Raw genomic sequence first — 57671 nt, 5'->3', positions numbered from 1 at the left:
GATCTGTGTTGGTAATGTGCATGTATTCTGCACCAATTGAACCACAGTAGGTTTTCTTTAATGAGCCAACTAGGTCCTTAAGCACCATGGTATCGTTGCCCACGGCGTAGGAGCCTACATTAAAGCTTGCATCATAGTCAGAGCCTTCTAAATCATGGAAAAAAGGATCCAGTTCTTTAACTGGGTCTCTTTGCCATAGACGGAGAGGATCAAGCTGCGCTTGCTGATGGCCACGAAAACGAAACGCATTGATAAGTTGCAGTACTTTAACCTGCTTCTCATCGTTGTGCACTTCACCCGACGGTGAGGTGAAACGTTTAGGTGATTTTGCCAAGCGACGAAACTCTTCAATAACTGCTGAATGCGCCTGCTCTTGGCTTGTTAGCTCAAGGCCAGGGAGTTCATCGAAGATAGTACGCCACGTAGGGTCAATTTGTGTAGGGTCTTGCAGATAGGTTTCATACAGCTCTTCAACATAAGCTGCATTAGCACCAGCCAGATGAGAAGAATCTAGCCAAGCTTTCATCGCACTGTTTTGCATCAATTATCCCTTATTATACTTCTTGAGCAAACCGATCCGCTTATTGCGGTTGTAGGGTAGTTTTACCAAAAAAATAGCCACCTCTCCAGAGATGGCTATTCAGTTTTTGCTACAAAACATAAAGTTAGGCAACAAATTATACTAAACAGCCTTGTTTAGCAGCATTGACTTGATATGGCCAATGGCTTTAGTAGGATTTAATCCTTTTGGACATACATTGACACAGTTCATGATGCCGTGACAGCGAAACACGCTAAATGCATCATCTAAACCAGCCAAACGTTCATCCGTTGCCGTATCTCGGCTATCAATTAAGAATCGATAAGCCGCAAGCAAACCAGCAGGACCGATAAACTTGTCCGGGTTCCACCAAAATGATGGACACGATGTTGAACAACAGGCACACAAAATACACTCGTATAAACCATCTAACTTAGCACGGTCTTCAGGTGATTGTAGGTTTTCACCCGCAGGTGGCAACTTGTTATCACTGATTAAGTAAGGCTTAATCTTTTCATACTGAGTGTAGAACTGGCTCATGTCGATAACGAGGTCGCGCACCACAGGCAAGCCTGGTAATGGGCGGATCACTATCTTATCTTTACCCGATAAATCTGATAACGGAGTAATACAAGCTAAGCCATTTTTACCGTTCATGTTGATGCCGTCAGAGCCACACACACCTTCACGACATGAGCGACGGAATGACAAGGTTGGATCTTGCTCTTTGAGCAAAAGTAACGCATCCAACACCATGATATCCGAACCATCTTCAAGGTTTAGTGTGTAGTCCTTCATATAAGGAACGTTATCAACATCAGGGTTGTATCTGTAAACCGAAAATTCCACTTTCATTATAATAACCCCTTAATAAGTTCTAACTTTAGGCTCAAACGCTTCGCGGTGAACTGGCGTCATGTTAACGTCACGCTTGCTCATCTGCTCGGTTTCAGGGTTATAAATAGAGTGATATAGCCAATTTGCATCATCACGATCTGGGTAATCAAAGCGACTGTGAGCACCACGGCTTTCGGTTCTAAAGTTCGCTGCCAGCGCTGTTGCGTAAGCGGTTTCCATTAGGTTGTCTAGCTCTAAACATTCGATACGCTGAGTATTGAATTCTGAGCTGGTATCGGAAAGCTTAGCATTTTGTAAACGCTCACGAATTTCTTTAAGCTCCGCCAAGCCTTGTGCCATTGCATCGCCTTCTCTAAATACTGAGAAGTTCTTTTGCATACACATTTGCATGTCTTTTTTGATTTGCACTGGACACTCAGTACCTTGACCACTTTCCCAACGATTAAAGCGTGCTAATGATGCTTCAATATTGGCATCGCTAGCGGGCTTAACATCGTTAAGTTGATCAAGGGCTTTACCTAAGTGTTGACCTGCTGCACGACCAAATACCACTAAGTCAAGTAGTGAGTTACCGCCTAAACGGTTAGCGCCGTGTACTGATACGCTAGCAATTTCACCAACAGCGAACAAACCAACCACATCGATGTCTTTACCATCTGCGTCTTGTTTTAGCACCTGCCCTGTCACGCGTGTTGGCAGACCGCCCATCATGTAGTGACAAGTTGGAATAACAGGAATAGGCTCTTTAACGGGATCAACATGCGCAAAGGTACGAGATAATTCACAGATACCTGGTAGCTTAGACTCCAGCATCTCTTTACCTAGATGATCGAGTTTCAATTTAACATGTGGGCCCCACGGACCTTCACAACCACGACCTTCACGAATCTCAATCATGATTGAGCGTGCAACAACGTCACGGCCTGCTAAGTCTTTCGCGTTTGGTGCATAACGCTCCATGAAGCGCTCACCATCTTTATTCAGTAGGTAACCACCTTCACCGCGACAACCTTCGGTAACAAGTACACCCGCACCCGCGATACCCGTTGGGTGGAACTGCCACATTTCCATGTCTTGTACTGGTACACCAGCACGCAGTGCCATACCTACGCCGTCACCAGTGTTGATGTGAGCATTAGTGGTAGATGCGTAGATACGCCCTGCACCACCGGTAGCTAATACGGTTGCTTTGGATTTGAAATAAACCACTTCGCCAGACTCGATGTCGATAGCGGTACAACCCACAACAGCACCTTCGTCATTCTTAACTAGGTCTAATGCATACCACTCCGAGAAGACCATGGTTTTGTTCTTCACGTTTTGCTGATAAAGGGTATGCAATAAAGCATGACCGGTACGGTCAGCAGCGGCTGCCGTACGTGCGGCTTGCTCACCGCCAAATTCTTTCGATTGGCCACCAAAAGGACGCTGATAAACACGACCATTCTCAAAGCGTGAGAAAGGTAATCCCATGTTCTCAAGTTCGGTAATGGCTTCAGGGCCCGTTTTACACATATATTCGATGGCGTCTTGGTCACCGATGTAATCAGAGCCTTTAACGGTATCGTACATGTGCCACTGCCAGTTGTCTGGGTGAGCGTTACCTAGGGCAACCGTGATACCACCTTGCGCAGAAACAGTATGTGAACGAGTTGGGAAAACTTTAGATAAAAGCGCACAGCTCTTACCTTCTTTTGATATTTGTAGTGCAGCACGCATGCCTGCACCACCTGCGCCAATTACAATGGCGTCAAATTCGCGAACTGGAATACTCACTACACACCCCACAATACAGAGAAACCAACAAACATATAAATGAAGGCAATAGAAGTTAAGACAAACTGTAGACTACCGCGCAATAGTGCACATTTAATGTAGTCGGTCAGCACTTGCCATAATCCTATCCAAGCGTGAACCAGCATGGCCACTAGCGCTAGCATGGTAAATGCTTTGGTAAAAGTGCCAGAGAAAAATGCTTGCCACGTTTCATAGGTAATGTCTGTGGTCGCGATGAACCCAACAAGGTATAAGGTGTATAAAGTTAGAATAACGGCTGAAGCACGGATCAATACAAAATCATGTACTCCACTACGGCCTAGGCCTGAGGCGATTTTTACCATACTAATACCCCTGCTAGTAGTGAAAGGATGATTGCGATAACGAAACTTACTTTGGCGCTTTGGTTGCCAGATTCAAGCTCTTCCCAATAACCCAGATCCATGATCATGTGGCGGATACCAACAACAATGTGGTATGCCAATGCAGTTAGAATTCCCCAAAGGATTAATTTGATAAAGAAGTTGTCGGCAAGGCTGGCGACATTGTCAAATCCTTCCTTTGAGCCTAGGGATTGTGCCAGTAGCGATAGCAGAATAGCCAAAGCCACAAATACAATAACCCCAGAAACCCTATGCAGAATCGATGCGATAGCAGTTACAGGAAAGCTTATTGTCTGTAGGTCGAGGTTTACAGGTCTTTGCTTTTTCACGGTGTTGCCCACTCAGCTCCATTGAGAGCATTTTTGTTATTGTTATCTTCCCCAGATGGCACAACGCATAGCAAGCACTAAGTTGTTAACTGGTTGTTGCAGTATTTCGTTTCATTCAATCAAGATAGCGTTATCACCACTACCCTGAAAATGGCGTAAACGCTGGCCAACCAACCCATCAGGAGACCACGCCGCCATTATATGAAGGGCTATTCTCTTTTACAATGAAGTTTCAACATTTTGCATCACATTCTGTTAAGAAATAGTAACTAGCACTCATTTTTTCATTAACATAGCACCCATATAACCACAACAAAATTGACAAACGTAGGCAAGATCTGTAGAAATGAGCGGCGTTTGTTATTCCAACTCGCATATAAAGAGCAAAGGAGACGTGCTATGGCTGATCAAAAAGCCACTCTACATCTACCAGGTCAAGAGCCTGTAGAGCTGCCAATATTAGAAGCAGCAGCGGGCAATAATGTACTAGACGTACGCGGCTTGGGTAAAACAGGTTACTTCACTTTCGATCCCGGTTTTTTAGCAACCGCTTCATGTGAATCTGAAATTACCTTTATTGATGGTGCAAAAGGTGTACTTCTACACCGTGGTTACCCGATTGACCAATTAGCAAAAAAATCTGATTTTCTAGAGGTTTGTTACATACTTCTGAACGGCGAGGTGCCCAACCGTAAAGAGTTTGATGACTTTCATCGCGTTGTCATGCACCACACCATGGTTCATGAGCAACTAACAGACTTTTTCTCAGGTTTCCGCCGTGATTCGCACCCGATGGCGATCATGTGTGGTGTGGTAGGCGCACTTTCTGCGTTTTACCATGATTCACTCGATATTTCTGATGCAAGGCACCGCGAAGTTGCGGCTTACCGTCTGCTATCTAAAATGCCAACCCTAGCTGCAATGAGTTACAAGTATTCAGTAGGTCAACCTTTTGTTTACCCTCGTAACGATCTCAGCTACGCAGGTAACTTTCTACATATGATGTTCGCAGTGCCATGTGAAGAATATGTTGTTAACCCTGTACTTGAGCGCGCGATGGATCGCATCATGATCCTACACGCCGACCACGAGCAAAATGCTTCAACTTCTACAGTTCGTCTAGCGGGCTCATCAGGTGCAAACCCGTTTGCATGTATCGCTGCAGGTATTGCATCTCTTTGGGGTCCTGCGCACGGTGGTGCTAACGAAGCTTGTCTAAACATGTTAGAAGAGATTGGCAGTGTTGATCGAATCGAAGAATTCGTCGCTCGCGCGAAAGATAAAGACGATCCATTCCGTCTAATGGGCTTTGGTCATCGCGTTTACAAAAACTTCGACCCACGCGCTACCGTAATGCGTGAAACCTGTCATGAAGTACTGAAAGAGCTAAACATTGAAGATCCACTATTAGATGTTGCTATGAAACTTGAACAAATTGCGTTAGAAGACCCTTACTTCATTGAGAAGAAGCTATACCCTAACGTTGACTTCTACTCAGGCATCATTCTTAAAGCCATGGGTATTCCAACCTCAATGTTCACCGTTATCTTCGCGATTTCAAGAACCGTTGGCTGGATTGCACACTGGAACGAAATGTTAAGCCAGCCGGGCCAAAAAATTGGTCGTCCGCGTCAGCTTTACACTGGCCACACGGCTCGTGATTTTCAATCCATTGACGAGCGTTAATCCTAACTATCTGAAAAATATTAGACTAACGCATCAAAATGCATAAGAATAAAGAGGTCATTAACGACCTCTTTTTTTTGCGGAGCTAAACATGAAAAAATTAGCCTTTGTTGCTGGCGCTTTTCTTTTATCGGCGTGTAGTAGCATCAGCATGAAATACGAAACTTTAACTCAAGATTCACTGCTTTACGTTAACGCTAAAACCCAAGAATGCAGCGGCGTTGGCCCAATGACCTGTTTACAAGTTAGAACCACGGAAGATCAAGATTGGCAGCTGTTTTATCAAAAAATCGAAGGCTTTGATTATGAGCCCGGTTATCAATATCAGCTGCAGGTTAAAAAAGAAACGGTGGAGAACCCACCAGCCGATAGCTCCAGTATCAAATATACTTTAGTAAAAGTTATCAGTAAGTTAGAAGTGAAAGATATTCAGTAACCGGATATGTTGCACGTTTAAATGAATTAGGCTTTTAGCCTAATTCATTTAGTCTTTGGCGCTGTTGCTTTGTATTAATTAAAGTACTGCTTTACCCTTAAATAATCTTCTTGGGTATCAATACCGGTAACCGGCGTTTGTTGGGCGATAGCTAGGTGAATTTTCTCCCCATGCCACAACACTCGTAACTGCTCTAATTTCTCTATCCCTTCCAATGGGGATTCACTTAACTCTATGTATTTCTGTATAAAGCCTGCACGATAAGCGTAAATACCTATGTGTCTTAGCAAAGGGTGTTGGCTGTCTAACTGCTCAGGAAAGCTATCCCTTTGCCAAGGAATACTGGCGCGGCTGAAATACAAGGCATAACCATTTTTATCCGTCACCACTTTAACCGCATTGGGGTTGAGCGCTTCTTCAAGGGACGTTATTTTGGTCGCCAGCGTTGCCATCGGTGCTAATGTTTGCTGAGCAAGATTAACCGCAACCTGCTTAATGATACTGGCTGGGATCATTGGCTCATCACCCTGCACGTTGACGATTACGTCAGAGTCAGCAAAGCCACATTTTTCAACTACTTCAGCTAAGCGCTCGGTACCCGATTGATGATCACTTCGGGTCATACACACTTCACAATCAACCGCATCGGCTATGCGAGCATCATCCGTTGCGACAATAACTCGCGCAGCACCACTTTCCTTTGCCCGCTCAACGACATGCTGGATCATCGGCTTGCCACCCAGATCAAGCAAAGGCTTGCCGGGTAATCGCTCGGATTGATAACGCGCGGGGATCACAACAATGAAGCTCATGAGCTTATCTCGTCTAAACTTAGCTCACGCGCCTTTTCTTCAATCAGCACCGGAATGCCGTCATTGATTTGATAGGCAAGACGATCAAATTTACAAACTAATTCTTGCTTAGGTTTGTCATAATGCAGCTTACCCTTACAAACAGGGCAAGCGATGATTTCTAGCAAATTATGATCTAGCATGATGTTTCTCTTAATTTAGCAATAATTAAGTCTGCTACGGCCGCATCTATCGCTGCGGTTACCGGAACATACCAAGATTGGGTTAGCGCAAAATCGCGGCATTTCACCGCATCTTTTTCAGTCATAAAGAGCGGCAACGTTTGCTCTAAGGCTTTAATTTCTGCTTCATCGAAAGCATGATGATCAGCAAAGGGGACGCCTTTTGCAACGTTAAAGCCCAGCTCATCTAAGGTTTTGAAAAATCGAGGAGGATGGCCAATTCCCGCACACGCGTTAACGTGAGTACCGTATTTAGTTTTATCAAACGCCGCAATCGCATCGGTCACCGGAGTTGGATCAGCAGCAATTAATGACATGGCAACTTCATCGCCTTGTATCTGACCGCCATTGTTTATTATCAGATCTACGCTCTCTAAGCGTTGACGAGTTTCCCGCAATGGCCCACTTGGCATCAGCCAACCGTTACCAAAGCGTCGCTCGCCATCCACCACAACTATCTCAATATCTCGTTGCAGCGCGTAATGCTGTAAACCATCATCCGAGATAATCACATCCACCTGATACGATTGGCGCAATAGCCTTGCCGCGTCAATTCGACTGGGAGACACCACTACCGGACATTGGCAGCGATGATAAATTAGCACCGGCTCATCACCCGCTTGGGCGCCGCTGGTGTGCTGATCAACTATCAGTGGGTAATGCTGCGCTTTACCGCCATAGCCCCGACTGATCACCCCGGGTTTGAAACCTGCCGCCGTTAATATTTCACATAACCAGATCACCACGGGGGTTTTGCCATTGCCACCTACACTTAAATTGCCTACGACTATGGTAGGCACACCAGCATGCTCACTGCGCAGCCAGCCTAAGCGGTAAGCGAGTCGTCTCATTGTCGTCACTAACGCAAATAACCCAGTAAAGGGTAGCAGTAGGTAGCTAACAATAGTCCTGCTATACCAAAAAGACATGATCAACCAGCCGAGGTTTGCATTTTAAGTAGGTTGGCATAAATCCCGTCTTTTTGGCTTAAGGTTTGATGTGTGCCCTGCTCGATAACTTGTCCCTGATCGACCACCAAGATTTGATCTGCATTTTCAATGGTGGATAAACGATGAGCAATCACAATCGAAGTGCGGTTTTTTTGCAGCGCTTCCAATGCCGATTGAATATGGCGTTCAGATTCGGTGTCCAGTGCTGAGGTAGCTTCATCCAAAATCAATATCGGTGCATCACGTAATAAGGCACGAGCAATGGCGATACGTTGGCGTTGGCCGCCCGAGAGCATCACCCCATCTTCTCCCACCATGGTATCGAGGCCGTCTGGGAACTGCTCTATAAACTCCATGGCATTGGCTGTGCGCGCTGCTGCGATAATTTGTTCGCGGCTATATTTATCCCCTGTGGCATAAGCAATATTGTTGGCAATGGTGTCATCGAACAAATGCACCTTTTGCGATACATAAGCCATTTGCGAGCGCAAGTTATCCAGTGGGAAGTCATAAATGCTTTGCCCATCGATAGTCACTTCACCTTCAATGCCATCGTAAAATCGAGTTAAGATAGCTGCGATGGTGGACTTACCCGAGCCGGAGCGGCCCACTAACGCGACTGTTTTACCGGCAGGAACCGTAAAGCTCACATCATTTAGTGCTAATTTTTCTTTGCCATCGTAGCCAAAACGGACATGCTTAAATTCAATATCCCCTTTGACCTTAGCGATTGCTTTGGTGCCGCTATTTTTTTCGAGATCGCTATCTAAAATGGCAAACAAGCTATCACAGGCCGCTAAGCCTTTTTGAATTTCATTATTCACCTGAGTAATGGCTTTGATTGGCTTCATTAGCGCAAACATAGCACTGATAATGAGCGTAAAAGTACCTGGAGTTAAGGTGTCCATGACTTGTGGGAAGGTGGCCAAATACAACACAAAAGCCAACGCCATTGAGGCTAAAAATTGGATCACAGGAACACTGATAGCCTGCGCCGAAATCATCTTCATATTTTGGCGACGCACTTTATTACTGACTTGGGCAAACTTGTCTTGTTCTACCTGCTGACCGCCAAACATCAGCACTTCTTTATGCCCTTTAAGCATTTGCTCAGAAGATGTGGTGACCGACCCCATCGCCGCTTGGATCTGATGGCCTAAACCACGAAAACGCTTACTGACTTTGTTAATCACAAAGCCAACCAGAGGGCCAACAACAAAAAAGATCAAAGATAACTGCCAGCTTTGATAAAACATCATGGTCAGTAATGCCACCACCATGGCCCCTTCGCGGAATATGCTAACCAAAGAATTACTGGCGGCATTGGCGACCTGATTACAATCATAAGTAATTTTAGATAGCAGGTCGCCAGTGCTATTTTTATCGAAAAACGCCACTGGCATTTGCATTAAGTGATTAAACACCGCCCGCTGCAGCTTCATTACCACATGGTTACCGACCCAAGCCATGCAATAACTACTCAAAAAAGCAGCCAAGCCGCGCGCTGAGATAATAATCAACACAAAAATCGGCATAAAAGTCAGTACATCGGGGTTCTTTCCCGTAAGCCCTTCATCTAATAAAGGTTTTAACGAATAGATAAAGGTAGCGTCCACCGCCGCATAGCCTAGCATCCCCAAAATCCCGCCAAAAATACCGAGCTTTTTGTCTTTTACATATGAGATGAGTCGCTTAAAAGTAACAAGAGAAGAATTTGTCGTATGTGTCATAACGGCTACTTTGGGAAAAAAAACCATTTTAACCTTTAAGGAGCAAAAGGTAAAAGCGCTCTGTTAAACCAATAAGGTGCTAAATCATGGCGATACCGTTTTATTTCAATGCCTGCACTGCTCGGTTGGATTAAAATCATGCCATCCGTTGCAGTATTGAATAGCCTCACCTTTAATCTTTGATAGCGTTCAACCACCTTTTCGTCAGGGTGTCCCCACGGATTGTAGCGCCCTGCACTTACGATAGCATAGGCCGGATTTACCTTGGCGATGAAGTCACTGGTTGAAGAGGTTTTACTGCCATGATGGGGAACCAGCAACACATCCGCTTGTAGCTTCAAACCATCTAGCAGCGCTGTTTCCGCTTTTGCTTCAATATCCCCTGGCAGTAATAAACTAAACCCTTTGGTTTCCAGGTGCAGCACACATGAAGTGTTATTTCGTTTACGCCCGACCAGGCTTTCGTCTTGACTCAGAAAGCGCCCAGTAAACGCGCCCAACTGGATCACTTGATTAAATTGGCAATAGCTAAACGGTGCAACGGCTTGATTATGCCAAGCCTGGTTAACGCTAAATTGAGCCAAAATATCACCTGCGCCACCCGCATGATCATTATCTTGATGGCTAACCACAAAATGACTTAGCTGATGCACTTGTTGTTTGAGCAAATAAGGGATGAGCACCGTTTTGGCGATACTAAAGCCTGAATCCGACGCAAAACCGGTGTCATAAACTAACCACTCACCCTGACTCTCGATAAGGACACTTAATCCTTGCCCCACATCAAGTACCACAACTTGCCATGGTAATGATGCGCGCCCGCCTTGCCAAATGAGGGTTGTTATCGCCACCAAAATGAAGGCATATCCCGCCGTTGCATGATAGACCGATTGATAATATTGCCAAATTAACCAAAGGCCCGCCGCCATCACAAACAACCAATAAGCCTGTGGCGCGCTCACTTCTAACCAAGCCGCTGGCCATTTTAGTATGACGCCGACCAGCGTATTTAATAACCACTCCACAGCCATTAAGCCAGGCACAACAACGTCACCCAGCATTAACAGCAGCAAGGCCGTGAATAAGCAAACGGGGATCACTATGATGCTCATGAGCGGCACAAATAACACATTATTAATCGCCGATAGCAAACTAACACCCGCAAATTGACTAATTTGCAACGGCATCATTAACAGCCATAAACCAAATTGGAATAACAATAAATAGCTCAGCCAGCGCAGACCCACGGGCTTTTGCCGAGGTACAAAGCGCGCGATAATAAAAATGCTCATCACCGCCGCAAACGAAAGCCAAAATCCCAGCCCTAATACGGCTAACGGATCCCACAAGGTAACCATCACTAAGGCGACTAAAACCGAGTCTAACGGATTGATTTTACGCTGTATCAATAAGGTAGCGACCACCACACCATACATGATTAAAGCGCGCTGGGTAGGCACGCTAAAACCCGCCAACCAAGCATAAGCCGCCGCCGCGCCCAAGCCCAACAACCCAGCTATCATTAAGGCATTCAGTTTTAGCCCAGTTAGCCGATTCAACAAGGTCAGGCTAGCCCAACCTAATGCCGTTATCGCCGTTCCTACCAGCATGATGTGTAAGCCTGAGATCACCATAATATGAGCTAACCCCATTTGCTGAAGTTGCACTCGCAGTGGCCAAGCCAAGTTTGATTTGTCTGCAAACACCAGTGCTAACAACATGCCTTGATGGGTTAGCCCTTGGGTGTAGTGCTTAATTTTTTCATGCCATGCCACCCGTAATGACGGCTGAGTGGACTCAATGTTCAATAACGTCTTAATATCAACTTGATAGCCTATATGCTGGCTAAATAAATACGCTTGCTGGTTAAAGCCGACACTATTTGCTCTGCCCCACACAGGCTTTATTTTAGCTTTAACCCGTATCAATTGGCCGCTGACTAAGGTTTGCTCACTGCGATACCAAGTTAATTTCACTTTTTTCGTTAAGAGCGGGGAATAATCATCGATGGAGATCAACTCAGCTTGATATATTTGCGTGGTTGGGCGTGAATTTAGTGAATTAATTTGTACAACTATGGTATGTTCTTGCCCCGATGCAAACTCCTCGGGTAACCAGTTTAGTTGCCATTGGGCATAACAACTAAACCAAACAAGCCCAATAAAATAGTAGCTGATACATCGAGTGCGCTGAAAAAAGAATAGAAAGCCCGCGAGGCTAATGCACAGGATAGAGAGAAACAGACTAAGCAACTGGGGCAGCAGCAAGCCAGATGCAATACCTGTAACAAGACAAATGTATCCTCTGCGCATTTGCTCAACACCTAGATTAGATAAGTAAACTATATGCCAAAAAAGCTGATCAAGCGGTATACGCCCAATCCAGAGACATTAAAGAATCATAAGCATTTAAAAATTTTTGGTGATTTGCTTCATGACGCCAACCTTTGGCATCTTAACCGTCGCTCTGCGGCGGGCGCGTTCGCTGTTGGCCTTTTTATGTGTTGGGTACCTTTGCCATCACAAATGATCATGGCCGCGGGTCTAGCTATCTTGTTTCGTGTCAACTTACCTTTATCGGTCGCCCTAGTCTGGATCTCTAATCCCCTTACCATGCCGCCGATGTTTTACTTTGCTTACTTAGTGGGCGCCTATTGCTTACAAGAGCCAGTGCAACAATGGCATTTTGAACTCTCATGGCAATGGTTATTTGACATAGTAAACACCATAGGTCCCGCTTTGCTGACCGGCTGCGCCATCATGGCTGTGATAAGTGCCGGGTTAGGCTATTTGCTTGTCCATTGGATTTGGAAACTCTCCGTCATTCGCAATCATTCAAAACGTAAGTTTCGCAAAAAGCCTAAAAATTAAACATTCCTCCAGTTCAAACTAGGTGGTAGACCGCTAGCCTAGTTTGATAAAAATGATATCTTGGAAATACATTTTTAAGACTTATTACCGATATCAATCTATTTTTGTGATCTATATCCTACTCCAGTTAACAAATGTAATATTAGATTCACAAATCTCGACTAAACTTCAAATCGAAAATTAGGGATAAAAATAATTGATAATCATTGCCGTTATCATTATATTTGTCCCGCAATTATGCGCTGAACAGGTTGGTTCGGCCTAATTAAATTCTTGCACCTACTATAATTAAGGAATTATTGTGAAAAAAACATTATTGACTTCAGCGATTCTTGCTGCTCTTGCATCTGGCTCAGTTTCTGCTGCACAAGTTTACAAAGACGAAACACACAGTGTAGATGTTTACAGCAAAATTCAAGGCATGTACTACAGCTCTGATGACAAAGATGAAGACGGCGATCAAAGCTACTTCCGTCTTGGTGCTAAAGCTAAGTCTTCAATCACAGATACTACTTATGCTTTCGCTCGTTTTGAGCTTGAGTGGGCTGCAACACGTGGTTCAGACAACGATGTACGTCTAGGCTACGCTGGCCTAGGTAATAAAACTTACGGTGAGCTATCATACGGTCGTCAATACGGTGCTTACACCCTAGTAGCTGATTTCACAGACGTACTATACGAATTCGGTGCTGACGCTTCTGGTACAGGCACTGACACCTTCGGTACAGGTAAATCTGATGCGCTGCTAAAATACGCAGTAAGCTTTGGTGGTGCAGAAATCCACGCAAACTTCCAAACTGATAACAACTATGAACAAGATATCTTTAATGAAGGTAAAGATAAAAAAGATCAAACTAATGATACTGTTCAATCATACGGTATTGCAGCAACCTACGGTTTTGACTTTGGTGTGAACATCGGTGCTGCGTACAACCAAGGTGAGCGTTTAGACTCAAGTGCTGGCGATGCAAAAATGACAGCATTCGCAATCAACTACGATGCTAACAACATTTACGCAGCGGTGCTTTACTCTTTCGGTGACGACTGGGGTAAAAAGAAAATAACAAGCAAAGACGTAGACTACACAGCGGTTGAAGCTGCATTAGGTTACGATTTCGGTAACGGTTTCAGCGCACTAGCTGGTTACAACTGGCAAGAAGCGAAAGAGAAAGGTGCTAAGAGCGAAGATACTGTTAAGTACTACACTTTTGGTGCACAGTACAAGTTTAACAAGCAATTTGCTGTTTACACTGAGTACAAAGCTGACCAAATCAAAGGTGCTGAAGACATCCTAGCCCTTGCTGCTGTTTACAAGTTCTAAGCTAACTTGATTAGTCATAATCAATTGACTTAGTAAAATCCTGCTTCGGCAGGATTTTTTTTGCCTAATTATCAGGGTCTGGTTGAGCCTAGAAGTCAGCCCACTCTCACTCTATAGCTAACCTCACCTCTTCCTGCAGCAAGCTCCGGCCTAAAGACTATCCTAGCAAGCAATCTCGGCGAAGTAGTAAGCGTCTCGTCGGTTGTTAAATGCTCTATCGATTAACGTTAAATTGAAGCTAAGAAACCAGCTTCATCGGCTGATTCAGTGGAAACTAGATTACAACTGGCTTGGCTATAAAAGCCAAGCACAGCTTACGCAGAAAGTAGTGGCAAGGTTATCCATGGCCTAGTTGCTGGGCAGGTTTCACTTGAGTTGCACGCCATGCTGGATATAAGGTGGCCAATAGACTCATGATGATCGCAACCACAGCGATAATAACCACATCAAGGGCTTGAACCATGGAAGGCATGAAATCAATAAAATAAATCTCCGCCGACAGCACCTTTTTACCCAGTAACTGTTCAACGAGATTAAAAATCTCGGTTAGATTCAGCGCGACCAACAGCCCAAGAATAACCCCAAGCAGCGCACCGACTATTCCATTTAACAAACCTTGCACAATAAACACATTGCGCAGCAAGGAATTACTAGCGCCCATGGTTTGCAAAATAGCAATGTCTCCCTTTTTCTCGTTAACCGCCATCACCAAGGTCGAAACAATATTAAAGCAAGCCACGGCGACCACTAAAAATAAAATGACATACATTAGTGCTTTAACAAGTTGAATATCTTGATAGACATTGCCTTGAGTAAATACCCAAGGTTTAATATACACCAGCAGCCCGGTATCAAAGGCAACCCGGCGAGTAATGGTTACGGCATCCATAACATCATCGGTTTTAAAGGCGATACCATTCACCCCCGCGGTGAGCGACTCCCCCGTGGCTAAGGACATAAAACCAAGACTGTGATCGAGTTGCCCACCCATTTGCAAAATACCCACTAAGGTAAAGTTAACGCGTTTGGGGGCGGCCAACTTAGTGCTTTGAGCTAAATTAGGCAATAACAAGGTCACGGTATCATTGACCTTAAGGCCTAATTTATCGGCGATGCCTTTACCCAGCACCAGATGTTGACCGGGTTCGGATAAACGCTGCCAGCCCTCAGCGCTAATGTAGCGTGACATATTGGTCACCTTATCTTCTAACTCAGGCTCAATTGCACGCAGTGCAACGCCTTTCATGGTGTTGCCTTTTTGCAATAGCCCGGTCACATTAATATACGGCGCGGCCGCTAGCACTTGACGATCTTGCTCAACCCGCCTAACTAACTCTGGCCAAGCACTAAACGCACCTTTTGCAGCTTCAATCTCACCATGGGGAATAACAGATAAGATCCGCTCACGCAATTCTCGTTCAAACCCGTTCATGGCCGACACGCCGATGATCAACACCGCCACGCCAAGCATGATACCGATAAGTGAAGATAACGAAATAAATGAAATAAAGCGGTTTTTTTGCTTGGCTCGACTGTAACGTAAGCCAATAAAAGCAGATAAAGATATCACCTTAGGCCTCTTGCTTGGTTGAGGTTAAAGCGCCTTCTAACTGCCCATCTCGCATATGTAGCTGGCGATCTAATTGGTTAGCTAACTTAAGATCATGGGTAACCACCACAAAAGCCGTATTCAAACTTTGGTTTAGCTCGCGCATCAACTGATAAATGTTCTCCGCGCTTTGCGCATCCAAGTTTCCAGTTGGCTCATCGGCCAGTAAAATGGCTGGCTGATTGATTAAGGCTCTGGCAATGGCCACACGCTGGCGCTCACCGCCCGATAATTCAGCGGGGCGATGTTCAACCCGATGACCTAACCCCACTTTTTCCAGCATTTTTTGTGCTTGTTGCTTGGCTTGCTTAACCGGTGTTTTTGCAATCAATAGTGGCATCATGACATTTTCAATGGCGCTAAACTCGCCCATTAAGTGATGAAATTGATACACAAAACCCATTTCTTGATTGCGTAAATTAGCCTGTTGCTTAGCGCTCATTTGGTGAATATCTTGGCCGTTAAACAGCACCTCGCCACTGGTCACTGTGTCTAATGCACCTAACAAATGTAACAAGGTACTTTTACCCGAGCCCGAGCTGCCCACAATCGCCAATAACTCGCCGGCTTGAACATCTAAATTAACGCCATGCAATACCGGCGTGACCACATCACCATCACGGTATTGTTTGGTGATATTTCGACAACTGAGTAAGTAATTATTCATATCTGAGTGCCTCGGCGGGGTTTACTTGAGCCGCCCGCCATGCTGGATAAAATGTTGCAATTAGGCTGAGCGCCATCGCCCCGAAAATAATCTGGCAAACTTGCCAAACATCAAATAAAACTGGAAGTTGACCACCCACTGCGGCATATAGATTTAAACCCAACAAGGCCATAATATCATTGATAAAGTAAGCCCCTGCAAGGCCTAAGACAGCGCCAAAAATCGCCCCTAATATGCCGCTCCAAGCGCCTTGTACCATGAAGATGCCAATGATTGAGCGGTTATGCATGCCCAAGGTTTTCAAAATAGCCACTTCGCCTTCTTTATCCGTCACTAACATGACCGAAGAAGACAAAATATTAAAGGCAGCGACAGCAACAATCAGGCATAACAACATGCCAATCATGCTCTTTTCCATCTTAATAGCGGCAAAGAATTGACCGTGACTGCTGCGCCAATCGGTTAACTGGAACCCCGTTGGTAATGGTGTGTTACTGACGCCTTGCAAATTGAATGGATCATCCAAAATAAAACGCAGTCCCGTGACTTCTCCGACCGGTAAGCGCATCAAGCGGGTAGCATCGTCGCCATGGACAAACACCTGATTAAGATCGGCCTCGGAGCCAAGGGTAAAAATGCCCGCAACCACAAAATTACGCTGACTTGGCATGCGCCCTAACGGGGTAAACGAAGAGCCTCGGGTCGAGATCAGCCGTAACTTATCATTTAAGCCAACATTCAACATCTGCGCTAATTCACTGCCAATTAATACCCGATATTGGCCGGCCTGAAGATCATTAAGATCGCCCAGATGAAGTGATGACAGTAAGGTTTGCGGTAACCACAAGTTGGGGTATAAGCCCTGAATTTCAACGGCGCGAAGCTGGGTTGAGGTTTGTACTAAGGCTTCAACATTGGCCATGGGAATAATGGTTTGCACACCTTCAATATCAGGTAAGCTGCTCGCCACTTGTTGCCAATTTGCCACCGACTGAGTTTGATTGGACATAACCGCATGGGGGATCGCATCAAGAATGCGCTTTTTTTGCTTGGCCTCAAAGCCGTTCATCACCGACAGCACAATGATCAAGGACATCACGCCCAGTAAAATACCGCCTGTTGAAAACAGCGAAACAAACGAAACAAACCCGTTGCTGCGTTTAGCCTTGGTGTATCTAAGCCCAATAAAGAGGCTGAGTGGATAAAACATAAGTGTCTATTCAATAGCTTGCGAAAGCACAAAGATAAAGGATAATAAAGGGAATACAGGTATCGATACAAGGGCAAACTGATTAATGGACACAGAATCCTATTTTAGCGTGACACATCCCCTCACCATAAACATTGAACCTTTGCCAACAGGTACCCCAATACCGGATGCCGATGAGCTTGTCGCCCATATGCCGGCCTCATTTCAAATCGCGTCTGAGATAGCACAAGTCGATGCCAATTCGTTGCGTTTCTTAAATCAACTTGGCGAACAGACCCAAGATTTGGTCAACTATTTGACCTTGCAATCTAAAAAAATCAATATGTTACTTTGTCATATGATGGCACAAGACGATGATCCAGCGCTGCGCCATCACACCAGTGCATTTGGCGGCGGTGGCATCCGCTTTGTTCACAGCGAGCCTTGGCCCATCGCACAAGTGGCCACCATGAAAATATTTTTAGTCGATGAAGCCTCCGCGGTTTTTTGTTATGGTCAGGTCAGCGGCTGCCGCCAACTTGAGCAAGGACACGAAATCGACATGCAATTTGTGAGTATTCGCGAAACCGATCGTGATCTATTAATTAGAGCCAGCCTTCATATTCAATCGAAACAACTAAAGCGACGCGCCGAATTGCGTCAGCAGGAACAAAACTAACGCATGACAAGCTCTCTCCTTTCGCTACCCGCGCTGAGTAAAGCGGGTGACAAACGTTACCTTGGCCAATTACACGGCTCAAGTCTTGCCTTAGCTGCCGCTGAATTTGCTTTGCAACACAGTGGCATGGTGATGTTACTGGTTGCAGATACCCCTAGTGCGCTGCGTCTTGAACAAGAAGTGAACTTCTTTTTACAAGGACAAAAAAGCGTACTGAGCCTGCCGGATTGGGAAACCTTACCCTATGACAGTTTTTCCCCCCATCAGGACATTATCTCAACCCGCTTAACCACCCTGTATCGTTTACCGCAAATGACCACAGGGGTGCTGATTGTTCCTGTTAGCACCTTATTGCTACGCTGTGCACCTGCTAGCTATTTAAACCAGCACAGTTTATTAATTCAAACCGGTGAGCAACGCAGCATACAAAGCCTGCGTCAACAGCTTGAGCAAGCTGGCTATTATCAAGTTGAGCAAGTCATGGAGCACGGTGAATACAGTGCCCGCGGCGCGGTGTTTGACTTGTTTCCCATGGGAGCCAATCAGCCTTATCGTTTGGATTATTTCGACGATGAAATTGAAACCATCAAGGAATTTGATCCGGAAACCCAGCGCAGCACCAACACGGTAAAAGCCATTGAGCTGCTCCCCGCGCGCGAATTTCCGACCGATAAGGCGGCCATTGAACGTTTTCGTAGTCAATACCGCGAGCGCTTTAATGCCAGCCGTGAAGCCGAATCTGTTTACCAACAAGTGTCTAAAGGCACCTTCCCTGCGGGGATCGAATACTACTTACCGCTATTTTTTGAGCAAACAGCCAGTCTTTTTGATTATTTACCCCCTACCATGGCGATTGCCGTGGTGGGTGATATTGAGCAGGCCACCAGTCATTTTTTGAACGATGTAAGCCAGCGTTATGAAAATCGTCGCCATGATATACAGCGCCCACTACTGCCACCAGCAGAGCTGTATTTACGAACTGAAGAATGCTTTAGCCAGCTAAAACAATACCCGAGACTGTTTTTATCTACGTCGCCACTCGATGACAGCAAAGCCGGTGTAGTCAACGCCGCCACAACCGCGCTGCCAAATATCGCTGTTGTCCATAATCAAGCACAGCCTTTAGCCCCGTTAACGGATTTTCTTAACAGCTTTGCCGGTAAAGCCCTATTTTGCGTAGAATCTCAAGGCCGTCGCGAAACCTTACTTAGCCTGTTAGATAAGGTAAAACTTAAACCTAAACAGTTTGATAGCATTGCTCAATTTTGCCAAAGCAAAGCCGATCTGGGCTTGATTGTGGGTGACGTCAGTCGCAGCTTTATGATGAGCGAGGCAAAACTCGCCTTTATTTGTGAAACCGAGTTACTCGGCGATCGCGTCGTACAACGCCGTCGTAAAGACACTAAACGCACGGTGAACAGCGATGCCCTGATCCGCAACCTTGCCGAATTGGCCATAGGTCAAGCTGTGGTGCATCTGGATCACGGTATAGGTCGCTATCAAGGCTTGCAAACCTTAGATATTGGCGGCATGGCAACGGAATATTTGACCTTAGAATATGCCGGCGGTGACAAACTGTATGTGCCCGTAACCGCCTTACATCTCATTAGCCGCTATAGCGGCGGCGATGACGACACTGCCCATATTCATAAGCTCGGCGGAGAAACTTGGTCTAAAGCTAAACGCCGCGCCGCTGAAAAAGTACGTGATGTTGCCGCAGAGTTGCTTAACGTTTATGCCAATCGTGAAGTTAAACCCGGCTATGCCTTTGCTATCGACAAAGGCCAATACGCCAGTTTCTCGGCCGACTTCCCATTTGAAGAAACCGATGACCAAATCAATGCCATTGATGCTGTCCTTGCTGACATGTCTCAGCCTAAAGCCATGGACAGATTAGTTTGTGGTGATGTTGGTTTTGGTAAAACCGAAGTCGCCATGCGAGCGGCCTTTGTGGCGGTCAATGGCGGTAAGCAAGTCGCCGTTCTTGTGCCCACCACCCTGCTCGCGCAACAACACTACGAAAACTTTAAAGACCGCTTTGCCGATTGGCCGGTTGAAGTCGAGGTTATGTCGCGCTTTAAAACCGCGAAAGAGCAAAAAGAAGTGCTCAAACGCTTACAAGAAGGCAAGGTGGATATCCTAATCGGCACCCATAAATTGCTGGGAGGCGATATTAATTTCAGCGATCTTGGCCTACTTATTGTCGATGAAGAGCATCGCTTTGGGGTACGTCAAAAAGAAAAAATCAAGGCATTGCGAGCCAATATTGATATTTTGACGCTGACCGCCACGCCCATCCCTCGTACCTTGAATATGGCCATGAGTGGCATGCGCGATTTATCTATTATCGCCACCCCGCCCGCCAAACGTTTAGCGGTGAAAACCTTTGTGCGCCAACGCGATGACGCGCTAATCAAAGAAGCTATCACCCGTGAAATTATGCGTGGTGGTCAAGTGTACTTCTTGCATAACTCGGTCGATACCATAGAAAAAACCGCCGCTGAGCTTGCCGAGCTAGTCCCGGAAGCGAGGATCATCGTGGGCCATGGTCAAATGCGTGAGCGTGAATTAGAAAAGGTGATGTCCGATTTTTATCACCAGCGCTACAACATTTTGGTGTGTACGACCATCATAGAAACCGGTATTGATGTACCTAGCGCCAACACCATGATCATCGATCGCGCCGATAACCTAGGTTTGGCTCAGCTGCATCAACTGCGCGGCCGCGTGGGTCGCTCTCATCACCAAGCCTATGCTTATTTATTAACGCCCCATAAAAAGTTAATGAGTAAAGACGCGCAAAAGCGCCTTGATGCCATCGCGTCCCTTGAAGCGCTGGGCGCAGGCTTTACCTTGGCTACCCATGATTTGGAGATCCGCGGTGCCGGTGAATTATTAGGCGATGAACAAAGTGGTCAAATTCATTCTATTGGTTTTAGTTTGTACATGGAGATGCTCGAGCAAGCGGTTGCTGCGCTTCGCGAAGGTAAAGAGCCAGATCTAACCCAACTGCTCAATCAGCAAACTGAGATTGAACTGCGTTTGCCAGCGCTGTTACCCGAGGACTATATAGGTGATGTCAACATGCGCCTATCTTTGTACAAGCGCATCGCCAGTTGCAGCAGTAAAGATCAATTAGATGATTTACAAATAGAGCTGATTGACCGCTTTGGCTTATTACCCGAGCCAAGCAAGCATCTGCTGAAAATTGCCGAATTTAAACTTGCGGCATCCGCGTTAGGCATCAACAAAATTGAAGCCAATGGGGCCGGTGGTTACATAGATTTCGCAGAAAAAACTAAGCTAAATCCGACATATCTGATATCGTTACTGCAAAATCAGCCAAACATATATCGGCTGGAAGGGCCAACGCGCTTACGCTTTACCATCCCTGCGCCAGAGCGCAGTGAGCGAATTAAGTTGGTTGAAACTATGTTAACTGCGTTCTCAGAAAATACCCTCTAAAGGAGCAAAATGTTGAGTCGTTTGATATTGGCTTTATTAGTCATGCTGAGCAGCATAAATGTGGCCGCCAGCGAGCGCTATAAAGTTGAATTAATTGCGTTTAAGTATTATGAATCAGAGCAATCAATCCCTGAGCAATTTAATTATCGCCTGCCGCTTGCTAAAAGTAACCAAGGCATTAATTTGCTTGGCAGCTTGCTGCCAACAGACAAACTACCCATCACTATCGATGGTGCTCAGGTAGCTGCGTCTTTTGAGCAAGTAGGCCTGCTACCTGCAAGTGATTTTAAGTTAAACACTGAAATGAAAAGGCTAACTCGTCATCTTGCTTTTTCGCCCTTAATACATCTAGCTTGGTCTGTTGAAGTAGCCGCTCAAGGTACGCCATCCGTTAGGCTGATAGCAGGGCAAAATTATCAAAAGCAATACCAGTTAAGCTCAAGCATGGTCGGCATCGATACCTTGGGCTCATTGTTTGAGTTAGATGGATTGATAACCTTATATCAAGATCAACAACTGATCCTGGAAACCGAGTTAGCGCTGCGCGATGCCCCTACTTATCAAGGCATTGCCACCTTGGCGACACAAGATGAAGGGGTAAAAGAATACCCAGTAAAACATCGGCGTTCGGTAGGACTTGGCAAAACCTACTATTTAGATCATCCCTTAATGGGCATATTAGTTAGAATTGATAAAGCCTAAACGCCAATACGCCAAGTTAAGAGTTAAGAGTTAAGAGTTAAGCACTTAACTTGGCGATTATCACTTTAAGTAACTCCCGTACTCTATCGCACGCCATCTTCACTTTCATCTTCTAAACGCTTAATTACCCCCTTTTACCCCGTTCTCTCTGACTAATGATTGGCTAAATCCCCCGCCACTTTCAATTAACCTAATCTTTCCTATACTCAAGGAAATACAACCCATAATTAACGCTCTTGCAACGATATCAGACTAGGCTTCTTATCAAACTTTTGTTGCCCACAGCCCTTGCCGTTGTGGTCATGATTTTGCTTTTGGTATTTTGGGTACCAGAGTTGGCTATGTCTTTACAAAAGCAAGATCAGGTCAATACCTTACACAAGTTAGAGCAATACCTCATTGGCCAAGGGACTGACTCTGAGCAAAAGGATCACTTTTCCTATCATGGGTTTCACGGTGCTAAGGACCAAGCTATTGCATCTGAAATACAGATATTTCCAGTTCATCAGCGTGAAAATCCATTAGTTTCAGATGCCAACAACTATTTTGCCAGCAACCCAAACAGTCCTTTTTTTGAATGGCATGGCGATAATCAAACGCAGCAAACGCGGTTAGTCCAACCTATTCGGTTAACCGAAGCAGATTGCTGGCAATGTCATAATCAAACTCGTATCGATCAACGCAGTAATTGGCAACTTAACGATATTGCAGCTTACATCACTATCCCCAATGACTTAGATCACCTTGAACAACAAGCCGCCAGAGTGCGCAAAGAAATTACCGTGATCATCTTGCCATTTATCGCCTTGATGATGATCTGTGCCTTGTTGAATTATCGTCGCACCCAGCAGAATGTAACCAAGTTGCTCAATACCGCAAAAGACATTACTCAAGGCAATCTGCATCGCCGAGTAGGCATTTCAGGGGATGATGAACTTGCTCGCCTTGGCACGGCAATGGATATCATGCTTGATACCTTAGAGCAAACCCAAGCAGAGCTGATGGCCAGTGAGCAAAACTTTCGCCAAGCCAGCGGTGAATTAAAAGAGCTCAACCTTGAGCTTGAGACACGGGTATTCCAAAGAACCGATGCCTTAAACAGTGCCCTTAATTCATTGCAAGAAACCCAAGCCGAGTTAATCAAATACCAAGGCGCGTTAACAGCCTCAACCTTAGTGGCAGGCATAGCGCACGATATCAATAATCCATTAGGTATCGCTCTCACAGCTGTCACCTACCTCAGTGAGGAAAGTGTAAAAATCAAGGAAAAGGTGAAACAGAATAGTATTAAACGTTCAGAAATCAGCCATTACATTAATCAGGTTGATGAAAGTAGTAACATCATTGAGAATAATTTGCGACAAGCTGCCCTATTAGTCAAAAGCTTTAAAGACATGACCATCAATCAATGTCAGGATGAGTATCAAGTAATTAATTTTCTAGATTTTTTCAATTGTCTTTTTATCAGCTTGAGCCCAGAGTTGAAAAAAGCCAATGTCAAATATCAGCTAGATATAGATGACACACTGAGCATCAACACGCATCCCAGCTTTCTAAGCCAAGTATTTACCAATTTAGTACTTAACTCTATTCGCCATGGCTTCAAAGACCAACGAGATGGCATCATTAAACTGCACGTACAAGTCAATCAACAACAGTTTTTGATTACCTATGAAGATAATGGCTGTGGAGTTGAACAGGAAGTACAAGAGAAAATGTTCTCTCCATTTTTTACCACGCAAAAAGCCTTGGGCGGCTCAGGCCTTGGCCTAAACATGGTTAAAGAATTGATCAAACAAAGGTTAGCCGGAGAAATTGAAGTATTTAACGTCAGTCCGCACGGGCTAGGCTACCGTATCTCTCTGCCCTCGCTTGAGCCTGAGCAAGCAGAATAAATCACTGAGTTAATTAAAGTGTCACAAAAACTTAACAACAGGTTCTCTGAATACACCTATATTTTCTATGTATTTAAGATATTGAGAGAGCATGCGTCAATTGAACACCTTATCCAGAAAAAAGCTAAAATCCGTTACCTTGTGCCAAACCGTTGCAAAACTGATCGATAACTACCCCGAAGCTATGGTGCTAAATTTCACCAAACATCGCTTTAATTTACCCTTACCTGAGACGGTGAAATGGTTAGATATTAATATTAAAGGTAAAGAGCGTCTTAGCTCCGGACAAGTGATAAACGGTAATTTGAATGAACTTTCTTGGATAAAACAGCTGAGCAAAACCACCAATCAAAAGATTATTGTTCTGGTCAGCGAAAACAAAAAGCAGAACTTTGAGCAATTACAGCGCTTGCTTGATGAGCTGATTGCGTGGGCTCCCTGCATTGATTTGTTAGTAGATAAACAACTAAAAACCAGCATGGGCGCTTGGCCCGTCAATGAACTGCACCAAGCCTTGGAGCTTATCGATGTCACCGACATCGATATTACTAAGTCACCACGTAACTTATTTAAACAATTGCGCCATTGGCTAGGCAATCGAACCCACTATCAGGTTTATCATTACGGCTCTATCTATTTTTAGCCGCTTTTTCAGTGTTTACTTTTTAAGTGTTTATTGGGATAAACCCAATTCAGCTTGCCAAGCTTGATGATGATATTGATACAAGGTATGTGTGCCAAGTTCATTCACTTTAACGTTTTCGCTGCCTTGATAAAACTGAGCGGGAAAAACCAATGCGGCAAAAAAGACCTCTCGATTTAGCCAATCTAATTGAACCGGTAAAAACGGATCTCGTTGAGCGACTCTTTCACTTGGCGTAGCTCCCATTTTCGTGGCAATACTCCACCCCCATTGACCAAAGCTAGGCACATTCTGTTGGTATTGCTCAACATGGGCAAATCCCGCTGCCTGAATGGTTTTACCGATGGAGATAAAGGCTTGCTTGGCATGATACGGCGATGTGGATTGCACTACCATGGCCCCATCTCCGTATAAAAGCTGACTTAATCGGGCGTAGAAATATTTACTATAGAGCTTGTTTAAGTCGGGATGACTGGGATCAGGCAAGTCCACTATGATGGTATCAAATAGCTGGCCTTGGCCGAGGAAGGTGTCTAGTTCAACAAAGGCATCATTGTTAATAACATTCACCCGTTGATCGTTAAACGAATCTTGGGTTAATGTTCGCACCACTTCAGTTAAAGGCTCAGCAAGACGGGTTTCGGGTTGTCGAAATAACGCCACCAACTCATCATCCAAATCCACTAAGGTAACGTCTTCGACAGGCCACTTAAGCACTTCTCTTAACGCTAAACCATCACCACCACCAATAATCAGCACCTTATCATGGCGAGCCGATGCGGCCATGGCTGGATGCACTAACATTTGATGATAGATATGCTCATCGGCGCTAGAAAATTGCAAGCGACCATTAATATAAAAACTGTAAACCGAGGGCAGATTTCCTGACATATCACGACGGGTGAACACTAAATTCTGAAACCGCGTTTGCTGTTGATGTACAACCTTGTCGAGATACAATAAATCTTGCATCTGATTAGACCACTGTCCGCCAAAGACAAACACCAAATACACCATCATCGCCAAGCCAATATGGCTCACCACCAGCCATAGCTTAGCTTTAATTTGACGGCGAAAACGAACAAAGAAAATAACCCCAGCTATCAGGTTTAAACTGGCGGTTAACGCCGCAGCTTGATTGATCTCGATACGCAACATAAGCAGCACCCAGATCGCAGCGCCCACACCCGCACCAATATAATCTGCGCCATAGATGGTACCCACATTATTAGACAGATGCTTACCATAAACATCTTCACGAATTCGGGCAATAAGTGGAATTTCCATACCAATCAAAAAGCCAAGCACAAAGCCAAAAACATATGGCATAAACAAACTTAGCTTAACTAAACTGGCATAGACCCCACCAAGGGGAAGCATGTCTTGCGGAATACTAAAGGTGTCTGCAATCACTTGTGGCAAGTACTGGGTAAAGCCAATTAAGCTGGCTAAAACGACCGTGGCACTGCAACCAAGTAAAGCGACTGAGACCTCCAGCCAAGCAAACCCCAAATAGGGATCAGCAATCTTTTTGGCGGCAAAAGCGCCTAACCCCATGGCCACTATCATAATGCCTATCATGGCATAGATAACGGTTTCCATGCTACCAAGTACACGGGCACTGTAATGAGACAGCAGGTATTCGTAGATTAGACCACAAGCCGCAAGGACTGCCATGATAGAAATTAACAAGCAGTCATCGAGTAGCAACCTAGGGTTGCTACGCCAAGTTTTAAACATAACAGTTAAGCCATTAATGCACTAAGTACCAGCGCGATAGAGATATTGATAGCAAATTCAATCGCCGCTACACCAACATTATGCTGCTGCTCTATTTCAATCTCTCGAGGGATATTCATTAACACGATGCGTTTGGCTATCGTCGCCAACACCTTGAGCAATATCATCATCACCAAACTGATAGCCAACCAAGATAACAAGCCGGTAACCAAGTATTGAGGATCATAAATGATAAAGTGACTCGCCGCTGTTACGGCAATGGCGGTTCCAATCAAATGACCGCTGTAGCGCACGGCTAAGGCAACATTGCCTTGTACCAAGGCTTGCTGAAATCCTGCAACATTACTGCGGTTAAAGCGTCGTTCGCGGATCCATGATACTAGAACGAGAATAAACTGACTTATTAACCAGCCAACAAAAATGGCAATAAATGTGTCAAAATCAAACCCTTCAACCCAAATCAGCACGGCTCTTACAATAATAGCAGTGGCTATTGCACTCGCAGCATCGGTAATAGCAACGGCTTTATTGCGCTCCAAAATTAATTGTGACTTGTGGAACTGATTAAGTGAAAATTTATCATGCACCCAGCGTCCCGCTTTAATCAGTAATAAGCCAACCAGACCATAAGCAGACATGCCAATCACTTCATTTAAGTAGTTATTTGCACTTTCACCTGTAATGGCACCGGTCAATACAATACCCATTGCCAACACACTTCCGGCCATACTAATGCCATAGGCAAAGTTATCTCGCCGCGATAGCTCTTGTGTTGTGTTTACTTTGCCTGTGATCCCCATGACATAACGCATGGTGCTCAACAGCAAAATAGCAATAATTACATCAATCGCGAGATAAACAAGTAACTCGGGGTTAAATTCTAAAATAGGACTGATGGCGTTCATTAATTACCTTTCCTTATTTACCACGTCGTGGGCTGCGCGAACTGGTGTTGCGATTAGTTCTAAAACTACTATTGGTCGTATTAGAGCGGGTACTGGTTGATTTAGTTGCATAGCTCGAGCGACTTGCAAATTGAGAGCTTGCTTTGGCTTTTTGACTGGCACTGGATACCTGACTGCTACCTGTACGGCTTTTCGCATAGGGGCTATTAAATTTACTGTTGTTATTACCAAACTGCTTCTTGCTGCGAGTAACCTGTTGCTCTTGAGTTTTATACTGTTTCGGGCTGGTATAACGCGAGCGACCATAGTCATTGTAATAACTGTAATCACGGCTGCGCGACCAAGAATCATACATCACTGGCCGGGTTAAATTTGAGAACAGCGCATACATGCCATACCATTCCCAAAAAGACACACCGTTACTATTTTGTGACCATTGGCCGTAGTTTGGATTACCAATTAATTGGCTGCCATCACCAAAGTCTTCCGCTCCGTTGGCTTGCATACTTGCAGCTTTGCTAACGGCATTGACCCGGGCAAGCTTGCCTTCGGACATATCAGCTAACACATTAACCGGATCTGATAAGGCATCATTAAATAAATCGGGGTTAGCCGCTTCAACTATATTTTCTAGTTCAGCTAATTGTTCATCGCGCGAGACAAAACTATCGGGTGAATTTAGTGCGTCATTAAGACGCTTTTGTAAACCCTTATACATCGGGCCTTGGGTCGTCGCATCTTTAGCTAGCTCATCGATTAATGGCGCGTAGTCTGGCTTTTGCTGCTTTAACAGCAAGGCATATTGCTTTAGTAATGTGGCGTTACGAATTTGTCCAGCGTCTAATTCACTGGCTAATGTGTCCATGCGCAACTTAGCAACCCGACTGTTTGCGTCAATCGCTTCGGCTAATGGATCGCTGCAGCCTGATAGCAAAAATATCAAGCATAAAAACAAGAAACTGCCCACCTTAGGATGGCTCATTGAATACTCCCAGCATTGTGGCCAAAACCAAGTGCGGTTATCTGCATTTTTTTGCACCACTCGGTTTTACTAACAAGGTTAGATACCATACTTAACGACAGATAAAATTAACATAAAAATGAGTTACTTGTTCAAACATAATGCGATAAATACAAAAATTTTTAAACGTCCCACGAAGATAAAGCCAGCAAGGTGATGTTATGGCATTAATTAGTAGGAATATTACCTTGCTCCTTAGCGAGATATCTTGATCAGCTCAGCTGTCACATTTGCGCCTTGAAAACGGCAGCGTTCAGCCTCATATAGAAACAACACTCGCGGCAAGATGTATAAGGATATCCGCAATGCGACGTTTATACCCAATCTCTGAATATGACAATGCAGGTGACCTAAAGCCCCCCGTGTGGTTTTACCTCAGCTTGTTTTTTCTTGCTCGCACTTGGGTGGTTTGGATCATGTCTGCAACCATACGGCCTGACGGCAGCAAAATCATGGCGCTGTTTTACCCGTTAAAAACCCATTTTTTCCTTGGCTTAATCAGTGGCACACTAGCGGTGCTGCTATTTCTCATCGCTCACCGCAAACATAATAAATGGATTGCTCCCCTTTGGCATAAAGGCAAAGCCATCTTGTTCGCCTGTGCGAGTATCGATCTGGCATTTTTACTCAATGGCATCAGTCAGCATCATTATTCATTTTCATGGGCCAACGCCATCCAGCTCGTGATTGTTTGCTGGATCTTGATCTACACCCTGAAAAGTCAACGCCTCAGTGATGCCTTCAACAATTACCACATAGGCAAAAAAATACCTGCATAAAGCAGGTATTTTTAAATCACACTGGATTCATCGAGGACTAATGCAGTTTTAGTCTCGGTCTCAATACGCGATTGATGCGTCCTACCACTGTCATCAGCGCGGTTTTAAAATAACCGTGCAGCGCGATTTGGTGCATGCGATAAAGAGAAACATAAACTAAACGCGCCATACGGCCCTCTACCATCATAGAGCCACGCATTAAGTTCCCCATTAAACTACCAACCGTACTGAATTGGCTTAACGACACCAAAGAGCCATGATCTTTGTAAACATAGTCTTTTTCCGCTTTACCTTTCAGGCGAGCAAGAATGTTTTCATAAACACAGCTGGCCATTTGATGTGCTGACTGAGCACGAGGTGGCACTTGTTTGCCATCCGCTAAGGTGCAAGCAGCACAGTCACCAAGCGCATAGATGTGTTCATCACGAGAGGTTTGTAAATTAGGTTTTACTACCAATTGATTCGCGCGGTTTGTTTCAAGCCCAGCAATATCCTTCATAAAATCAGGAGCTTTAATGCCTGCAGCCCATACCATTAAGTCAGCCTCGATCAACTCACCCGATTTTGTCAGCAGCCCTTTTTCGGTCGCTTGAGTCACCATGGTCGCAGTACGTACATCAACGCCTAGCTGTGAAAGTTCATGATGCGCGGCGCTGGAAATGCGCACGGGTAAGGCAGGGAGTATTTTGTCGCCGGCTTCAACTAAGGTGACATGTAAGTCACTTGCCGACATATCATCAAAACCGTAGCTTTTAACTTGTTTGAGTGAATTGTATAACTCAGCAGATAATTCAACTCCCGTTGCGCCTGCACCAACAATCGCCACGCTAACCGCTGCGGTTTGTTTTTCACCCAACTGTAGAAATTTATTGAGCATTTTATGGTGGAATTTGTGGGCTTGCTCAGGACTGTCGAGGAAAATACAGTGCTCTTTAACGCCAGGCGTATTAAAGTCATTACTGACGCTTCCCAGCGCCATCACCAAGATATCATAATCAAGCTTACGCTCGCTTAATACTTCTTTGCCCTCTTCATCATACATGGCCGCTAACGTAATGCTTTTTTGCTCACGAGAGATGGCCGATAAGGCGCCGAGTTGGAAATAAAAGCCGTGATTTTTGGCATGAGCGCGATAGCTTAACGCATCAACCCCATCGTCCAAAGAGCCTGCTGCGACTTCGTGCAGCAAGGGCTTCCAAAGGTGAGTGCGATTTTTATCTACGAGGGTGATATGCGCTTTTTTACTACGGCCTAACTTACGACCTAACTTGGTGGCAAGCTCCAATCCGCCCGCACCACCACCAACAACAATGATCTTGGTCATGATAATACTCCAGTGAAATCAAAAACAGCAACAAGGGCTGCACTATTGAGTCCTAGTAGAGTAATCAGACTTAAGCGAGGCTTCCCTGAGCTTTAAATTTCTTTATTGTTTGTAAATGGTGGGAGATATCTCGGAACTTGTGTTTTTGTTGTTCATCCCACACGATTTCGTAATAATCTTTCAGTTCCGTTTCAGATTTACTATTATCCAACACTTCATCACCAGTTGAAAGGATACATAGGCATTTTCCTGAATTTTTATTACGAAAATCAGAAACACATTTACTGTCAATGTCCGTGTACTCTTCTGGCCACTCAATTTTTCCGACCATGTTGTCTTCTGGATGTAGGTTAGGATTAAACACGACTTGCCTAATACCACACAGAAAACCGATGCGCTCACTCCAATAACCGCCTAAGCCTACTCCACAAATAAGTGGCTCAGGATCATCGCAATTTTGAATATGCTTGTGCACTTCCTTTAATAGATGGCTCATGTCCATGCGCGGATGGATCGTACTGTAATGCACAAAACGTACATCATCGTCGATAAACTTCAATTGCATCACTTTTTCATGATTACCCGGGCTAGTTGCATCAAACCCGTGTAGATAGATAATCATAAACCTCTCCTATGCTGGCTTAATTTACTCATCTGTGTGAGCTTAGCCTTTATCTGTTTGAATACCTATCAATTTACCCCAATCAATACTGAGGTCAATTGCAATTTGTGGCTTTGCTGCACTAACTTCACATTAATCGCCATGGCTGTTCAAGAAACCATCAGACGGCTTCTTGTGTGAATTTCATTGCACCAAAAATAACAATGCCCGCTAAGCGGGCATCAAAAATAACATTACAGGCCGAATTTTTTACGCTGCTCTTGTTTACGGATCTCGGTTTCGTCAGCCCATTCGATAATACCGGTTTGAAGATCCATCAGGCGCATCGTGAATTTATAATACACATCTTTTTTCTTGCCATTATCTTTCACTATGCTCGACAAGTTACCATACAGCATATATTGCGCACCGATTTGCTTACCAAAAGAAATCGCGGTAGTCGGATCAACCATGCCTGCGTCATTTTGAAACTCCAGTTGCTGCCTAACCGCTTCAACACGCCCCATATCCACAAAGCGGAATTTGCCAGAACGAAGTAGATTAGTCGAAATGGTATCTGATATAGATTCTGTATCTATGTGCTCTGTGGTTTTATTCTTAATTCGCTCAACATATACAACAGGACGCTCATTGGCGGTTAAGGCCACAATAGCAGGGAACGTCAGCATGTCATCGGTCATCTCTTGAGCGATTTTTTGCAAATCCGTTGAGCCAAAGCCGATCTCAGTGGTTTCAACTTCAGTGGCATCACCGTAACTAATTTGGTTAGAACAACCTGACAAGGTCAATGCGGCCAAGCCTAAAGAAACCGCCATTAGTGTTTTTTTCATTTTGAAAAGCCTTATTTTTTCAATACTTCACGAATATACACATGCACATTTTGGGCAGCAGAGTTAGGCGCCACCCCCTGAATATGAGCAACTTGCCCACCGTGTAAAGTTAAAGGTAACCAAGGTTGGCCTTGTTGCTCAACCTCAAAGCCGTATTGGTCAAACCAATAAAACTTATATTGTAACGTCTGCTGGTAAGGATACAGGTTTGCAACTCGGGCTTGAACTACCAAAAAGTCATTACTGCGCTTTGTTCTAACATCACTTAACTCAAGTTTATCAGCAAGAGCGCGATTATCTATTTTCACCTTAGCCTGTAGGTTCATGTCATCGATGCCTATCCCCGTCGTGGGCATTTGCATACAAGCTGTTAATCCAGCAAAGAAAATCATTACTAGCACTAACTTCAACGTCGTCATTTACATCACTCCGTAGCTGTCATTATAACGAGAATACTTGAGTCGCAATCCCTTGTCCTTGCAGTGAAACCCAAACTAGGTTGATTTTACCTTTTGTTACCAACAAATTGATAGTTTTATAGTTTATGCCTTGTTGAATATTAAACTGCACTGACTCCGAATCCACTGCCAGCTCAGCGACCCCAATCGAGTTGGGCAACAAACTCCAGCTGCGAGTATCAGCTGTTTCTGTGGCAATATTGTAGAGATTGGCCAAAACATTACCCCAATCACCTCCCTCCTTTGCCATTTGTTGACGCATCATTTCTTTGCTGAATGTACGAATTGCCTGGCGTACTAAAATCGCCGGCAAGTCTTGTTGCAATTGTTTAGCGGCAAGGGGAAAAACGTGAGCAATCAGTGATGGTTGAACGGGCGCACCGTTATAACTGATTAGCCCACTGGTTTCGACATAGTCATTAGGATAGACGGGTAACGCCACATTAAAAACGCCATAATAGCCATCACTTGAACGGATTGGCACGGGCAAATGCATCTGCTGTTTGGCAGGGACTAAGCCTTGCTCGACTAATAATATAACCCGAGTATCGCTTATTGCAGGTGCTTGAGTGATGGTCGTTGAAAATGCTGCCTTGAAAATAGCGAGGTCATCTTGCATATCAAGCTGCTGCGCAAGTTGCCACACTCGCTGTTGTATAAATGGGTTATGCGGGGTGAGCTGCAATGCTCTTTTATAATCAATGTAGGCAGAGTTATACTCACCTGCCCCCTCGTAAGCCAAAGCAGAAAGAACAAAGGTATAGCCATTTTGATACCCCTGTTGCACCTCACCGACTAACCCTGACATATCTGGATAACCATTAAGGGCAGCATCCATATCGGCTGCAATGCCTTGTTCATTGGCATCTTCCAGCACGGCGCGTAATTCGTCGCTATGTTCATCAAGGGCTTTTTGCTGAGCTAAGTTGGCTCTGCGCACCTCAACCAGCGCACTTTCATATTGACCCAAGGCAAGGTAATTTAAAATTAAATAATGATGGAGAAAAACGCGCTCATACAAGGGCAATTCATAGCGCAGTAAATTATCATTGGTAATGGCGGTGCCAAGCTGGTTCAACCCTTGTGATAGGCGGTATTCGGCGGCTTTATCATCGGTTTTAATGACTTCATCAGCGGCTTTAAAGCTGGCTAAACTTTGCCGATAATCACCCGCAAGAAAAAAAGCGCGCCCTTGCTCTAACTGCGACAACACGTAATTATGTTGGTTGGGCTCTTCCACTTCTATCAAAGCTGCAGCTTGGCTAAATTGGCCTTGCGCAACTAAGGTTCGTGCGGGCTGCATCTGTTCGTTGTAAGGAATAAACAAATTGCGCAGACTAGTGGAACTACAGCCCGCTAGTCCCCCCGCAACAACGAGGGTAAAAACAAGACGAAACAATCGCATAGTTTATTTCTTTGACACCAGAGGCCCAACCGGCTCACCACCTAACAGGTGCAAATGAATATGATAAACCTCCTGGCCACCGTGCTCATTGCAATTCATGATCAAACGATAGCCAGATTCATCAATGCCTTGCTCTTTGGCTAATCGTTTAGCCACAGTGTACATCCGCCCTATGACTTGCTCGTGCTCGGGTTCAATATCATTGGCAGTTGGAATTAATTGATTTGGCACAATTAGAATATGTACTTTCGCCTTAGGGGCGATATCGTTAAAAGCAGTGACTAAATCATCTTGGTAAAGCAGTGGGGTGGGTATTTCTTGACGAATAATCTTACTGAAAATCGTTTCTTCAGCCATGATGCGCTCCTGATAATTGATAAACCAATGTGATTAAGCGCATATAATGACAGAAGCAAAATCGAAACGCATCATTTTATAAGTCCGTGTTATGCAAGACATAGCGCGATTTATTTAGAGCATTTTGACCTTAATGCCTAAACCTTGAGGTGTTAACTATTAGTTCTAGTGATAATTTCAACTTTAAACCTATTGGCGTACATGACTGTTTCTGGCAAAAAAACGCAACAAAGGGTGAGCCAGGCCAAATTTATCAAAAAATCCAGCTAAACTAATGTTTAGGTTAAAGATAAATCACAATTAAACGATAACATTATATGTACGCTACTGATTAAGCTCAAAGACTTAACATTCGACAGTGCCAAGCTTGCAGCTTACCCTACTGACGAATTCACTCTTTGTGCGGTTCAGAAAAATAATGGCGCGAGCCACTCATTCTAAGATGCAAAGCACGAGTAATTTATGAAGAACTTTTGGAACAATCTCTCTATCATACGCAAAGTGAGTTTGGGCTTTGTTTTATTAGTGATCATGCTACTTTTCACTAATTTCATGTCCTTACAAACGGGTAATAAACTTGAAAGTTCAATGTCTGATGTTACCGAAAAAGCGACTCCGCTGGTTTTACAAACCAGTAAAGCGGCTGTGGCGCTGTTGCAAGTAGATAATGACCTCAAATATTTCTTACTCAATGACAAGCCTGAAGAACTAGACGCCTTATTAACACAGTTCCAACAAGGCCAACAAAATTTCCAAGCAGAGCTCAATGAGCTTTCACAAATGGCACAAGGGCAAACCAGCCTATCAAGCCAAATTGCTAGTATTTCTGAACAAGAACAACTCTACTTTGCCACCGCAAATGAAGTGATGCCGAAATGGATTGACTTTGTTAATCAGCGCGCGAAATTTAACCTGCAAAAAAGTCAGTTTGCAGTGATGACACCCAACCTAAAACAAAAAATTGTTAGCTTATCTAAAGATGATCCCAGTGCCGCGTTCACCGCTGACACCCTAGTATCCAAAATTTCAATTCTTGAATTAAGCACCAATGATGCATTAAACCAAGAAGATCCGGGCAAAGTTAAGTCTACCCTGAGACGTAATAAGTTACAGATCCGCTCAATTGAAAACGCAGCTAAAACCCTAGCCAGCAATAATCCGGACTTTAACTCGCAAGCGGGTGAATTAGTCGTGCAGCTGGTTAAAGACACCACCGACCCTAAAAGTGGTTTGTTAGCCGATTACCAACAATTAATGGTGACGCAAGCAAGTATCATTTCGCAAGTTCAACAAAGTAAAGAGCAAGTTGATCAGGCCATCAACATGCTGATTGAAATTAACAGTAGCGCCGAAGGGATTGTTAGTCGCGCGGTACAAAACACCAAAAATGCCCTGACGACTAGTCGCAGTAACCTTATCATCGTTGCAGTGATTTCATTATTGGTGGCCTTTATCGTGGCCTTTAGTGTTGCGGTCAGTATTCGTAAGCCATTGCAATCTATCTTAAAAGTGTTAACCGCCGTTACCGATGGCGACATGACACAGCAAGTTGCTTACAGCAGTAAAAATGAATTTGGTCAACTCGCGGAACAAGTAAACATCTTAGTCAAACAAATGCGCAGCATTTTGTCAGAGCTGGCTGAGGCCTCACATAAGCTGACAAATTTGGCCAAGCTCAATCAGTCCACTATGGATAAATCCAAGCATGAGCTAGATAACCAGCGCCACGAAACAGCCAGTGTTGCAGCCGCCATGACAGAAATGGAGCAATCGGTTCGAGAGGTTGCCAATGCTGCTCATTCGACTCTTGAACAGGTTAATCAAGTAGAGCAAGCGTCAAACACAGGTCGTGAAGTCATGGCTCACAACATTTCAACCACGCATCAATTATCGAGCAAAATTCAAGATTCGAGTACCGTCATTGCTGAGGTAGGAAATTTAAGTAATAACATCGGTGGCATTTTGGATGTTATCCGCGGTATTGCAGCGCAAACTAATCTGTTGGCATTAAACGCAGCCATTGAAGCAGCTCGCGCAGGTGAGCAAGGACGAGGCTTTGCGGTCGTTGCTGATGAAGTACGCGATCTTGCCCAAAAAACCACTAACTCGACAACTGAAATTCAAAGCATGATAGAAAACCTTCAAGCCAGTGCTGCCAAAGCCGTTGAGGTTATGTCTGAATGCTCAACAGAAATGGAAGCAAGCATAGCGCAAAGCTCCGACGCCAATGGTGCAATGGAAGAAATCCAAGGCATTATTACATTGATTTCAGACATGAGCAGCCAAATCGCAGCCGCAGCTGAAGAGCAACAAGCCACCAGTGCAGAAATTGCCAATAACCTAAATCGTATTTCTGACATCTCGGATGTCAATTACCAAGGCATTGAAGAGCTGGCTAGCACGGGTCATGTGCTTGAAGAGTTGGCCAATAACCAAGACAAATTGGTTACTCGATTTAAACTCTAATCACCGTCTCGACCACTGGACAACAAAAAACCGAGCTTTGGCTCGGTTTTTTTATGGTCATCAATGATTTAGTAACTCAAGTATCAGGCTAACTCAACAATAGCGCCTTTGCCTATGCCCTCGTAACCCATCACCTTAACCTTGTTATTAGGATATTGCTGTTTTATCTGCTGGCACAAATACTGGGTTAAACTTTCAATGGTGGTATCGAGCGGAACAATGTCACAAAGCTGAGTAGGCATGATCAGTTCAAATAAGCCCTGCGACGAAGTGTACTGATAACCAACATAGTCATCAGCATTGGCATCTGCTGGCAATACAATAGATAACTGCGCTAGGCTCACCACATCTTCTTGGCTACCTAAATATATATCCCGCCACTGCTCACACCAATTGGCCACTAAGGCTTCATTCCACACATCATCGATAAAGATATCTAAGCGAGAGCGGTGACCATGAGCAATACGCTGACAATTGCCATCATGTTTTTTCAAGCCATGACTGTAATGATAAAACGGCGTTAAGATTGTTTCATGGCTTAAGGTGATTTTCAGGCCCGTAATATTCTCTGGTAAACGAGACAAAATCACCTGCTCTAGGTACTCGGTTAATGCAACCAAATTCACATCAGCCGCGGGAAGTAAACAATAAGCCTCGGCGGGGCCATTTAAGACAATGGCCTCTCCCGAATTAAGTGGGAAGGTGATAGTTTGTTGCTCGCTACCCTCACAGGCAAAGCCAACAACGTCAGTAGGCACAATCAATTTGTGATCGACGACTTCGTCGATGATGCCTTTAATTTGTTTTTTCACTAAGGAGAAATCGAGCAACATATTCTGATCATTTAACTGACCATCAAGCTCAACGTCCACTTGGTAACTTTCCCCCACCATACCTCGTTTAGTATCAAGGTAAGAGGAGTCAATAACCGTCAGTGATTTAACAAATAGTTTCATAGTGGCGCCCAATCAAAAATCAAGGCGCTATTATAGCGACTTCACCGCCAGCAACAAGGGACAAAAAGTAAGGTTTAAGCCCGCCACAAAAGCCCTATTAAATCGCTTTGACCTTGAGCGGCATAAAGGCCAGCCGACCTTAGTCAATCAAGGTCTTATCCCAGCCATTAATATATCAAGCTGGCCGAAGTGCGAGGGAAAGCAATATCTTGATTGTTAAATAAATAACAATGCTCACTAGGAAAATGTAGCCCTACATCACTGACCTTAGGCAAGGAGCTCGTCATCGGTAAACGCATCACTATTTTCTGATTTTTCCTCATTAAGTGGACATAACAATCACAGCCAAAATTATCTATCCCAACCACTTGCGCAGTTAAATGTGCGGGTTTATTTGCATCGGCTAACTGCATATGCTCGGCTCGGATCCCTAAGGTCACAAAGCCCCCTACTTCGCCTTGGCGAGTATCCACTTGCGCTCTAACTATGCCTCCGGTACTGAGCTCTATGGTGCTCAAATTGTGGCTTAAATCTAGCAAAGTCCCTTTCAAAAGACACATTTGCGGCTCGCCTATTATTCTCGCAACGTGGCTGTTGCGCGGATTATGATACAGCTCTAAAGGAGGGCCGACTTGCTCTAAATTAGTTTGCGCATCGGGTCTTAAATGGCTTAACACCGCCATTTTATCGGCAATAGCCATCGCGTCTTGATATTGATGCGTAACCATCACAAACGTGGTGCCTAATTGACGTTGGATCCGGTTTAATTCTAACCTCAGCTGGCTGCGCGCATCACCGGATAATCCCGCGAATGGCTCATCAAACAACACCAATTCAGATTGGGGGGCAATGGCTTTAGCAATGGCGCAACGCTTTTGTGCTTCCTTAGACAACTGCCCAGGCAAACGTGTGAGCCACGCGTCAATATCAAATAACTGGCTGACCCATTTCAACCGTAACCTTTGCTCACTCCTACTTAAGCCTTTGTTTTTCAGACCGAACAGGATATTTTCAGCCACGTTCATATGGGGTAATAATGCTTGTCTTTGAAACACCATCTCTAGGCTTCGTTTCGTGGCAGGAAGCCCATTGAGTAGTTTTTGATTAAACGAAACCTCGCCAAGCGTGACCGATTCTAAGCCAGCAATGATGCGCAATAAGGTAGACTTGCCCGAGCCAGAAGGCCCAACGATACCCAGACATTCGCCCTGATTAACATATAAGTTAACATCCAATAAGGTATCTGGTCGCTGTTTGCTCAGATAAGATTTACTGACATGACTTAAAATTAATTGCGACATGTTATTTCTCTTTTTTCCATTTAGGAGTGAGGTAAAGCAGCCAATACTGGATCAAGGCTAATAGCAGTAAAGCGGGCATCGCAGACAACACGGCAAACGCGGCGAACTCTCCCCAATGATAATATTGCGGCGATAAATAGCTAGGCGCCCCAACAGCTAGGGTGTATTGGGCTTGTTGTTGTAACAAAATAGAGGCTAACGGAAACTCACCAAAACTGGTCATAAAAGCGATCAGAAAAGTCACTAAAAATGCCGGAGCCAACAAAGGCAACACAATAGACACAAAAATCTGCCATGAGGTAGCATTGGTAACACGCGCACCTTCTTCATACTCTCTTGGCAAATAGGCAATTTGCTCCTTTAAAAACCAAATATAAAATGCCACCCCACCCAAATAAGACAAGAGTAAGCCACCATGGCTATTAACACCTAAGGCAGGAACAAATACGCCCAATTTGCGCAGCAAGATATACACCGCCACAATCGCCAACACAGATGGAAAAAACTGCATCACTAATAAAGCATTGGCCAGTGAATGACCTGAAGCGCGCTGGTTGCGAAGTAATCCATAAGCTGCGAATGCAGCAATAGAAGTGGCAAGACTGGCATAAATCAGCGATATTTTAACGCTATTACCGAGCCAAGTGAGCGCCGGAAATGGCGAGAATATCACGCTCCCGTCTAACCCTTTTGCGCCTAAGCCCAGCACTAAGCGCCAATTATTTAAAGTGAAGGTTCCCGTCTCAGCGCCTGGTGAGCCAAATGAAACCCAAATGATCAGCATAACTGGAGACAACACCACCATCGCCATCGCCCCTAAGATAAGATGATGCCACCAGCGAGAATGATTGACCCGATTAATCATAAGCCGTTCTTCCCCAAGCAGGCTCTTTGCCTAACCAGCGCCAAGCCGCATACGCAATGGAGCCTAACAAACACAAACCAAACGTGGTTATCGCACTGGCAAGGGCAAAATTTTGCTGCTCGCTAAAACCTATACTGTAAACATAATTGAGTAACAACTGGCTATGACCGGCGATAGGTAAAGCATCCGCCATAACAGGCATGCCTTGATTAAACAAATAAACCAGAGAAAAGTTATGTAAGTTAAATGCAAATAAAGCCAGCAGCACCGGCTTTAGCGGCTTAAAGGTAAGGGGAATGGTGAGATAATAATAACGCCTAATGGGGCCATAGCCCGATACCGCAGCCGATTCATAATATCCTTTGGGTAGCCGCCGTAAACAAGCGATTGAAAGTAACATGACATAAGGGTAGCCCAACCATATACTTAGGCAGAGCAATACCAAACGGGCGCTACTGGGGTCATTTAACCAATCAGGGGCAATATGCAATAGCTGCTCCATAATCTGTGCTAATTCTCCTGAGCCTGGCATTAACAAAACTTTAAAGCTGAGCACGGTAATAAAAGGAGGAATAGCCCAAGGCAACAGCAGAACTAAACGATAGCAAAACCCTTTCCATCCTTGTTGTAACAAGGTTAATTGAGCCAACATCAAGCCCAACAAAAAGCTGCCCAACAAAGACACCAAAGCAAAGATAAAGGTCCACAGCAACACCCGCAAAAATGGCAACCACAAAGATTGATGTTCAAACAGGGCTTGATATTGCTCGCCACCACGCCAAACAACAAATCCCGGATTAACATTAGGGCCGATAAACTTACCTTCACCATCGATCACTTGAAAATAACCGGTATTCAAGTTTGGCCTCAAGTAGTGCTCTGTTTGGTTATCAAACAAGGTCACAGAGCCATTAATCAGCTGACCATTACTGAGCATTAAGCCTTGATCCAACAAACGATATTTAGGCAAAACCCGAGCATAATGCGTAAAATCTATGCGCTGGAGTTCCTCCCCACTGGGTAATTGCAGCCCTAAATCACCATATAATTGGCGAAACAACACTTGTTTATCCAGATCGGCTTCGGGTAAAAACAAATTCATCCCACCAACCGATAGCCGTAGCGGTTCATTAGGTGGAGCATTCATGGCAAAGGACTGACTTAAATAAGTTTGCTCTTGATAGGCCAGTTTTAAACGATAGATATCATCGTCCACCAACAACTGATATTCATATCGCGTTTGGTCTATATACTGATGCTGCAATAATTGCTCAAGGGTACTGTTAAGAGAGCGTAAATGATTGCTGGAATAATTAGTGCCGCTAATAAAAAACGTAAAAAGCAGCGGTAACACAGCAAAACAAACGATTAAGGCAAGAGCTGGGTATAACAGCCGATAAGCTCGACCTGATTTAAAGCGATATACCCACATACCCGAAACACTTAACGCGAGCCAGACTAACGCAAACACATATTCTTGCGCCCATAATAAGGCAACAAATAAGCTAGCTAAGGCAAGCACCAGTAAGATATTCAGGCCGATAGCACCACGCCAACCTATTGACCGTAAAAACGCACTCATTGCGCCACCTTTTGCTGCGCTTCAGCCAAAATTTGGGTCGCGGGCTTATCACTCGGCAGTTGTCGCCAAACCATCTCCATCACATCAAAAAAGCGGGTGACTTGTGGAATATTCGGCGTCAGTTGCGCATTGCGTAAGCTAGCAAAACTCGTTTGTACCCAAGGGTTACTCGATATTTGGTTTAAATAAGGAATATAAGCTGGAACCCCAAGGGCTATATGCTTATCCAATGTGGCTAAGCCGGGCTCTGCGACCAAGTAATTTTCAATAAAGTATCTTGCGATATCTTGCTGTTGACTAAATTGATTGATGTACACCGCCGATACGTTAATCAATGGCCGCAAGGGTTTATCTTCAATGTCTGGCAATGAGGTTAACACCACCGGAAATCCCAGTTTTCGCAGCTCATGCCAATGCCTTGGTAACACCAACATCATCGCCAGTTGTTGTTGGCGAAAATCTGCCATTATCTGAGCGGGATTGGCTTTCATGGTTAGCCAGTTTTGCGCGATAAGGGCGCGTAAAAAATCAATCCCTCGGCTTGCGTCACCTTTGGCAATACCTAAACGATTAACATCAAATACAAAACCAGAGTGGGCAAAACTGTATGCGCCAAATGCCGCTAAGAAAGGAAAACTGTATAAGGTTTGCTCCACTGGCCACACCAAGGATTGAAAGCCTTGGCGCAGTAAAATTTTCTGCCAATATTGCATTTGATACCAATTACTCGGCGGGTTGGAAACCAAATTGGTATTAGCGGCTAGACTAAGCACCTCGATGCCCAAAGGATAGCCATAATAGTTGTCTTGATACTTCAAACTATTGACGGCTAAAGGCACATATTGGCTGAGGTTAGTTGGCGAATACTCAATCGGCGCAAGCAGTCCTTGACTCGCCCAAAGACCAAGCCGCTGATGGTAACTTAAGATAATATCGGGACCATTACCATTGGGTGCAAACAGGGGGAATTTAGCGTGGACAAAAGCGGGCGCCTCAACACGTACCGGAACACCAGAGTTCTGCCTGAAGCGCTCAGCAATGGCATTAACAGCTTCGACCGAAAACTCATCAGATAACCAGATAGTTAATGGTGGTTGGTTCATCTCTTTGGCATTAACAGCAAAGCAAGCGCTACTTAATAGCACTAAGCCAGAAACATATGCCAACACACCTAACACACCAAACTTCAATGTTATCTCATCCTTGAGTCTTATCCCCATCCAACAAGGAATCCATCATGATTCCCTATCGGGATCAGCAATCGGGTTCACCAGATAGGTATTACCAATGGGGATTAATCGCGCCGCGCCATTCATAAGTATATACCTATCCATTTCATGGTGTTTAGGTATATCACCCAGCCAGCTTGTTCAGTCTCAAAGACAAGCCAGCACTTGGGTTCAGCTTTTATCCATGGGTTATCGCATAAAAGGATTTAATTACAAGTGCCTAGCTTTGATTTTGCTAAAAAGGTTAGATAATTAGCCACCTAGAGTGGCTAATTATTTACAAAATCAATTACTTTCGCTTTAACTGCTCACGAAGATTAGGGGGTAAACCAACAATGGTCAGGGTGTCTGTTTGTTCATCATAAGTTACCCTTTCACCTAAATGTTTTTGGTCAAAGCTAATACTTAAACCACCACCGGAGCCTACGTACTTGGTGAGCTTACGGATGGTGCTGCGATCAACCGGAAATCGCTCTTCCAGCTCGTAATCTTCGGTAACAAAATCATAAAAGCTGGTTTCTGTACTAGGCTCAGGCAACACATCCGCCAAGCTTTTTAGCTCAACTTCCTCACCTTGACTCAATTGCTCGGCGCAGTAATTAAACACATTTTCTCTAACTTCTTTGCTTTGCTCGACTGGTAAGGCTTGTTTTTCACAGTATTCATCAACCGCTTTCATCAGACCAACGTTTTGCACCTTAGCATCCAAGCCCGGTTGACAGCCCATGAAATCTAAGAAAAAGTCGGCAACCTTGCGCCCTACTCGTCCTTTAACATAGGAAATATAACGGTTACTTTCTGGCTCACGCTCAAACTGGGTTAAATCAATGCGCGCAGCTAATTGAGCCTTACTTAAATCCAAATGACGGCTACTACTGATATCTAGCTCGTCGGTCACCATCACCGTATCTTTGTTGGCTAGCATCACTAAGAGTAAATAGTCACTGGCGACCCAAGTGTACTTAGCAAGTAACAGAACGCCTTCTTCGGCAAATTCATACTTGGATATTTCGTTAGCTAACAAATGAGCAGCTGATTTGGAGAAATCCACAAAGCTCAGCTCCTGCGCCAATTGCTGTTGCAATAAAGACGCAAACTCGCTGTTGTGCTCTTGATCGCTAGAAAAATAGCCAAACCCTTTACCGGCCTTACTTTGATAACTGGTTTGTAACTCTTCTACTAGGTTGTTGACGCTAGCATTTAGTGCTAGCTCTTGATCACGGGTACGACAGATCAGCTGACCTTCACCTTCCATAACCAAGGAATGTATGATGATGTTACTTAATTCAAGACTCATAGAAAAAAAGTGTGTTAAGAAAACCTGTGGGGTATTATATGCCGCTTTGTTAAAACTTACAGCAAAGGATACTTATGCCAGTTGTTTCTAAATACTCAAATGAACGCGTCGAGCAACTTATTAATGAAGTTGTCGAGGTGTTACAACGCGATCAAGCTCCCCTTGATCTCGCCCTTATGGTACTAGGAAATGCCACCACAGAGCTGATAAACGGCAGTGTCAAACCAGAACAACGAGCCGCTGTTGCTGACAAATTTGCAAAAGCGCTCACAGCTTCCGTTAAATAGTGTTAAGTTACTGTTAAGGCGAGCTTAGTTGTATAATACTAAAACTAAATTACGGAACTATTAGAGCGTTATGGTCGAAACGGGTAATCGATACATGGACAATGTTGCCAAAATTATTAATTGGGGACATTGGTTCAGTTTTGTCAATATACTGTTTGTCTTGATCATTTCCTCTCGCTATTTGTTAGCGGCAGAGTGGCCATCTTCTTTTTTAGGTCAGGCTTATTTAATCATTAGCTGGCTGGGTCACTTTAGTTTCCTGACGTTTGCCTTCTACTTAATTTTTATTTTTCCTATCAGCTTTTTAGTGCCCTTTGAGCGTGTACTTCGTCTGATCGCGGTATTCGCTAGCACAGCCGGCCTAACCTTGCTGTTGCTCGATAGCCAAAGCTTTAATCTGTTTCGCTTTCATTTAAACCCGCTGACTTGGCAATACTTATTCAACGACGACAATCCGCAAACGGCGAATTTGTTGTTTGTGGCAATCCCATTTTTGTTTCTGGTTCAGTTAACCGCTTCCGAGCTGGTATGGCGTAAGTTAAAACCGCTTTACCTAACCCGTATTGGTCCCAAATTTGCCATCTTGTTCTTTGTCTGTTTTTTGTTTACGCATCTAGTCAACATCTGGGCCGATGCCACCTTCTATCGCCCTATCACCATGCAAAATGCGAACTTTCCCTTGTCATATCCAATGACGGCCAAGTCGTTCTTGATCAAACAAGGTTGGCTTGATGAAGCTGAAGTGAAAGCGCACCAACATGAGGTAAAAACCGATGGCCGCACCATCAAATATCCCTTGCGCGAAGTGACTCTCAATTCAGATCACGCTCAGCTCAATGTGGTGATGATAGTGGTCGATGCATTACGAGCCGATATGCTCAATGCGGATGTGATGCCAAGTCTGAACCAACTAGCTACATTATCTACGCAATATAAGCAGCATTTTAGTACGGGAAATGATGCTGATTTTGGCCTCTATGGTTTATTTTATGGCATACCCAGCCGTTATTGGCCCGATGTGAAATCAGGCCAACTGGCACCTGTGTTACTAACGAGTTTAGAAAAAGCGGGCTACCAAATAGGCTTATTTAGTGGCGTAAACTCTGACGTTACTCGACTTTTAGCCAAGCAAGCAGAAGCTGCCTATATCGCGGATAAACCAAGCTTAGCCGCAGACCAAAGGGCAATTAAAGAATGGCAAACTTGGTTTTCCAATACCCAAGACAAGTCCAAATTTAGCCTAATTCACCTAACATCCGTGGCTGATATGCAAGTACCCGCTAACTATCAATCTCGATTTAGTACGCCTGCGGATGCCAATACGGATACCAATTTAGCGCAAGCCGTGCTCGACGCCAGCCCATTTGATGAAAACCATCCCTTGTTTAGACGTTATAAAAATATCGTCTCCTACACCGATATTCTACTTGCCAGTGTGTTTGAGCAAGTGGCGGCCAATAACGGCTTAGAGAACACGGTTATCCTTGTAACCGGTAGCCATGGGCAAGAATTTAACGATAGAAATACCAATCAATGGGGTAGCCATTCCAGCTATGCTTGGCCGCAAACCCAAGTGCCTTTAGTTATCTATTGGCCGCAACAGCCCGGCGCCATCATCGACCAAGACACCAGTCATAACGACATAGTGCCAACCTTAATAGAGCAACTAAAACTGTCAGACACACCGAGTCGGTATTTTTCAACGGGTAAAAACCTAACTGCACCGTTAAAGCGCAACTATGTGCTATTAGGTGACGAGCGCAATTACGTGGTTTACCTGCCCGATCAAATTATCGAGTTAAACGATAAAGGTGACGCCCATGTATTAGATAGAAACTACCGGCCACTGGCTAATGTAGAGCCAGATGTTTCAGTGTTAATGCAGGTACTAAACGATCTAAGACGCTTTTACCCAGCTCAATAACCCTAGGTATTAGCCAGTTTTTAGCCACATTTATCTAAGTATTTAAGTCGATCGGTTAGCAAGCTTAAACCTAACTGAACAAAAGCTAAGCAGTTAGCATTCAATTGCTTATTTCACGCTTGCATTAACATAAATAATGCTTAATATGAGCAGTATTCGGGATATAGCGCAGCCTGGTAGCGCATCTGCCTGGGGGGCAGAGGGTCGCAGGTTCAAATCCTGCTATTCCGACCAATTCCCTAAAACCAGCTTCGGCTGGTTTTTTTATTTCTCTAAAGCCAGCTGAAGCTGGTTTTTTTATTTCCTTAAAACCAGCTGAAACTGGTTTTTTTATTGCTGCATTTTACGAAAAGCAGGTGTTTGCTTACTATTCTGATACCATCCTTGTATTCATTTCATTGCAGAGGCAGCCATCATGATCGCATTAGTATTAGGCGCCACAGGTTTAATTGGTCAACATCTACTCAATAACTTGCTCAATGAACCAAGTTGCGAGCAAATCTGGGTAGTCGGTCGTCGTGATCCACAAGTAAAGTCAGGAGCTGAAGCGCCAAATAAGATCACTTTCATTCAAGCGCAGATCAGTGACTTTGGCACACCTACGCTGCACCAACAGCAGCTACCGAATAACATTACCCATATATTTTGCTGCCTAGGAAGCACCTTAAAAGCGGCAGGCAGTAAACAAAACTTTATCGCCATTGATCAGCAAGCCGTGATTAACTTTGCCAAGGGTCAATTAGCCGCGCAACCCAAGGCGCCGCATTTTTTACTGGTGTCAGCCTTAGGCGCAAATCCTCAATCTTGGTTTTTTTACAATCGGGTTAAAGGCCAGCTAGAAGAGCAGCTTAAACAGCTTAATTTTGCTGCTATACATATTTTTCATCCTTGCCTATTGTTAGGCCATCGAGGTAACAAAAGAGCCTTGGAAGATTTCTGCCAACACTTATTTGTGCCAATAGCGAAACTGTTTATTGGCCCCTTGCTAAAAGTGCGGCCAATCCCAGCGCAGGTTGTTGCCCAAGCCATGCTCGTAGAAGCGCGTAAGCCGCCATCTCAGCAAGTGAACATCATTAGCAATGAGCAAATGCACCGACAATTTACCCTGCCAAACGCTTAACGTGAGCGCTCAGTTTTTTTAATGCCCATTCATAGTGGCTTGGCATCGCAGACACACAATAGCTGCCCAAAGTAGTGGTGCCTGTCCAAGCAAAATACCCCTTAGTGAACAAAGCTTCATCACTAAAAGGCTGCACGCAGGACAAGGCCGCATCATGGCTTTGTTTTACTAATTGGCTGGCTTGGGAAAGAGAGGTTGACTGGTGTTTTTGCCAAAAGGCGATATTCATTTCACCGTAGGTTTTCCAGTTATAGGGCGCAGGCAAAAATGGTTGATTGTCATCTGCCATATTCGCTTCAATCCAGTTGTTCAGTAGCTGATGCCACTCATAAAGATGGATCAACACGTCCCGTAAATTACGATCACGTTGCCAATGTTGCTCTTTTTTATTCGGCTGGTCAGAGAAATCAAACTCAGTGTTAAGCGCCTGCTCAGGCATGGCATCAATAAATTGCCACAGCTTGGCAAAGCTGTGCTCAGATTGTGAGATTAACTCCTGCTTAGATTTAGCTCTTGGCATCTTGCCTCCTGCACTACTTCACACTTACATTACTCGACCAGCTTGCTACCACTGGGCAGCTCCCAGCAGCGATCATTTTTGCTATAACCCAGCTGAGGGTAATAATCTTTAGCAGCCGGAGCCGCGACCAGCAATAGCTTACAAGTAGGCTCCAGTTGGGCTAAAACTTGTTGCTGTAATTGCTTACCTATCCCCAATCTTTGGTAACGCTCATCAACGGCTAAATCCGATAAATAACAGCAATAATGAAAATCGGTAATACAACGCGCAATGGCCACTAATTTCGAGTCCTGCCATGCGGTAACAATTAAATTACTGTTATTCAACATCCCCTGCATACATAGGGTATTCGTCAAAGGTCTTCGTTCACCTAAACTGGTGCGTTTAAGCAACTCGATAAAGGCCTCGACCGAAATCGGCTCATTCACCTTATAGATAATATCCACTCTAACCTCCCTATTGATTAAGTATGGCTTAATGTTTGTAACGAACTGGGCACGATCAGCTTGTGTACAGGCGCAACAAAAAACATATAAAGCTTGCCCCAAAAATTGTGTACATGCACCACAGTATTAGCATGCACCGTGGCCACATCACCCTTTATATCAAGCAAAAAAGACACCCGTACGACCAAGTGTTTATCGTTATCTTCAAGCACGATTTCGCTATCGTTAATACTGACTAAGGTGAAAATGCCGAGGCGCTCACCCACCTGAGGTTGCGTACCCGCCTTTAGCGAAACAGCATCTTGCAATCTGCCTAAATGCTTTAGCCCTAAGGTTGCAACAAGGCGATTTCTTAACTCCATCAAAAAAGCAATCCAAGCAGGCGTTTGTTTAGCAATTTCAAGGTAAATATCCAGAGCACTCTGGTTTTGGTAAGGAATATCTCGACTAAAGCTATCGGCAAAATAGGCACCTTTAGCGTACTCAAACAACTGGGAATGGGCAGGAATGGTCATATCCGTATTCACTAAGTATTTAGATCAACTGGTGAATAACAATCTGACGCTTTTTTTAAAATAAATCAATCTATTATACCCAAGACACCTCAAGATGCGAGATTCAGAGCCGCTCATTATGTTCAGTTTGAGGCAAAAAGACGAAGGAATGGCATTCCCTTTCGAGGCTTTTTAACGAAAAAATGGACGTAATGAGCGACTCCCAAAGGGCGAGTTTTGTAGGCTGCTATGCTTTGTTGCTGATTTTCAACGTAGAATGACTATGTCTCAAATCAGCGTCGCGCCTAGCAGCCTACAAATTCTCGCTGAACAAGCATCTTGAGGTAACTTGGGTATATAATACTTACCTCTGTCAGTCAGGGGCACAAACTAAATCACACTGTTCGGCTAATGATTAACTCCCCAAGCTAATAGCGGTAAAACTTGGATTTTGCTCAAGTAAGGCCTTAAAAAACAATAAGCAAGCATCTTTGCCATCCATTTTATTTCGCCTCAGCAATTTCTGCTTAAAACTGCGGTGCTTATGAATTTGCAATACCCACTCAATTTCTTGCGAAGGATCGTCCCCAGCTTCAAAATAAGCACACGCCCCGACAAGGTAGTCTTGGCCCTTAAAACTAAGCTCACTATACCAGCCCCAATCTTCAGCCTCAGGCTCGGTTAACTCAAGCTGTCCACTAAGCTCGCTCGATAACCAGCGCAGCAGCGACTCACCATAAATGGGATTGATGGGGTTTTCAGGCTCTTGGCTCACATCAAACATAGCTGTTTTAAAATAAATGGCTTGGATCATATATCTCCCTAACATATAACAAGGCAATGTCACCCTTTTCCATATCCTTGGTTATCAATACAGTTATTTAGCAGCAAGCAACATAACGGCCAGACTCATGGAACAAAGAATATGTCAATTTTTACGCTACCAGCACTCGTTTGATTCACTACAAATCAACATTGATATCCCCTGATTTCAAGCTTGCTCGTAACGCCCTTAGTGCACCTGCAATAACGCGGTATGGCAAATCAAACACCAGCTCAAGAAACTCATACCACACACTCTCATTTGCCCTATTGCGGGGCCAGATAAAGTGAACCAACACAAAACCAATCACGGCGGCGCACATAACCGTCCAACTAAAACCTGACATAACTAAATCAGCGACTAGATAACAGCTGATACACGACAGAAATATCGCCACAACGAGCCTGAAACCATCCATCCTTTTCCCTTAATGCTTATCAGTATTTCCCAATTTACTGGCTAGCTGAGCGCCAGTATCTAGGGTTACTGCTGATATTTCATGATTAACGCGCCAGTCTCATTGCCTTGCGAAGTGCCGTCAGGGTAAAGGCGAATAAAGTCAAAGATATCTTGCTGGTTAACGACCACTTCCGAGCCGCCTTTTAAATCCGGTATATTATATGGCTCATTTTTAAGTAGCCCTTTGATCTCGTTACCTTGCCATGACAGGACTTCAACCCACATCCATTCATTCCCCCCATCTGGTTGTGCAAAAGGGGCTTTAACCTGAATAAATTCACCCGGTTTTAAACCTGCGTTAAATGCCTCTCTTAGGCTGTTAAGCTGCTTCTTGGCTCTTTGACTTGCCGCTTCAATCTCTTGATTATGCTTCACATAAGAAATTTGATCTTCCGAGCCAAACAAGCTTGACAGCAAAGCCGCTTGTTTCTCACTAACGGAAGTCCCGTCAGCATGGTTAAACAATAACTCGATAAGGTAATTGTCAGGATCACCCTCTTCCCAGTTGGCTTCACCTACTTGAATGTTAACCTTAGGATCCGCATTGTCTATTAAAGTGGCTAATAGCTCCTGCTTGTATTCAGAATCAGTCAAACGGCTAATGTTTAATTCAAGATATCCATCTTGACTCAGAGGAACCCCTTCCACTAAAGATTGAGCGACTAGAGTAATCAAGTTGCCCATCGAGCGATTCTGTGACCAAACAAAATCATTAACGACGATATCCGGCAGGCCAAACTTAGCCATCCCTAATGTAATAGCTCGAACGCCTTTATCACTTTGATATGCATGGATCACCGTATGCCTCTGTACATGCACCCAACTATCCTGCCATGAGTCTATTCGCCTTTCCTTCCATGCCGCAGGTGTAAATAATTCGCGGGTTTCTGAATCCCAAATTAATCCATGAGTATTGCTGGCAAACTCAAATACCGAAACAGAGCTAGACTTTAATCCATTAAGCATATTCTGCTGCGGATAGGCCACATCTATGATCACCGCTAAATTAGATTGTTGAATCTTATCCGCTTGTTGCTTGTCCAATCCTCGGCCGAAGTAAGCTAGGTAATCTAAATCAGGTACAGGATAGTTTTTTGCTACATCGTTAATGACGGAATAGGAAAAAACCGGTTTAGTTGCGTTTTTGGGTAAAGATTCAACTAAAGCAAAGCCATTAAATGCTCTTTTAAGGGATGATACGTCAATTTTTTGCGCATCAGGATAAAAATAAACGATAGTGCGGTAACGTATATCAGGTACTGAATGATCAGCAAAAGCACCTGCAACAGGCATAAGAAACAATATTAGCGCGATTATTTTGAACATCATATTTTCCAAATTTTTCGTTAGCCATAGCAGCGAATAAACAACTTAATACAAATAATGAGTTATTACTGACATATTTGTCCTTTATGCTCGGTGCCCGCATATACCCATATAGGCTCAGTTTTACCCACTCGCCCCAAAAAAGTGATAAGACCCCCACCTAAATATGCATTTTATTATATGCCAAGCTACTCCGTAACTAACTGTTCATGAAGAAGAAATCACGGCGAGCTCACAACTTGGAGGGGGTTAAAACGGAATCTTTGCAGCCAACCAGACGACGAGAGGGAAGCAAGAGGCGTCATGAGTCACCTACTCACTGCATTTCACAGTAACGCCCTTGCTCCATAGTTTGAATTTAACTGACTTTGTTTTGCTCTTGTTTACGGCTATCGTTTTGGGTCATTAGCTCTGTTTGGCTTGGTTGCTCTTCAGCCATTGCTTGTTTGAAGCCTTTGATGGTGGTGCCGAGATCGCCACCTAAGCCACGCAAGCGTTTGGTGCCAAATAGTAAAATAACAATCGCGGCAATGATCAATAGTTGCCAAATGCTTATTCCTGCCATGTGTACTCCTGGTTAAGAATGCAGACAAAGAAAATAGAAAAGCAGGCCGTCAAGCCTGCTTTCGTACTTAATGATGAAAATTAAACGCCTAGTGCACCGCCGTCTGCCTTGCGGATCGCCACAACTGAAGAGCGTGGACGCACGGTCATGTTGGCTGGCGTCGCTTCTGTTGCATCATCACTGTAAGGCCAGTTGCCAGGATGCTGAATAGAAACAAACATGGTGGTGAAATCAGGTGTAATGGTAAAACCCGTTACCTCACAACCATTAGGACCAACAAAGAAACGACGCAGCTCGCCTTGATTTTCACTGTTGATGGTTTGTTGGTTACCCGCTTCATCTTTAAGCATCGAAGGCACCACCGCTAACATTTGGTCATTGGTGTACTCTTCAACTTCATCGGCACCGTTGTCGGTTTGGATCCACATGATGCCGCGCTTATCAAATGCCAAACCATCTGGGCTAGCGAATTGGTTAAACTCGTTTAAGCCAGATAGATTTGTCGCCGCATCACCGGCTGCATCTGAGCCAAATACAAAAATATCCCAACTAAATGAAGTATGGCTGTCGCCCTCATCCCAGCGGATAACATGACCAAACTTATTGTATAAGCGTGGGTTTGCAGGGTTAGTGCCAGCTTCTTCGTTGCGTCTAGTATTGTTGGTAAGCGTTAAGTAAACCGAGCCTGTGAATGGGTCAACTGCACACCATTCAGGGCGATCCATCGGCGTTGCGCCAACCAAATCGGCAGCACCTGCGGTATTTAGGATAATGTCGGCTAAACTGGCAAAATGATCCGCTAAGGTACCGCCATCTTTAGTTGCACCGGTTAACGTCAAAGGTAGCCAAGTACCCACGCCATCGGCATCAAATTTAGCCACATACAAGGTACCCTTATCCATGTATTTATCACCCGTTGCGAGGCGATTGCTGCTGTCGGCATCAGCGGGATCCCATAGGGCATCAGAAACAAATTTGTACATATATTCAAAGCGAGAGTCATGGCCAGAATAAAATGTAATCGGTTGGCCTTCGGTTAATTTTCCAAAAGTACAACCTTCATGACGAAAACGGCCTAATGCGGTGCGTTTAATAGCACGAGAGTTGGCGGTATAAGGGTCAATCTCAACAATGTAACCATGACCATTAGCTTCATTTCGATAATCTTCCAAGGCACTTGAGGCCGTTGGCGTCACATCAAAGCGAGTGAACTCATCGACACGCTCTTCGGCATTCCCCGCTAAGGTTTCCCAGCCATAGCGTGTCGTACCTGATGTATCGATACCAATGCGCTCTTGATCTGCGGTGGTGGTACCTTTGTTGATAAAGTAACCTGGCCAGTTCTCTTCACAGGTCAAATAAGTTCCCCAAGGTGTTGTGCCATTACCACAGTTATTTAGTGTGCCACGAGCTTGGCTACCGTCTGGTGAAAATGGGGTTTTCAACTTGTCAGAATTAGCTAACGGGCCAGAGATATTCATCGTGGTCGCGCCAGTATAACGGCGGTTTAGGGGATCATTATTCACCACCTTCCACTCATTTTCGATTAATTGAATTCGCACCACGGCAACACCATGCGCATTGATTTCTTTACGAACTTGGTCAACGCTGCTGCGAATACCGTTGTCGTCTTTATCGCTACCATCAGGGTGCAGTGCATTTTGGTCTATGTATTCATGGTTGATACATAACAAACCATCATCACCTTGCTCATTTAGAGGGAAGAAATGCAATCCATCATGGTGCATTCCCATTGCATTGGCTTGATCAGTGGCATTGTTGCTACCGTCGCTGGCCCATGCTGAGCCCGCAGCCATGATAGGTAGTCCCCAAGGAGCGAGAACTTGCGCAATATAACCCTCAGGCACACTCACGGCATCGGTTTTCGAGCCAGCAATTGAGTTAAAGCCTAATCTTGCACTTGAAGCGCTTGGTACGCTCGGCGCAGGCGTCTCTGATCCAACCACAGTTGAAGAACCGCCACCAGAAGAATTACATCCAGCTAAACCAAATACACCCATAGTCGCCATCGCACCAAGGCCTAAGCCGCCTTTTAGAATTTTACGACGGGATAAGTGCGCTTCCAAAACTTGGTCAAAGTCAGGGTTATCACTTTTGTTAAATCGAGTGGGGTTAAAAATTTCCTTGCTCATTTTGCTCTCCAACAACTTAGTTATTTATGTTGGTTTAAACCAACTGTTGGCGAACAAGCTAAAGCTAGCAAGTGACAAATGTGTTACGAAAATAAAACGATAAAGTTGCCTTTATTTTGATTTTTATCAAAGAGTTTGTTTTTTGCCTGGATCACAGCGTTTCTATGAAAAATGTGCCACGAGTAAACTTCCTGTTGGTTTGCTTGTTGAACGAAGCCGCGAAGAATACCAGCGAGCAAGCACCATATTCCTGTTACGTATTCATGTTAACCTTGACGGTCTCAAAGCCAAATAATGCGAAGACAAAGTGAACCAAAAAATAGCAGTAGAGAGCCAATGCCTACGCTGCTAAACAGAAGCATGAGGTCAGATCACAACCCCGACGTTTATTGGTTATGGCCTGTTTTACTCGCTTGGTTGCTTTTCGATATACCAAGTGCCATGGCAGGGAGCATTGGTCACTTTCCACTCGCCCTCAATACGGCCATGGCGAGCCTCTCCAGTAAAGCGATAGCCCCACCTTTGGCTGTCGGCATAAAGCGCGAGCTCTCCATTGTCGGAGATCCAGCCCTTCAATAGGGTATTGTTATACTTTAACCTTAGTGAAACGATGCCGTTGTTTATCGTTCCAATCATGCTCGTTGGCGAACAGATACTGTCACCACTCACATCAATGCGTTTTCCTTGCCAATGGCCATCAAAACTATTCGAAGCGGTGAAAGGCGGGCTATCTGGTAAAGCTTCGTTAATTGGTGTTCGCTCTGGCTTTGTTGAATTGCTGACAATGAATACAAATACAGCCAAACGATAGCCGCTGCCAACCATTTCTTCATTTCGGATGATTCCTGTATGTGTTTGATATATTGTATATATAATGCCGCCATATTGGGAAAAAAGCTGAGATAATGGTCAAACTAGTGGGGTGTTGAGTGACCTCCACCGGAAGTAACCTCTTCGACGATAGGGAAACCTCTGCCTTCTTCAATAACGACGCGAACCTTATCACCGCACGCCAACCCATAGGCAAAGAGTGGCACATTATCGTTTTGATAAATATCACCTTCTATGTGAGTTGCCCACAAGGTTTCAGATCCGTAGTTGTGCCAATCAGATTCGGCAATTCGATTCTTGCTTCGTTTGTGGCAGTGCTCTCTCCATGAGGGTTAACGCCGCCAACAACGTCAGACTTGTGATTGTGAATTTTGTGCGATAATGGCGAAGCCATGCACAAAAGGCGCAAGCGCAAGGCTGTCCAAGGAGCGAAGCGTCTGAGGTTGATTGGCCTTGTTAGCACTTTTTACCACCATTTCTCGAAAGCCCCTAATTTCTCTGCTATTTCTGATAATTCGTTTGAATAGCCTTTTACCTTTAAAGAAATCTGTCCCATCTCAGCTGTGTCTTGTGCAAATATTTGTGCAATGACTTCATTCTCAGATTTAGTAAAGATAAAAACAGGGTTATTACTCAAGTCTGATAATGTTGCCGCACCACTATTTAAACTCACTAAAGACTTAAGGTCAGAGTGAAAAGCATCTATTGCTGAACATTCAAACCAACACTCTAATATTTCAATACTTGCCTTTTGAAAAGGCATTTTCCAAGTGATACCCACATTAAAAGCTACGGATGGAAGACGATCATCTACCCCCGAAACATCAAGTGTTACTTCTAATTCAGAATTTCGTATTAAATGGAACATACTTTCCTTGGAGTGCTAACGCTTTGCTCACCGGAAAATTGGGAGCGTAGCGAGTAATTTTTCCGTGTGCAGCAACTTGTTATATTTTGTTGATTTTTTGCTTTAGCGGATAGCTATTTTCAACAACGCTCTCAATTTCTTCATCACTGAAGCCAACAACTTTCAAAAAGTGCAACTGGAATATCACTTCCATTTTTTGACACAGGCTCCAGAGCTCTTCCCCGCCAGCAGCGTTGTCCTTTAAGTTTTCACTGTAATGAGTGAGGTAATTCCTTGTATCTACTATTTTTCTTAACAGCTTACTTCTTTCTTTACTGCTGCCTAACTTATCCTTAAACGGCTCAATAATTCGCTTCAATCTTTTCCCTAAATTAATTTCATTTCCATGCATCAGGCGACCACTCAGCCATTCGGCATATTCTTCTGGACAACTCTCACTGATTGTTGAAACAAGCGAGTCAAATTGAGAAGAATCCATGAGCTTTTCATCGCTTGTTCTTCTATGGTAGGTTTCCAGACCTTGTGCCAAAGCTAAAAATTTACCATCAAGGTATTTTTGTGCTCCATTTTTTGTGGAAAAGTATAAGCTGAGTGCTGGTGCCATAATCTCATATGCACGTAGCCAGTTATTAAAAACATCCTGAGCATTACTTTTTATCGTTCCGTAAGTGAATAACATTCTATGCCAGCTTTTATCTGGAACTTTTTCAGTGAATGGAATACTAGGATAAAAAACCTTAATCGAAACAGGGTACTGCTTTCCATTGCCGCTGTCTCTTTGTATCTCTTTTGATGTGGCTAACAAGTCTTTCAATGCAACCGTTGTATCGATAGCAAAGCATAAAAAATTAGTTAGTTTATATGCAATTTCTGTAAAGTCACCCAAAGGTCTTACGTCTTCAGATATCAACTTAAAATAGACGCGCTGCGTGATCTTAGCTTCAGTAGCCCTGGCAGATCCGGGGGTAGTACAAGAAAAGCAAATTTCTAACTTCATTCCGTTGTTTAGTTCATAGGAAATATTTTCAGGAAGAATATAACTAATAGTAGCGGTTTTATTTTCCCAATCAGTGTCGGTGCTAATGCCACTAATACCTACCCACTCATCTAAACAATCAACAGAAAATGATAAAGTATTAAAGGTTACGGATTCATTTTCATCATAGGCGACACCGCTCAAAACTTTATTCACACAGAGTTTAGATTTTGATATACCTCCAAAGGCATGGTTTTTCTGGGTATAAAAGCAGTTCTCTAGGGTTACTAAACCGTCCTTCTCAACATGCCCTATTATTCTATTCAGGTCATCATCATCGTTTAGTGATTTAATACTGTCATCGAAGAGGCCTACAACTTCCAGCTCGATATCACCTCCATTTTTGATGGTTAATACCCCTGGGATTTTTTTCTCATCTCGCTCAGGAAGCCAGAAATATCCTGTTTTCACATATTCATCTTCGATTCTCATCCAATCCTCTCGAGAAATCTAACGCCGCCCAGCAGCGGCCGAGTGTAACGAGGTCCAGCCAGCTTGCTGGCGTTGCTGCCTGGGATTGTTAAAAGGCATCTGTAAGCTGCACATACAACGGCGAAACTCCATTAAACTCTTGTTTTGACAATTCACTTTGCCAGAGAATCATTTTACTGATGGAAGAGTTTAACACTCCATTCTCCAGTGCAGCTTTTATATGCTCAAAAATGCTCTCTACTGAAAGAAGAGATATCTCTTCATACCTTTCGTGCGAGCAGTCACACAGTAACTTTAAAGCACCGATCTTCTGATTATTTTCAGAAAACCTGGCAAGTACCCCAATACCAAGTGACCACTCATACCGTTCGAGAGAGCATACCAAGGTGCTTTTTTGATAGTCGAGTACGAATTCCATTGATGCCTTTATCGTGGTAGAGCGACCCATTACTGGGCCGACCCCACACAGATCCGGACGTGCGGAATTG

The 57671-nt window shown here is 44.3% G+C and carries 55 protein-coding genes and 1 tRNA gene (1 of these 56 running past the window's edge); 15 read left to right on the top strand and 41 right to left on the bottom strand.

The features are described from left to right. From sucA to sdhC, 5 genes are all read right to left on the bottom strand, one after another. On the bottom strand, positions 1–541 hold the beginning of the coding sequence (sucA, locus tag ACK8OT_RS15330) for a 2-oxoglutarate dehydrogenase E1 component (protein ID WP_410197393.1). Its footprint begins 2273 nt before the window's first position; only the first 541 of its 2814 coding nucleotides appear in the window; its start codon is at positions 539–541; its stop codon lies off the left edge, out of view. A 141-nt stretch (positions 542–682) separates the two neighbouring features. Continuing rightward, a complete protein-coding gene (locus ACK8OT_RS15325) occupies positions 683–1396 on the bottom strand; it encodes a succinate dehydrogenase iron-sulfur subunit (RefSeq protein WP_233072413.1) in 714 nt (237 codons plus the stop codon). Between the two features lie 12 nt (positions 1397–1408). Further along, positions 1409–3175, bottom strand: coding sequence for a succinate dehydrogenase flavoprotein subunit (sdhA, locus tag ACK8OT_RS15320; protein WP_410197392.1), 1767 nt, complete (start codon positions 3173–3175; stop codon positions 1409–1411). After that, positions 3175–3519 (bottom strand): succinate dehydrogenase, hydrophobic membrane anchor protein, encoded by a 345-nt coding sequence (gene sdhD, locus ACK8OT_RS15315; RefSeq protein ID WP_410197391.1) that lies wholly within the window; start codon positions 3517–3519, stop codon positions 3175–3177. The genes sdhA and sdhD overlap by 1 nt, the downstream gene beginning before the upstream one ends. Next, positions 3513–3899 (bottom strand): succinate dehydrogenase cytochrome b556 subunit, encoded by a 387-nt coding sequence (gene sdhC, locus ACK8OT_RS15310; protein WP_410197390.1) that lies wholly within the window; start codon positions 3897–3899, stop codon positions 3513–3515. The genes sdhD and sdhC overlap by 7 nt, the downstream gene beginning before the upstream one ends. 387 nt (positions 3900–4286) lie before the next feature. On the opposite strand from sdhC, the gene ACK8OT_RS15305 reads away from it, so the two are divergent. Continuing rightward, positions 4287–5573 (top strand): citrate synthase, encoded by a 1287-nt coding sequence (locus ACK8OT_RS15305; RefSeq protein ID WP_410197389.1) that lies wholly within the window; start codon positions 4287–4289, stop codon positions 5571–5573. Positions 5574–5664: 91 nt separating this feature from the next. After that, the gene (locus ACK8OT_RS15300) at positions 5665–6009 is read left to right on the top strand and encodes a DUF4377 domain-containing protein (RefSeq protein ID WP_410197388.1); all 345 of its coding nucleotides are present in this window, start codon (positions 5665–5667) and stop codon (positions 6007–6009) included. Between the two features lie 74 nt (positions 6010–6083). Here the strand turns inward: ACK8OT_RS15300 and kdsB are convergent, their stop codons facing one another. From kdsB to ACK8OT_RS15275, 5 genes are read right to left on the bottom strand one after another with little or no spacing between them, the layout of a single operon-like run. Continuing rightward, positions 6084–6821 (bottom strand): 3-deoxy-manno-octulosonate cytidylyltransferase, encoded by a 738-nt coding sequence (kdsB, locus tag ACK8OT_RS15295; protein WP_410197387.1) that lies wholly within the window; start codon positions 6819–6821, stop codon positions 6084–6086. Next, positions 6818–7003, bottom strand: a complete 186-nt coding sequence (locus tag ACK8OT_RS15290) for a Trm112 family protein (protein WP_410197386.1) — start codon at positions 7001–7003, stop codon at positions 6818–6820. Before ACK8OT_RS15290 ends, kdsB begins: the two co-directional genes overlap by 4 nt. Then, entirely contained in the window at positions 6997–7971 is a 975-nt protein-coding gene (gene lpxK / locus ACK8OT_RS15285) for a tetraacyldisaccharide 4'-kinase (RefSeq protein WP_410197385.1), read from the bottom strand. The genes ACK8OT_RS15290 and lpxK overlap by 7 nt, the downstream gene beginning before the upstream one ends. A gap of 2 nt (positions 7972–7973) precedes the next feature. After that, positions 7974–9722: a lipid A ABC transporter ATP-binding protein/permease MsbA gene (gene msbA, locus ACK8OT_RS15280; protein WP_410197384.1), complete on the bottom strand. Its 1749-nt coding sequence runs from the start codon at positions 9720–9722 to the stop codon at positions 7974–7976. 35 nt (positions 9723–9757) lie between these two features. Beyond that, entirely contained in the window at positions 9758–12034 is a 2277-nt protein-coding gene (locus tag ACK8OT_RS15275; RefSeq protein WP_410197383.1) for a DNA internalization-related competence protein ComEC/Rec2, read from the bottom strand. Between the two features lie 33 nt (positions 12035–12067). Here ACK8OT_RS15275 and ACK8OT_RS15270 point away from each other — a divergent pair, with 33 nt between their 5' ends. Continuing rightward, complete coding sequence (locus tag ACK8OT_RS15270) at positions 12068–12592, top strand: DUF2062 domain-containing protein (RefSeq protein ID WP_410197382.1); 525 nt, start codon at positions 12068–12070, stop codon at positions 12590–12592. Positions 12593–12893: 301 nt separating this feature from the next. Beyond that, the gene (locus tag ACK8OT_RS15265) at positions 12894–13913 is read left to right on the top strand and encodes a porin (protein ID WP_410197381.1); all 1020 of its coding nucleotides are present in this window, start codon (positions 12894–12896) and stop codon (positions 13911–13913) included. 337 nt (positions 13914–14250) lie between these two features. Here ACK8OT_RS15265 and lolE read toward each other — a convergent pair whose 3' ends face one another. From lolE to ACK8OT_RS15250, 3 genes are read right to left on the bottom strand one after another with little or no spacing between them, the layout of a single operon-like run. Then, positions 14251–15483, bottom strand: coding sequence for a lipoprotein-releasing ABC transporter permease subunit LolE (gene lolE, locus ACK8OT_RS15260; RefSeq protein WP_410197380.1), 1233 nt, complete (start codon positions 15481–15483; stop codon positions 14251–14253). A 1-nt stretch (position 15484) separates the two neighbouring features. Further along, the gene (gene lolD, locus ACK8OT_RS15255; RefSeq protein ID WP_410197379.1) at positions 15485–16189 is read right to left on the bottom strand and encodes a lipoprotein-releasing ABC transporter ATP-binding protein LolD; all 705 of its coding nucleotides are present in this window, start codon (positions 16187–16189) and stop codon (positions 15485–15487) included. Further along, positions 16182–17399 carry a lipoprotein-releasing ABC transporter permease subunit gene (locus tag ACK8OT_RS15250; RefSeq protein WP_410197378.1) on the bottom strand — a complete coding sequence of 406 codons (1218 nt, stop codon included), beginning with the start codon at positions 17397–17399 and terminating at the stop codon, positions 16182–16184. The genes lolD and ACK8OT_RS15250 overlap by 8 nt, the downstream gene beginning before the upstream one ends. An 85-nt stretch (positions 17400–17484) precedes the next feature. On the opposite strand from ACK8OT_RS15250, the gene ACK8OT_RS15245 reads away from it, so the two are divergent. The 5 genes from ACK8OT_RS15245 to ACK8OT_RS15225 all read left to right on the top strand — a co-directional run bounded on the left by ACK8OT_RS15245 (position 17485) and on the right by ACK8OT_RS15225 (position 24762). Then, positions 17485–18057: a PilZ domain-containing protein gene (locus ACK8OT_RS15245; protein WP_410197377.1), complete on the top strand. Its 573-nt coding sequence runs from the start codon at positions 17485–17487 to the stop codon at positions 18055–18057. A 3-nt stretch (positions 18058–18060) separates the two neighbouring features. After that, positions 18061–21522, top strand: coding sequence for a transcription-repair coupling factor (gene mfd / locus ACK8OT_RS15240; protein WP_410197376.1), 3462 nt, complete (start codon positions 18061–18063; stop codon positions 21520–21522). Positions 21523–21531: 9 nt separating this feature from the next. Continuing rightward, positions 21532–22224 carry a CsiV family protein gene (locus ACK8OT_RS15235; RefSeq protein WP_410197375.1) on the top strand — a complete coding sequence of 231 codons (693 nt, stop codon included), beginning with the start codon at positions 21532–21534 and terminating at the stop codon, positions 22222–22224. Between the two features lie 341 nt (positions 22225–22565). Then, a complete protein-coding gene (locus tag ACK8OT_RS15230) occupies positions 22566–24119 on the top strand; it encodes a sensor histidine kinase (protein ID WP_410197374.1) in 1554 nt (517 codons plus the stop codon). 91 nt (positions 24120–24210) lie between these two features. Beyond that, entirely contained in the window at positions 24211–24762 is a 552-nt protein-coding gene (locus ACK8OT_RS15225) for a hypothetical protein (protein WP_410197373.1), read from the top strand. Positions 24763–24792: 30 nt separating this feature from the next. Here the strand turns inward: ACK8OT_RS15225 and ACK8OT_RS15220 are convergent, their stop codons facing one another. From ACK8OT_RS15220 to ACK8OT_RS15210, 3 genes are read right to left on the bottom strand one after another with little or no spacing between them, the layout of a single operon-like run. Beyond that, positions 24793–26502 (bottom strand): polyamine aminopropyltransferase, encoded by a 1710-nt coding sequence (locus tag ACK8OT_RS15220; protein WP_410197372.1) that lies wholly within the window; start codon positions 26500–26502, stop codon positions 24793–24795. A gap of 5 nt (positions 26503–26507) precedes the next feature. Then, positions 26508–27407, bottom strand: a complete 900-nt coding sequence (locus tag ACK8OT_RS15215) for a DUF350 domain-containing protein (RefSeq protein WP_410197371.1) — start codon at positions 27405–27407, stop codon at positions 26508–26510. 13 nt (positions 27408–27420) lie between these two features. Then, positions 27421–28389 carry a hypothetical protein gene (locus ACK8OT_RS15210; RefSeq protein WP_410197370.1) on the bottom strand — a complete coding sequence of 323 codons (969 nt, stop codon included), beginning with the start codon at positions 28387–28389 and terminating at the stop codon, positions 27421–27423. 344 nt (positions 28390–28733) lie between these two features. Between ACK8OT_RS15210 and ACK8OT_RS15205 the strand changes: the two genes are divergently transcribed. After that, positions 28734–29207, top strand: a complete 474-nt coding sequence (locus tag ACK8OT_RS15205; protein WP_410197369.1) for a DUF2919 domain-containing protein — start codon at positions 28734–28736, stop codon at positions 29205–29207. 37 nt (positions 29208–29244) lie between these two features. Here ACK8OT_RS15205 and ACK8OT_RS15200 read toward each other — a convergent pair whose 3' ends face one another. The 6 genes from ACK8OT_RS15200 to ACK8OT_RS15175 all read right to left on the bottom strand — a co-directional run bounded on the left by ACK8OT_RS15200 (position 29245) and on the right by ACK8OT_RS15175 (position 34203). Beyond that, a complete protein-coding gene (locus ACK8OT_RS15200; RefSeq protein WP_410197368.1) occupies positions 29245–30531 on the bottom strand; it encodes an NAD(P)/FAD-dependent oxidoreductase in 1287 nt (428 codons plus the stop codon). A 70-nt stretch (positions 30532–30601) separates the two neighbouring features. Beyond that, the gene (gene ycfP, locus ACK8OT_RS15195) at positions 30602–31153 is read right to left on the bottom strand and encodes an alpha/beta hydrolase YcfP (RefSeq protein WP_410197367.1); all 552 of its coding nucleotides are present in this window, start codon (positions 31151–31153) and stop codon (positions 30602–30604) included. Between the two features lie 233 nt (positions 31154–31386). Continuing rightward, positions 31387–31983 carry a penicillin-binding protein activator LpoB gene (lpoB, locus tag ACK8OT_RS15190; protein WP_410197366.1) on the bottom strand — a complete coding sequence of 199 codons (597 nt, stop codon included), beginning with the start codon at positions 31981–31983 and terminating at the stop codon, positions 31387–31389. A gap of 11 nt (positions 31984–31994) precedes the next feature. Further along, positions 31995–32402: a YcfL family putative periplasmic lipoprotein gene (locus ACK8OT_RS15185; protein ID WP_410197365.1), complete on the bottom strand. Its 408-nt coding sequence runs from the start codon at positions 32400–32402 to the stop codon at positions 31995–31997. 22 nt (positions 32403–32424) lie between these two features. Beyond that, a complete protein-coding gene (locus tag ACK8OT_RS15180) occupies positions 32425–33846 on the bottom strand; it encodes a COG3014 family protein (RefSeq protein ID WP_410197364.1) in 1422 nt (473 codons plus the stop codon). 3 nt (positions 33847–33849) lie between these two features. Then, on the bottom strand, positions 33850–34203 hold the full coding sequence (locus ACK8OT_RS15175) for an HIT domain-containing protein (RefSeq protein ID WP_410197363.1): 354 nt from the start codon (positions 34201–34203) through the stop codon (positions 33850–33852). A gap of 462 nt (positions 34204–34665) precedes the next feature. On the opposite strand from ACK8OT_RS15175, the gene ACK8OT_RS15170 reads away from it, so the two are divergent. Next, on the top strand, positions 34666–36669 hold the full coding sequence (locus ACK8OT_RS15170; protein WP_410197362.1) for a methyl-accepting chemotaxis protein: 2004 nt from the start codon (positions 34666–34668) through the stop codon (positions 36667–36669). An 83-nt stretch (positions 36670–36752) separates the two neighbouring features. On the opposite strand, the gene ACK8OT_RS15165 is transcribed toward ACK8OT_RS15170, so the two are convergent. The 6 genes from ACK8OT_RS15165 to yejK form a co-directional block, all read right to left on the bottom strand. Then, a complete protein-coding gene (locus tag ACK8OT_RS15165; RefSeq protein ID WP_410197361.1) occupies positions 36753–37625 on the bottom strand; it encodes a 6-carboxytetrahydropterin synthase in 873 nt (290 codons plus the stop codon). A gap of 167 nt (positions 37626–37792) precedes the next feature. Continuing rightward, positions 37793–38926 (bottom strand): ABC transporter ATP-binding protein, encoded by a 1134-nt coding sequence (locus tag ACK8OT_RS15160; protein WP_410197360.1) that lies wholly within the window; start codon positions 38924–38926, stop codon positions 37793–37795. Position 38927: 1 nt separating this feature from the next. Further along, positions 38928–39791, bottom strand: coding sequence for an ABC transporter permease subunit (locus ACK8OT_RS15155; protein WP_410197359.1), 864 nt, complete (start codon positions 39789–39791; stop codon positions 38928–38930). After that, positions 39784–41373, bottom strand: a complete 1590-nt coding sequence (locus tag ACK8OT_RS15150; protein WP_410197358.1) for an ABC transporter permease subunit — start codon at positions 41371–41373, stop codon at positions 39784–39786. Before ACK8OT_RS15150 ends, ACK8OT_RS15155 begins: the two co-directional genes overlap by 8 nt. Then, the gene (locus ACK8OT_RS15145) at positions 41370–42593 is read right to left on the bottom strand and encodes an extracellular solute-binding protein (RefSeq protein WP_410197357.1); all 1224 of its coding nucleotides are present in this window, start codon (positions 42591–42593) and stop codon (positions 41370–41372) included. The genes ACK8OT_RS15150 and ACK8OT_RS15145 overlap by 4 nt, the downstream gene beginning before the upstream one ends. A 298-nt stretch (positions 42594–42891) precedes the next feature. Beyond that, on the bottom strand, positions 42892–43899 hold the full coding sequence (gene yejK / locus ACK8OT_RS15140; protein WP_410197356.1) for a nucleoid-associated protein YejK: 1008 nt from the start codon (positions 43897–43899) through the stop codon (positions 42892–42894). 74 nt (positions 43900–43973) lie between these two features. Here yejK and ACK8OT_RS15135 point away from each other — a divergent pair, with 74 nt between their 5' ends. The 4 genes from ACK8OT_RS15135 to ACK8OT_RS15120 all read left to right on the top strand — a co-directional run bounded on the left by ACK8OT_RS15135 (position 43974) and on the right by ACK8OT_RS15120 (position 47230). Then, positions 43974–44186: a YejL family protein gene (locus ACK8OT_RS15135; RefSeq protein WP_410197355.1), complete on the top strand. Its 213-nt coding sequence runs from the start codon at positions 43974–43976 to the stop codon at positions 44184–44186. A 94-nt stretch (positions 44187–44280) separates the two neighbouring features. Then, on the top strand, positions 44281–46110 hold the full coding sequence (locus ACK8OT_RS15130) for a DUF3413 domain-containing protein (protein ID WP_410197354.1): 1830 nt from the start codon (positions 44281–44283) through the stop codon (positions 46108–46110). A gap of 157 nt (positions 46111–46267) precedes the next feature. Then, positions 46268–46344: transfer RNA gene (locus tag ACK8OT_RS15125), tRNA-Pro, on the top strand. A 181-nt stretch (positions 46345–46525) separates the two neighbouring features. Beyond that, positions 46526–47230 (top strand): NAD-dependent epimerase/dehydratase family protein, encoded by a 705-nt coding sequence (locus ACK8OT_RS15120; protein ID WP_410197353.1) that lies wholly within the window; start codon positions 46526–46528, stop codon positions 47228–47230. Here ACK8OT_RS15120 and ACK8OT_RS15115 read toward each other — a convergent pair. The 13 genes from ACK8OT_RS15115 to ACK8OT_RS15055 all read right to left on the bottom strand — a co-directional run. After that, entirely contained in the window at positions 47211–47750 is a 540-nt protein-coding gene (locus ACK8OT_RS15115) for a ClbS/DfsB family four-helix bundle protein (protein ID WP_410197352.1), read from the bottom strand. The two genes, ACK8OT_RS15120 and ACK8OT_RS15115, sit on opposite strands and share 20 nt — an antisense overlap. Before the next feature lie 29 nt (positions 47751–47779). Next, positions 47780–48196 (bottom strand): GNAT family N-acetyltransferase, encoded by a 417-nt coding sequence (locus ACK8OT_RS15110; protein WP_410197351.1) that lies wholly within the window; start codon positions 48194–48196, stop codon positions 47780–47782. A 17-nt stretch (positions 48197–48213) separates the two neighbouring features. Next, positions 48214–48711, bottom strand: a complete 498-nt coding sequence (locus tag ACK8OT_RS15105; protein ID WP_410197350.1) for a DUF2867 domain-containing protein — start codon at positions 48709–48711, stop codon at positions 48214–48216. A 394-nt stretch (positions 48712–49105) separates the two neighbouring features. Then, positions 49106–49504: a hypothetical protein gene (locus tag ACK8OT_RS15100; protein ID WP_410197349.1), complete on the bottom strand. Its 399-nt coding sequence runs from the start codon at positions 49502–49504 to the stop codon at positions 49106–49108. Positions 49505–49652: 148 nt separating this feature from the next. Beyond that, positions 49653–49931: a hypothetical protein gene (locus ACK8OT_RS15095; RefSeq protein ID WP_410197348.1), complete on the bottom strand. Its 279-nt coding sequence runs from the start codon at positions 49929–49931 to the stop codon at positions 49653–49655. A gap of 65 nt (positions 49932–49996) precedes the next feature. Beyond that, positions 49997–51301, bottom strand: coding sequence for a DUF2314 domain-containing protein (locus tag ACK8OT_RS15090; protein ID WP_410197347.1), 1305 nt, complete (start codon positions 51299–51301; stop codon positions 49997–49999). Positions 51302–51656: 355 nt separating this feature from the next. After that, the gene (tatA, locus tag ACK8OT_RS15085; protein WP_410197346.1) at positions 51657–51863 is read right to left on the bottom strand and encodes a twin-arginine translocase TatA/TatE family subunit; all 207 of its coding nucleotides are present in this window, start codon (positions 51861–51863) and stop codon (positions 51657–51659) included. 80 nt (positions 51864–51943) lie between these two features. After that, positions 51944–54016, bottom strand: a complete 2073-nt coding sequence (locus ACK8OT_RS15080; protein WP_410197345.1) for a PhoX family protein — start codon at positions 54014–54016, stop codon at positions 51944–51946. 405 nt (positions 54017–54421) lie between these two features. Beyond that, positions 54422–54841: a hypothetical protein gene (locus ACK8OT_RS15075; RefSeq protein ID WP_410197344.1), complete on the bottom strand. Its 420-nt coding sequence runs from the start codon at positions 54839–54841 to the stop codon at positions 54422–54424. Positions 54842–54930: 89 nt separating this feature from the next. Beyond that, on the bottom strand, positions 54931–55098 hold the full coding sequence (locus ACK8OT_RS15070) for a DUF4265 domain-containing protein (protein WP_410197343.1): 168 nt from the start codon (positions 55096–55098) through the stop codon (positions 54931–54933). 215 nt (positions 55099–55313) lie between these two features. Continuing rightward, positions 55314–55715: a hypothetical protein gene (locus ACK8OT_RS15065; RefSeq protein ID WP_410197342.1), complete on the bottom strand. Its 402-nt coding sequence runs from the start codon at positions 55713–55715 to the stop codon at positions 55314–55316. 79 nt (positions 55716–55794) lie between these two features. Next, positions 55795–57183, bottom strand: coding sequence for an ApeA N-terminal domain 1-containing protein (locus ACK8OT_RS15060; protein WP_410197341.1), 1389 nt, complete (start codon positions 57181–57183; stop codon positions 55795–55797). Positions 57184–57271: 88 nt separating this feature from the next. After that, the coding region (locus ACK8OT_RS15055) for a hypothetical protein (protein WP_410197340.1) at positions 57272–57671 on the bottom strand (400 nt) is incomplete at its 5' end.

The sequence above is a fragment of the Motilimonas thetidivivens genome (genome assembly GCF_046452435.1).
In the GTDB taxonomy this organism is placed as follows: domain Bacteria; phylum Pseudomonadota; class Gammaproteobacteria; order Enterobacterales; family CBDFNC01; genus Motilimonas.
This window is presented reverse-complemented; position numbering and strand designations above follow the sequence as displayed.

What these genes read in the sequence shown, in the direction of transcription:
- ACK8OT_RS15245 (WP_410197377.1), top strand. Translation starts at nt 17,485, where the DNA reads ATGGACACAGAATCCTATTTTAGCGTGACACATCCCCTCACCATAAAC.
- ACK8OT_RS15185 (WP_410197365.1), bottom strand. Translation starts at nt 32,402, where the DNA reads ATGACGACGTTGAAGTTAGTGCTAGTAATGATTTTCTTTGCTGGATTA.
- ACK8OT_RS15095 (WP_410197348.1), bottom strand. Translation starts at nt 49,931, where the DNA reads ATGGATGGTTTCAGGCTCGTTGTGGCGATATTTCTGTCGTGTATCAGC.
- ACK8OT_RS15145 (WP_410197357.1), bottom strand. Translation starts at nt 42,593, where the DNA reads ATGGGGATAAGACTCAAGGATGAGATAACATTGAAGTTTGGTGTGTTA.
- ACK8OT_RS15160 (WP_410197360.1), bottom strand. Translation starts at nt 38,926, where the DNA reads ATGTCGCAATTAATTTTAAGTCATGTCAGTAAATCTTATCTGAGCAAA.
- ACK8OT_RS15275 (WP_410197383.1), bottom strand. Translation starts at nt 12,034, where the DNA reads ATGCGCAGAGGATACATTTGTCTTGTTACAGGTATTGCATCTGGCTTG.
- ACK8OT_RS15170 (WP_410197362.1), top strand. Translation starts at nt 34,666, where the DNA reads ATGAAGAACTTTTGGAACAATCTCTCTATCATACGCAAAGTGAGTTTG.
- ACK8OT_RS15060 (WP_410197341.1), bottom strand. Translation starts at nt 57,183, where the DNA reads ATGAGAATCGAAGATGAATATGTGAAAACAGGATATTTCTGGCTTCCT.
- ACK8OT_RS15100 (WP_410197349.1), bottom strand. Translation starts at nt 49,504, where the DNA reads ATGATCCAAGCCATTTATTTTAAAACAGCTATGTTTGATGTGAGCCAA.
- ACK8OT_RS15175 (WP_410197363.1), bottom strand. Translation starts at nt 34,203, where the DNA reads ATGGCTGAAGAAACGATTTTCAGTAAGATTATTCGTCAAGAAATACCC.
- ACK8OT_RS15090 (WP_410197347.1), bottom strand. Translation starts at nt 51,301, where the DNA reads ATGATGTTCAAAATAATCGCGCTAATATTGTTTCTTATGCCTGTTGCA.
- ACK8OT_RS15230 (WP_410197374.1), top strand. Translation starts at nt 22,566, where the DNA reads ATGTCTTTACAAAAGCAAGATCAGGTCAATACCTTACACAAGTTAGAG.
- ACK8OT_RS15075 (WP_410197344.1), bottom strand. Translation starts at nt 54,841, where the DNA reads ATGGTTGGCAGCGGCTATCGTTTGGCTGTATTTGTATTCATTGTCAGC.
- sdhD (WP_410197391.1), bottom strand. Translation starts at nt 3,519, where the DNA reads ATGGTAAAAATCGCCTCAGGCCTAGGCCGTAGTGGAGTACATGATTTT.
- ACK8OT_RS15155 (WP_410197359.1), bottom strand. Translation starts at nt 39,791, where the DNA reads ATGATTAATCGGGTCAATCATTCTCGCTGGTGGCATCATCTTATCTTA.
- ACK8OT_RS15135 (WP_410197355.1), top strand. Translation starts at nt 43,974, where the DNA reads ATGCCAGTTGTTTCTAAATACTCAAATGAACGCGTCGAGCAACTTATT.
- mfd (WP_410197376.1), top strand. Translation starts at nt 18,061, where the DNA reads ATGACAAGCTCTCTCCTTTCGCTACCCGCGCTGAGTAAAGCGGGTGAC.
- ACK8OT_RS15115 (WP_410197352.1), bottom strand. Translation starts at nt 47,750, where the DNA reads ATGCCAAGAGCTAAATCTAAGCAGGAGTTAATCTCACAATCTGAGCAC.
- ACK8OT_RS15065 (WP_410197342.1), bottom strand. Translation starts at nt 55,715, where the DNA reads ATGTTCCATTTAATACGAAATTCTGAATTAGAAGTAACACTTGATGTT.
- ACK8OT_RS15235 (WP_410197375.1), top strand. Translation starts at nt 21,532, where the DNA reads ATGTTGAGTCGTTTGATATTGGCTTTATTAGTCATGCTGAGCAGCATA.
- ACK8OT_RS15150 (WP_410197358.1), bottom strand. Translation starts at nt 41,373, where the DNA reads ATGAGTGCGTTTTTACGGTCAATAGGTTGGCGTGGTGCTATCGGCCTG.
- ACK8OT_RS15120 (WP_410197353.1), top strand. Translation starts at nt 46,526, where the DNA reads ATGATCGCATTAGTATTAGGCGCCACAGGTTTAATTGGTCAACATCTA.
- lolD (WP_410197379.1), bottom strand. Translation starts at nt 16,189, where the DNA reads ATGAATAATTACTTACTCAGTTGTCGAAATATCACCAAACAATACCGT.
- ACK8OT_RS15300 (WP_410197388.1), top strand. Translation starts at nt 5,665, where the DNA reads ATGAAAAAATTAGCCTTTGTTGCTGGCGCTTTTCTTTTATCGGCGTGT.
- ACK8OT_RS15205 (WP_410197369.1), top strand. Translation starts at nt 28,734, where the DNA reads ATGCGACGTTTATACCCAATCTCTGAATATGACAATGCAGGTGACCTA.
- ACK8OT_RS15080 (WP_410197345.1), bottom strand. Translation starts at nt 54,016, where the DNA reads ATGAGCAAGGAAATTTTTAACCCCACTCGATTTAACAAAAGTGATAAC.
- ACK8OT_RS15130 (WP_410197354.1), top strand. Translation starts at nt 44,281, where the DNA reads ATGGACAATGTTGCCAAAATTATTAATTGGGGACATTGGTTCAGTTTT.
- ACK8OT_RS15220 (WP_410197372.1), bottom strand. Translation starts at nt 26,502, where the DNA reads ATGTTTAAAACTTGGCGTAGCAACCCTAGGTTGCTACTCGATGACTGC.
- tatA (WP_410197346.1), bottom strand. Translation starts at nt 51,863, where the DNA reads ATGGCAGGAATAAGCATTTGGCAACTATTGATCATTGCCGCGATTGTT.
- ACK8OT_RS15250 (WP_410197378.1), bottom strand. Translation starts at nt 17,399, where the DNA reads ATGTTTTATCCACTCAGCCTCTTTATTGGGCTTAGATACACCAAGGCT.
- ACK8OT_RS15325 (WP_233072413.1), bottom strand. Translation starts at nt 1,396, where the DNA reads ATGAAAGTGGAATTTTCGGTTTACAGATACAACCCTGATGTTGATAAC.
- ACK8OT_RS15105 (WP_410197350.1), bottom strand. Translation starts at nt 48,711, where the DNA reads ATGACCATTCCTGCCCATTCCCAGTTGTTTGAGTACGCTAAAGGTGCC.
- ACK8OT_RS15180 (WP_410197364.1), bottom strand. Translation starts at nt 33,846, where the DNA reads ATGCGATTGTTTCGTCTTGTTTTTACCCTCGTTGTTGCGGGGGGACTA.
- ACK8OT_RS15305 (WP_410197389.1), top strand. Translation starts at nt 4,287, where the DNA reads ATGGCTGATCAAAAAGCCACTCTACATCTACCAGGTCAAGAGCCTGTA.
- ACK8OT_RS15290 (WP_410197386.1), bottom strand. Translation starts at nt 7,003, where the DNA reads ATGCTAGATCATAATTTGCTAGAAATCATCGCTTGCCCTGTTTGTAAG.
- ACK8OT_RS15215 (WP_410197371.1), bottom strand. Translation starts at nt 27,407, where the DNA reads ATGAACGCCATCAGTCCTATTTTAGAATTTAACCCCGAGTTACTTGTT.
- lpxK (WP_410197385.1), bottom strand. Translation starts at nt 7,971, where the DNA reads ATGTCTTTTTGGTATAGCAGGACTATTGTTAGCTACCTACTGCTACCC.
- yejK (WP_410197356.1), bottom strand. Translation starts at nt 43,899, where the DNA reads ATGAGTCTTGAATTAAGTAACATCATCATACATTCCTTGGTTATGGAA.
- ACK8OT_RS15200 (WP_410197368.1), bottom strand. Translation starts at nt 30,531, where the DNA reads ATGACCAAGATCATTGTTGTTGGTGGTGGTGCGGGCGGATTGGAGCTT.
- lpoB (WP_410197366.1), bottom strand. Translation starts at nt 31,983, where the DNA reads ATGAAAAAAACACTAATGGCGGTTTCTTTAGGCTTGGCCGCATTGACC.
- msbA (WP_410197384.1), bottom strand. Translation starts at nt 9,722, where the DNA reads ATGACACATACGACAAATTCTTCTCTTGTTACTTTTAAGCGACTCATC.
- ACK8OT_RS15225 (WP_410197373.1), top strand. Translation starts at nt 24,211, where the DNA reads ATGCGTCAATTGAACACCTTATCCAGAAAAAAGCTAAAATCCGTTACC.
- ACK8OT_RS15270 (WP_410197382.1), top strand. Translation starts at nt 12,068, where the DNA reads ATGCCAAAAAAGCTGATCAAGCGGTATACGCCCAATCCAGAGACATTA.
- ACK8OT_RS15210 (WP_410197370.1), bottom strand. Translation starts at nt 28,389, where the DNA reads ATGAGCCATCCTAAGGTGGGCAGTTTCTTGTTTTTATGCTTGATATTT.
- ycfP (WP_410197367.1), bottom strand. Translation starts at nt 31,153, where the DNA reads ATGATTATCTATCTACACGGGTTTGATGCAACTAGCCCGGGTAATCAT.
- kdsB (WP_410197387.1), bottom strand. Translation starts at nt 6,821, where the DNA reads ATGAGCTTCATTGTTGTGATCCCCGCGCGTTATCAATCCGAGCGATTA.
- ACK8OT_RS15165 (WP_410197361.1), bottom strand. Translation starts at nt 37,625, where the DNA reads ATGAAACTATTTGTTAAATCACTGACGGTTATTGACTCCTCTTACCTT.